The sequence below is a fragment of the Lysobacter brunescens genome, assembly GCF_042677005.1.
GTDB lineage: Bacteria > Pseudomonadota > Gammaproteobacteria > Xanthomonadales > Xanthomonadaceae > Lysobacter_I > Lysobacter_I brunescens.
In genome coordinates this window covers 1,864,198-1,920,216 of record NZ_JBHTIF010000001.1, presented here as the reverse complement: position 1 = coordinate 1,920,216, position 56,019 = coordinate 1,864,198, and the positions used below count along the sequence as shown (strand labels likewise).

The 56,019-nt window shown below is 68.0% G+C and carries 52 protein-coding genes (2 of these 52 cut by a window edge); 21 read left to right on the top strand and 31 right to left on the bottom strand.

Annotated features, from left to right (window positions below; all coding sequences use genetic code 11):
• Both ACFQ0E_RS08420 and ACFQ0E_RS08415 read left to right on the top strand, forming a co-directional pair.
• Positions 1–955: the 3' portion of an STM4012 family radical SAM protein gene (locus ACFQ0E_RS08420; RefSeq protein ID WP_386824091.1), read on the top strand. 428 nt of this gene lie to the left of the window's left edge; only the last 955 of its 1,383 coding nucleotides appear in the window; the start codon falls outside the window, past its left edge; its stop codon occupies positions 953–955.
• A gap of 1 nt (position 956) precedes the next feature.
• On the top strand, positions 957–1,874 hold the full coding sequence (locus tag ACFQ0E_RS08415; protein ID WP_386823209.1) for an STM4011 family radical SAM protein: 918 nt from the start codon (positions 957–959) through the stop codon (positions 1,872–1,874).
• Between the two features lie 76 nt (positions 1,875–1,950).
• On the opposite strand, the gene ACFQ0E_RS08410 is transcribed toward ACFQ0E_RS08415, so the two are convergent.
• Complete coding sequence (locus ACFQ0E_RS08410) at positions 1,951–2,130, bottom strand: 30S ribosomal protein THX (protein ID WP_137851445.1); 180 nt, start codon at positions 2,128–2,130, stop codon at positions 1,951–1,953.
• A gap of 149 nt (positions 2,131–2,279) precedes the next feature.
• Positions 2,280–2,714 carry a MerC domain-containing protein gene (locus ACFQ0E_RS08405; protein ID WP_386823208.1) on the bottom strand — a complete coding sequence of 145 codons (435 nt, stop codon included), beginning with the start codon at positions 2,712–2,714 and terminating at the stop codon, positions 2,280–2,282.
• 41 nt (positions 2,715–2,755) lie between these two features.
• On the opposite strand from ACFQ0E_RS08405, the gene ACFQ0E_RS08400 reads away from it, so the two are divergent.
• Entirely contained in the window at positions 2,756–4,939 is a 2,184-nt protein-coding gene (locus tag ACFQ0E_RS08400) for a TonB-dependent receptor (protein WP_386823207.1), read from the top strand.
• A gap of 78 nt (positions 4,940–5,017) precedes the next feature.
• Here the strand turns inward: ACFQ0E_RS08400 and ACFQ0E_RS08395 are convergent, their stop codons facing one another.
• From ACFQ0E_RS08395 to gltX, 3 genes are all read right to left on the bottom strand, one after another.
• Positions 5,018–6,691, bottom strand: a complete 1,674-nt coding sequence (locus ACFQ0E_RS08395) for a hypothetical protein (protein WP_386823206.1) — start codon at positions 6,689–6,691, stop codon at positions 5,018–5,020.
• A gap of 225 nt (positions 6,692–6,916) precedes the next feature.
• Positions 6,917–7,417 (bottom strand): transcriptional repressor, encoded by a 501-nt coding sequence (locus tag ACFQ0E_RS08390; protein ID WP_386823205.1) that lies wholly within the window; start codon positions 7,415–7,417, stop codon positions 6,917–6,919.
• A gap of 46 nt (positions 7,418–7,463) precedes the next feature.
• Positions 7,464–8,867, bottom strand: a complete 1,404-nt coding sequence (gene gltX, locus ACFQ0E_RS08385) for a glutamate--tRNA ligase (protein ID WP_386823204.1) — start codon at positions 8,865–8,867, stop codon at positions 7,464–7,466.
• 131 nt (positions 8,868–8,998) lie between these two features.
• Here gltX and lpxH point away from each other — a divergent pair, with 131 nt between their 5' ends.
• Positions 8,999–9,742 carry a UDP-2,3-diacylglucosamine diphosphatase gene (gene lpxH, locus ACFQ0E_RS08380; RefSeq protein ID WP_386823203.1) on the top strand — a complete coding sequence of 248 codons (744 nt, stop codon included), beginning with the start codon at positions 8,999–9,001 and terminating at the stop codon, positions 9,740–9,742.
• 100 nt (positions 9,743–9,842) lie between these two features.
• Entirely contained in the window at positions 9,843–10,253 is a 411-nt protein-coding gene (locus tag ACFQ0E_RS08375) for a hypothetical protein (protein WP_386823202.1), read from the top strand.
• A gap of 186 nt (positions 10,254–10,439) precedes the next feature.
• Here ACFQ0E_RS08375 and ACFQ0E_RS08370 read toward each other — a convergent pair whose 3' ends face one another.
• The 9 genes from ACFQ0E_RS08370 to serA all read right to left on the bottom strand — a co-directional run bounded on the left by ACFQ0E_RS08370 (position 10,440) and on the right by serA (position 21,874).
• Entirely contained in the window at positions 10,440–11,552 is a 1,113-nt protein-coding gene (locus ACFQ0E_RS08370; RefSeq protein ID WP_386823201.1) for an alkaline phosphatase D family protein, read from the bottom strand.
• A 68-nt stretch (positions 11,553–11,620) separates the two neighbouring features.
• Positions 11,621–13,843 carry a TonB-dependent receptor family protein gene (locus tag ACFQ0E_RS08365; protein ID WP_386823200.1) on the bottom strand — a complete coding sequence of 741 codons (2,223 nt, stop codon included), beginning with the start codon at positions 13,841–13,843 and terminating at the stop codon, positions 11,621–11,623.
• A gap of 429 nt (positions 13,844–14,272) precedes the next feature.
• Complete coding sequence (locus ACFQ0E_RS08360) at positions 14,273–15,088, bottom strand: ferritin-like domain-containing protein (RefSeq protein ID WP_386823199.1); 816 nt, start codon at positions 15,086–15,088, stop codon at positions 14,273–14,275.
• On the bottom strand, positions 15,085–15,510 hold the full coding sequence (locus ACFQ0E_RS08355; protein WP_386823198.1) for an HD domain-containing protein: 426 nt from the start codon (positions 15,508–15,510) through the stop codon (positions 15,085–15,087). Before ACFQ0E_RS08355 ends, ACFQ0E_RS08360 begins: the two co-directional genes overlap by 4 nt.
• 11 nt (positions 15,511–15,521) lie before the next feature.
• Positions 15,522–16,991, bottom strand: coding sequence for an amidophosphoribosyltransferase (gene purF, locus ACFQ0E_RS08350; RefSeq protein WP_386823197.1), 1,470 nt, complete (start codon positions 16,989–16,991; stop codon positions 15,522–15,524).
• An 82-nt stretch (positions 16,992–17,073) separates the two neighbouring features.
• Complete coding sequence (locus ACFQ0E_RS08345) at positions 17,074–18,141, bottom strand: SPOR domain-containing protein (RefSeq protein WP_386823196.1); 1,068 nt, start codon at positions 18,139–18,141, stop codon at positions 17,074–17,076.
• 127 nt (positions 18,142–18,268) lie between these two features.
• Positions 18,269–19,555 (bottom strand): bifunctional tetrahydrofolate synthase/dihydrofolate synthase, encoded by a 1,287-nt coding sequence (gene folC / locus ACFQ0E_RS08340; protein ID WP_386823195.1) that lies wholly within the window; start codon positions 19,553–19,555, stop codon positions 18,269–18,271.
• Between the two features lie 87 nt (positions 19,556–19,642).
• Complete coding sequence (locus ACFQ0E_RS08335) at positions 19,643–20,293, bottom strand: histidine phosphatase family protein (protein ID WP_386823194.1); 651 nt, start codon at positions 20,291–20,293, stop codon at positions 19,643–19,645.
• Between the two features lie 3 nt (positions 20,294–20,296).
• Positions 20,297–21,874 carry a phosphoglycerate dehydrogenase gene (gene serA, locus ACFQ0E_RS08330; protein ID WP_386823193.1) on the bottom strand — a complete coding sequence of 526 codons (1,578 nt, stop codon included), beginning with the start codon at positions 21,872–21,874 and terminating at the stop codon, positions 20,297–20,299.
• A 341-nt stretch (positions 21,875–22,215) separates the two neighbouring features.
• Here serA and ACFQ0E_RS08325 point away from each other — a divergent pair, with 341 nt between their 5' ends.
• The 3 genes from ACFQ0E_RS08325 (at position 22,216) to ACFQ0E_RS08315 (ending at position 23,296) form a co-directional block, all read left to right on the top strand.
• Positions 22,216–22,611 carry a DUF3224 domain-containing protein gene (locus ACFQ0E_RS08325; RefSeq protein ID WP_386823192.1) on the top strand — a complete coding sequence of 132 codons (396 nt, stop codon included), beginning with the start codon at positions 22,216–22,218 and terminating at the stop codon, positions 22,609–22,611.
• 137 nt (positions 22,612–22,748) lie between these two features.
• Positions 22,749–22,976, top strand: coding sequence for a DUF6289 family protein (locus ACFQ0E_RS08320; RefSeq protein WP_386823191.1), 228 nt, complete (start codon positions 22,749–22,751; stop codon positions 22,974–22,976).
• 92 nt (positions 22,977–23,068) lie between these two features.
• The gene (locus tag ACFQ0E_RS08315) at positions 23,069–23,296 is read left to right on the top strand and encodes a DUF6289 family protein (RefSeq protein ID WP_386823190.1); all 228 of its coding nucleotides are present in this window, start codon (positions 23,069–23,071) and stop codon (positions 23,294–23,296) included.
• 122 nt (positions 23,297–23,418) lie between these two features.
• Here ACFQ0E_RS08315 and ACFQ0E_RS08310 read toward each other — a convergent pair whose 3' ends face one another.
• Complete coding sequence (locus ACFQ0E_RS08310; protein WP_386823189.1) at positions 23,419–25,617, bottom strand: S46 family peptidase; 2,199 nt, start codon at positions 25,615–25,617, stop codon at positions 23,419–23,421.
• A gap of 188 nt (positions 25,618–25,805) precedes the next feature.
• Here ACFQ0E_RS08310 and tdh point away from each other — a divergent pair, with 188 nt between their 5' ends.
• Positions 25,806–26,828, top strand: a complete 1,023-nt coding sequence (gene tdh, locus ACFQ0E_RS08305) for an L-threonine 3-dehydrogenase (RefSeq protein ID WP_386824089.1) — start codon at positions 25,806–25,808, stop codon at positions 26,826–26,828.
• Between the two features lie 67 nt (positions 26,829–26,895).
• Here tdh and ACFQ0E_RS08300 read toward each other — a convergent pair whose 3' ends face one another.
• Positions 26,896–27,684 (bottom strand): hypothetical protein, encoded by a 789-nt coding sequence (locus tag ACFQ0E_RS08300; protein ID WP_386823188.1) that lies wholly within the window; start codon positions 27,682–27,684, stop codon positions 26,896–26,898.
• Positions 27,685–27,899: 215 nt separating this feature from the next.
• Complete coding sequence (locus ACFQ0E_RS08295; protein ID WP_386823187.1) at positions 27,900–28,613, bottom strand: TorF family putative porin; 714 nt, start codon at positions 28,611–28,613, stop codon at positions 27,900–27,902.
• A gap of 281 nt (positions 28,614–28,894) precedes the next feature.
• Between ACFQ0E_RS08295 and kbl the strand changes: the two genes are divergently transcribed.
• Positions 28,895–30,115, top strand: coding sequence for a glycine C-acetyltransferase (gene kbl / locus ACFQ0E_RS08290; RefSeq protein ID WP_386823186.1), 1,221 nt, complete (start codon positions 28,895–28,897; stop codon positions 30,113–30,115).
• A 1-nt stretch (position 30,116) separates the two neighbouring features.
• Positions 30,117–30,509, top strand: coding sequence for an HNH endonuclease (locus tag ACFQ0E_RS08285; RefSeq protein WP_386823185.1), 393 nt, complete (start codon positions 30,117–30,119; stop codon positions 30,507–30,509).
• Position 30,510: 1 nt separating this feature from the next.
• Here the strand turns inward: ACFQ0E_RS08285 and ACFQ0E_RS08280 are convergent, their stop codons facing one another.
• From ACFQ0E_RS08280 to ACFQ0E_RS08250, 7 genes are all read right to left on the bottom strand, one after another.
• Positions 30,511–30,822, bottom strand: a complete 312-nt coding sequence (locus tag ACFQ0E_RS08280; protein ID WP_386823184.1) for a hypothetical protein — start codon at positions 30,820–30,822, stop codon at positions 30,511–30,513.
• Between the two features lie 134 nt (positions 30,823–30,956).
• Entirely contained in the window at positions 30,957–31,823 is an 867-nt protein-coding gene (locus tag ACFQ0E_RS08275; RefSeq protein WP_386824087.1) for a pseudouridine synthase, read from the bottom strand.
• The gene (locus ACFQ0E_RS08270; RefSeq protein WP_386823183.1) at positions 31,712–32,236 is read right to left on the bottom strand and encodes a hypothetical protein; all 525 of its coding nucleotides are present in this window, start codon (positions 32,234–32,236) and stop codon (positions 31,712–31,714) included. Before ACFQ0E_RS08270 ends, ACFQ0E_RS08275 begins: the two co-directional genes overlap by 112 nt.
• A gap of 222 nt (positions 32,237–32,458) precedes the next feature.
• Positions 32,459–33,595 carry an OmpA family protein gene (locus ACFQ0E_RS08265; RefSeq protein WP_386823182.1) on the bottom strand — a complete coding sequence of 379 codons (1,137 nt, stop codon included), beginning with the start codon at positions 33,593–33,595 and terminating at the stop codon, positions 32,459–32,461.
• 224 nt (positions 33,596–33,819) lie between these two features.
• Positions 33,820–36,609: an AAA family ATPase gene (locus ACFQ0E_RS08260; protein WP_386823181.1), complete on the bottom strand. Its 2,790-nt coding sequence runs from the start codon at positions 36,607–36,609 to the stop codon at positions 33,820–33,822.
• The gene (locus tag ACFQ0E_RS08255; RefSeq protein WP_386823180.1) at positions 36,609–37,406 is read right to left on the bottom strand and encodes a hypothetical protein; all 798 of its coding nucleotides are present in this window, start codon (positions 37,404–37,406) and stop codon (positions 36,609–36,611) included. Before ACFQ0E_RS08255 ends, ACFQ0E_RS08260 begins: the two co-directional genes overlap by 1 nt.
• Positions 37,403–38,782 carry a hypothetical protein gene (locus ACFQ0E_RS08250; RefSeq protein ID WP_386823179.1) on the bottom strand — a complete coding sequence of 460 codons (1,380 nt, stop codon included), beginning with the start codon at positions 38,780–38,782 and terminating at the stop codon, positions 37,403–37,405. The genes ACFQ0E_RS08255 and ACFQ0E_RS08250 overlap by 4 nt, the downstream gene beginning before the upstream one ends.
• Before the next feature lie 331 nt (positions 38,783–39,113).
• Here ACFQ0E_RS08250 and ACFQ0E_RS08245 point away from each other — a divergent pair, with 331 nt between their 5' ends.
• The 3 genes from ACFQ0E_RS08245 to ACFQ0E_RS08235 all read left to right on the top strand — a co-directional run bounded on the left by ACFQ0E_RS08245 (position 39,114) and on the right by ACFQ0E_RS08235 (position 43,026).
• A complete protein-coding gene (locus ACFQ0E_RS08245) occupies positions 39,114–41,210 on the top strand; it encodes an oxidoreductase (protein WP_386823178.1) in 2,097 nt (698 codons plus the stop codon).
• Between the two features lie 562 nt (positions 41,211–41,772).
• Entirely contained in the window at positions 41,773–42,246 is a 474-nt protein-coding gene (locus tag ACFQ0E_RS08240; RefSeq protein WP_386823177.1) for a cell wall hydrolase, read from the top strand.
• Between the two features lie 165 nt (positions 42,247–42,411).
• On the top strand, positions 42,412–43,026 hold the full coding sequence (locus ACFQ0E_RS08235) for a glutathione S-transferase family protein (protein ID WP_386823176.1): 615 nt from the start codon (positions 42,412–42,414) through the stop codon (positions 43,024–43,026).
• 40 nt (positions 43,027–43,066) lie between these two features.
• Here the strand turns inward: ACFQ0E_RS08235 and ACFQ0E_RS08230 are convergent, their stop codons facing one another.
• From ACFQ0E_RS08230 to prpB, 4 genes are all read right to left on the bottom strand, one after another.
• Entirely contained in the window at positions 43,067–43,648 is a 582-nt protein-coding gene (locus ACFQ0E_RS08230) for a hypothetical protein (RefSeq protein WP_386823175.1), read from the bottom strand.
• Between the two features lie 2 nt (positions 43,649–43,650).
• The gene (locus ACFQ0E_RS08225; protein WP_386823174.1) at positions 43,651–44,112 is read right to left on the bottom strand and encodes a potassium channel family protein; all 462 of its coding nucleotides are present in this window, start codon (positions 44,110–44,112) and stop codon (positions 43,651–43,653) included.
• A 148-nt stretch (positions 44,113–44,260) separates the two neighbouring features.
• Positions 44,261–45,418, bottom strand: a complete 1,158-nt coding sequence (gene prpC, locus ACFQ0E_RS08220) for a bifunctional 2-methylcitrate synthase/citrate synthase (RefSeq protein WP_386823173.1) — start codon at positions 45,416–45,418, stop codon at positions 44,261–44,263.
• A gap of 31 nt (positions 45,419–45,449) precedes the next feature.
• Positions 45,450–46,352 (bottom strand): methylisocitrate lyase, encoded by a 903-nt coding sequence (gene prpB / locus ACFQ0E_RS08215; RefSeq protein ID WP_386823172.1) that lies wholly within the window; start codon positions 46,350–46,352, stop codon positions 45,450–45,452.
• Between the two features lie 123 nt (positions 46,353–46,475).
• Here prpB and ACFQ0E_RS08210 point away from each other — a divergent pair, with 123 nt between their 5' ends.
• The 7 genes from ACFQ0E_RS08210 (at position 46,476) to ACFQ0E_RS08180 (ending at position 54,281) form a co-directional block, all read left to right on the top strand.
• On the top strand, positions 46,476–47,690 hold the full coding sequence (locus tag ACFQ0E_RS08210; RefSeq protein ID WP_386823171.1) for a citrate synthase family protein: 1,215 nt from the start codon (positions 46,476–46,478) through the stop codon (positions 47,688–47,690).
• Positions 47,687–48,112, top strand: coding sequence for a hypothetical protein (locus tag ACFQ0E_RS08205; protein ID WP_386823170.1), 426 nt, complete (start codon positions 47,687–47,689; stop codon positions 48,110–48,112). Before ACFQ0E_RS08210 ends, ACFQ0E_RS08205 begins: the two co-directional genes overlap by 4 nt.
• On the top strand, positions 48,112–48,726 hold the full coding sequence (locus ACFQ0E_RS08200; RefSeq protein WP_386823169.1) for a trimeric intracellular cation channel family protein: 615 nt from the start codon (positions 48,112–48,114) through the stop codon (positions 48,724–48,726). The genes ACFQ0E_RS08205 and ACFQ0E_RS08200 overlap by 1 nt, the downstream gene beginning before the upstream one ends.
• A 106-nt stretch (positions 48,727–48,832) precedes the next feature.
• A complete protein-coding gene (locus ACFQ0E_RS08195; protein WP_386823168.1) occupies positions 48,833–49,258 on the top strand; it encodes a hypothetical protein in 426 nt (141 codons plus the stop codon).
• A 303-nt stretch (positions 49,259–49,561) separates the two neighbouring features.
• Complete coding sequence (locus ACFQ0E_RS08190) at positions 49,562–51,259, top strand: serine protease (protein WP_386823167.1); 1,698 nt, start codon at positions 49,562–49,564, stop codon at positions 51,257–51,259.
• A gap of 81 nt (positions 51,260–51,340) precedes the next feature.
• The gene (locus ACFQ0E_RS08185) at positions 51,341–52,744 is read left to right on the top strand and encodes a serine protease (protein ID WP_386823166.1); all 1,404 of its coding nucleotides are present in this window, start codon (positions 51,341–51,343) and stop codon (positions 52,742–52,744) included.
• Between the two features lie 361 nt (positions 52,745–53,105).
• Entirely contained in the window at positions 53,106–54,281 is a 1,176-nt protein-coding gene (locus tag ACFQ0E_RS08180) for a peroxidase, FMP-type (protein WP_386823165.1), read from the top strand.
• 51 nt (positions 54,282–54,332) lie between these two features.
• Here ACFQ0E_RS08180 and ACFQ0E_RS08175 read toward each other — a convergent pair whose 3' ends face one another.
• The 3 genes from ACFQ0E_RS08175 to ACFQ0E_RS08165 all read right to left on the bottom strand — a co-directional run.
• The gene (locus ACFQ0E_RS08175; RefSeq protein ID WP_386823164.1) at positions 54,333–54,899 is read right to left on the bottom strand and encodes a hypothetical protein; all 567 of its coding nucleotides are present in this window, start codon (positions 54,897–54,899) and stop codon (positions 54,333–54,335) included.
• 63 nt (positions 54,900–54,962) lie between these two features.
• The gene (locus tag ACFQ0E_RS08170; RefSeq protein WP_386823163.1) at positions 54,963–55,502 is read right to left on the bottom strand and encodes a MauE/DoxX family redox-associated membrane protein; all 540 of its coding nucleotides are present in this window, start codon (positions 55,500–55,502) and stop codon (positions 54,963–54,965) included.
• Between the two features lie 11 nt (positions 55,503–55,513).
• Positions 55,514–56,019 carry the 3' portion of an SDH family Clp fold serine proteinase gene (locus ACFQ0E_RS08165; protein WP_386823162.1) on the bottom strand. Its footprint extends 358 nt past the window's final position, so 506 of the gene's 864 nt are visible here — the last part of the coding sequence; the start codon falls outside the window, past its right edge; its stop codon occupies positions 55,514–55,516.

Sequence of the window (56,019 nt, the reverse complement as noted above, 5' to 3'; positions counted from 1 at the left end):
TATCCCCGCCGGGATGGAGGTCTCACCGGAAACCGTCGATGCCGAGAAAATGGCACTCTGCCGCGAGGCCGGCATCGACCGGATCAGCATGGGCATCCAGAGCTTCAGCGAAGCGGAAGTGCGCGCGCTGGTCAGACCGCAGCAGCGCGAGGTCGTCGAACGCTCGATCGATGCGATCCGCACCCAAGGTTTTCCGGCACTCAACCTCGACCTGATCTACGGCATCGCGGGTCAGACCGTCGCCAGCTTCATCGCCTCGATCGACAGCGCGCTCGCCTTCGCGCCGGAAGAACTCTATCTGTATCCGCTGTACGTGCGTCCGCTCACCGGCCTCGGTCGGATCTCCCAAATCGACGGCAAGCGCCGCTTCGCACTCCAGCCCGAACCGGTCGACGATCGCCTGTCGATGTACCGCGCCGGTCGCGACCGACTCCTGTCAGCCGGCTACACGCAGGTGTCGATGCGCATGTTCCGCGCACCGCATGCGCCCGCGACCGACATCGGCCCGGCCTACTGCTGCCAGGACGATGGCATGGTCGGCATCGGCTGCGGTGCGCGCTCGTACACGCGCGGCCTGCACTACGCCAGCGAATATGGCGTGTCGCGGCGCGGCGTGGTCGACATCCTCGACCACTACCTGTCGCTCTCGCGCGAAGACTTCGCACGCGTCGACCATGGCATCGTGCTCGATGGCGACGAGCAGCGGCGACGCTTTGCGATGCAGTCGCTGCTGGTCAAGCCCGGCCTCTCGCTGTCCGCCTGGCGCGCGCGCTTCGGCAGCGAGGTCTTCGACGAGCTGCCGCAGTTGCGCGACCTCGAACCAGCCGGCCTCGCGTGTCTCGACGACGACCTGCTCGCGCTGACCGACGAAGGCTTCGCGCGCGCCGACACCCTCGGCCCCTGGCTCGTTTCCTCGGCGGTCGCCGCGCGGATGGCCGAGTACAGTCTGCGCTGACATGGAGATCTCCCGCGCCACCATCGCCACGCTCGATGCCGACACCCCGGCGACGCAGGAACGCCATCTGTCGCTGCTCTACCGTGGCCGCTTGAGCAGCTGCAACTACGACTGCCATTACTGCCCATTCGCGAAGACCCGCGACAGCCGCGCGACGCTGCAGCGCGATGCCGCCGACCTGGCGCGCTTCGTCGACTGGGTGTCGCAGCGCGACCATGCGGTGTCGATCCTGTTCACGCCCTGGGGCGAGGGATTGGTGCGCAGGCACTACCGCGACGCGATGATCCGGCTGAGCCATCTGCCGCAGGTGCGCCGGGTCGCGATCCAGACCAATCTCTGCATCGGCACGCACTGGCTCGACCGCGTCGACACCCGCAGCTTCGCGCTGTGGTGCACCTGGCATCCCAGCGAAGTGTCACTGGAAACGTTCGTCGCGCGCTGCCGCGAGCTTCAGCGGCGCGGCATCCGCTTCAGCGTCGGCATGGTCGCGATGCGCGAGCTGTTCGACGACATCGACCGCCTGCGTGCCCGCCTGCCCGACACGGTGCCACTGTGGCTCAACGCCTACGACGTGCGCCCGCCCGATTACTACGCCGATGCCGATGTCGCGCGGCTGTCGCGCATCGATCCGCATTTCCGCTGGAACCTGGCGCCGCCGCCCAGCCTCGGCGCGCCCTGCGCGACCGGCACGCGCGTGGTGTCGGTGAACGGCGACGGCGACGTGCGCCGCTGCCACTTCGTCGCCGAGCCACTGGGCAATCTCTACGACGGCAGTTTCGAATCCCGCCTCGGCCCGCGCCCCTGCCCGAACCGGACCTGCGACTGCTTCATCGGCTACGTGCACCGCGAGGACCTGCCGTTCGCGATCGACTATGCCGGCGGTCAGCTCGAACGCGTGCCCGTGCGCCTCGCGCCCTGAAATCCCGCGTTCATGTCGCCTGAAACGCGAAAGCCCCGCTTGTGGCGGGGCTTTGCGGGCGGTACTGCGGAGGCGATCAGGCCTTCGCAGCGACCTTCTTCACGGCGGTCTTCTTCGCGGCCGGCGCGGCCTTGACGGCCTTCTTCACGGCAGCAGTGGCGGTGCCGGCAGCCTTCTTGGTGGCCTGCGGACGGGCGTTGCCGTAGCTGGAGTTGTAGCGCTTGCCCTTGGCGGTCTTGCGGTCGCCCTTGCCCATGTTGGAAATCCTCTAGGAATCGATGTCTCTGGAAACCGGTCGCGGAACGCGCTCGGTCATCTGCGATGTGTAGCCGCGGCGGAGCCGCGAGGACGCGCATCCTACCATGCGGGGCCGTTCCCCGCGCGCAGCAGCGCCCCGGGCGCCATTCAGGCCTGCGCGGCGGCGGCCGAGTGGGTGAGGCGCAGGTTGACCAGATGGGCCAGGGCCAGGAGCAGGCCGCCGACGGTCATCACGATGGCGTGGATCACGGAGTGATCGTGCAGGGGCGAGAACGCGCCCAGCCAGACCAGCACCAGCCCGGGCACCAGCAGGGCCCAGGCATGGAAGGCGCGGTGCCGGCGCCAGCCGAGGCTCAGCGTGGACACGCCGAGCAGGCTCGCGAACACCACGAACGCCTGGTCGAGGTCAATCCAGCCGCCCACTTCGAGCCCGAAGGCGGGGGCCAGCGCGAGCAGCCAGGGCCACAGCGCGCAGTGGATCGCGCACAGGAAGGAGGCAGCGAAACCGACGCGGTCGGCCTTGTGCAGGGTCATCGAGGCGGGGGGCATGACTTCCGGGGGGTGGTTTTTGTTCTGGAACATTATAACATTTCCACTTCGCCCATCAGTGTAACCCGTCCACCATGGCCTTACCGCAGTCCCCTCGCGCCGTCCGTCGCCAGACGCCCCGCTCGCTCCGTACGCCGTTGTTCCTCGCACTCGCGCTGGCCCTGCCCGCCGTCGCGATGGCACAGGACGGTGGCCAGGATCCGCGCCATGACGAGGTGAAGGACCTCGACCGGGTCGTGGTCAGCGCCAGCCCGCTGCGCCGCAATGCCGAAGACCTGATCCGCCCGGTCGAAGTGCTCGGCGGCGAGGCCCTCGACAACGCCAAGGCCAATTCGCTGGGCGAGACCGTCGGCCGCCTGCCCGGCGTCCAGGCCTCGTACTTCGGCCCGGGCGTCGGCCGCCCGATCATCCGCGGCCTCGACGGCGCGCGCGTGCAGGTGCTGAGCGACGGCCTGAGCGCCGGCGACGTGTCGACGGTGAGCGTCGACCATGCGGTGAGCATCGAACCCTTCCTGGCCAGTCAGATCGAAGTGCTGAAGGGTCCGTCGAGCCTGCTGTACGGCAGCGGCGCGATCGGCGGGGCGGTGAACGTGGTCGAAGGCCGCGTGCCCGATGCGGTCACGGCCGAGCCCATCGAGGGCCGCGCCGAGGTCCGCTTCGGCACCGGCAACGACGAGAAAACCGCGATGGCGCGCATGGACGCGACCGCTGCGAACGGCAAGCTGGTGTTCCACATCGACGGCCTGCATCGCGAGACCGGCGACTACGACATCCCGGGCTACGCCGAGCATGCGCACGACGGCGATGCGGACCATGAACCCGGCGCGCGCGGCCGTCTGCCCAACAGCTTCGTGCGCACCGACGCCGGCGCCTTCGGCATGTCCTATGTCGGCGAGCGCGGTCATCTGGGCATGGCTGCGAGCCTGTTCAACACCCGCTACGGCATTCCGGGGCACGCGCATGCCCACGAGGACGACCACGGCGGCGGCGAGGAACACGGCGAGGAAGGCGTGAGCATCCGCATGGACCAGCGCCGCACCGAGCTGCGCGGCGGCCTGCGCGGGCTGGGCATCTTCGACAGCCTGCGCGTGAAGCTGTCGAACACCGACTACACGCACACCGAGTTCGAAGGCGATGAGATCGGCACGGTGTTCGAGAACGACACCCTCGAGGCGCGCGCGGAACTGGTGCACCTGGACTGGGCCGGCTGGGACGGCGCGTTCGGCCTGCAGGCCTCGCAGCGCGATTTCGTGGCGATCGGCGAGGAGGCCTTCGTGCCGGCCTCGAAGTCCCGCGACACCGGCCTGTTCTGGGTCGGCGAACGCGAATTCGGTGCGCTGAAGCTGGAGCTGGGCGCGCGCTACGACCGCAACACCATCGACGTGGACAGCAGCGAAGCCATCGGCCCGTCGCGCGATTTCGATGCGAGCAACCTCTCGGCCGCGCTGCGCTGGAACCTCAGCGACGACTTCCACCTGTCGTTCGGCATCGACCGCGCGCAGCGCTCGCCGACCTCCGAAGAACTGTATTCGGATGGCCTGCACGTGGCGACGAACAGCTTCGAGTTCGGCGACCCGACGCTGGATGTGGAAACCGCGAATCGCGTGGAAGCCGGCCTGCACTGGCATCGCGGCAACCTGTCGCTGGGCGCATCGCTCTACTACGTCGGCTACGACGACTTCATCTACCTGGCAGACACCGGCGTGACCGACGACGACATTCCCGCACGCGTCTGGACCCAGGGCGATGCGCGCTTCACCGGCGCCGAGTTCGACCTGAAGTGGACCTTCCTGGAGAACGCCGGCGGCGACTGGATGCTGCACGCCTACGGCGACATCGTGCGCGGTCGCCTCACCGGTTCGGGCACGCGCAGCGTGGCCTTCTCGGTGCCGCACGACGACCACACCCACGATTACACCGCCGACATCGCCCTGAGCGGCGACCTGCCGCGCATCGCGCCCGCACGTTTCGGTGCGGAACTGCGCTGGTCGAACACGCACTGGCGCGCCGGCCTGGGCGCGGTGCGTTACTTCGACCAGGACCGCGTCGCCGAATTCGAGGAAACGACGGACGGTTACACGCTGGTCAACGCCGACATCGCCTGGCACATCGATCGTGCGAACGGCAATGCCTACGAGCTGTTCGTCAACGCCAACAACCTGCTGGACGAGGAAGCCCGTCCGCACACCTCGTTCCTGAAGGACCTCGCACCGCTGCCGGGACGCAACGTCTCGTTCGGCGTCCGGATGTTCTTCTGACGGTGCCCCCGCACGCACCGCGCGACCGTTCACTCTCCCTGGCGGTCGCGCGGCGCGTGCAACTTCATTTCCCTCGGATCAGCGCGGGGTTTTCTTCTTCGCCGCCTTCGCCTTGCGCACGGGTATCCGGCCGGGCTTGATGGCCTGCGCGGCGAGCCGCTTTCGGTTCGCGGTCACGCTCTGCACGACAGGACGCTTGCCGAGCAACGAAACGTCACTGCCGGCCTCCCTGAGCGCACGCTCCAGTTCCACTGCGATGGCGGCCTCCGCTGCCTGCAGGCTTTCGCCGATCAGATCCAGCGCGATGCGATCGTGGTCCTTCATGATCGCTTCGAGCTCACGTTCGTTCCTCGGGAGCTTGTCCGCCAGCAGGTTGACCAGGCTCGCGAACACCGCGCGACGCATGTCGGCCACCGGCAGCAGGTTGAGGACGCCTTCCTTGCGCTGCGACAAACTGCGGCTGTCGAGCAGCGCCGCAAGCCCCGAGCCTTCACCGAGCGTGGCGAGGATGTCGTCCACGACCGAAGTGACCGTACCGGCGCCGAACTGGCCGTCGATCACGTCCTGCATCGTCCTGCCGATCTTGATGAGCGGATCCCAGGGGCAGGGATGGGGATGCGGCAACTGCAGCTCCAGCGCTTCCATGTCGAAACGAGCGATCGCCGCGATCAGGAACGGCCAGCAATAGCGACGGTTGCGCGGCGCCAGCCAGCGCACGGTGTTGCGGTAGTAGGCCTGGATCTTCAGGTATTCCGGTGTCGGCACGCCACCGGGTTTGAGCCCCTGGCGCGGCAGGCCGGTCAGCGGATCGTTGCCGGCGCCCGTGCCATTGAGGTTGATGTTCACGAAGTGGTGCCAGGTCGCATCGCAGACGATGCGGCCGACCTGCGCAGGATCGCCGTCGTAGGCCGAGATCGCGCCGAAACTGCGCGGATACACCGGCGGTTTCAGGCTGTCGGTGACGAAACGACCGGCGGACATCGATACGGCGGCCACCACCGGCGCGATGCGGCTGCCGCCGCCGATCGGTGCAGGCCACTCTTCGAACGCGGAGAAGTTGCCCGGGCCCGGCGTCGGCGCGAGGCATTCGCTTTCGTGCGGATGGTCGGGCAGGAAATCGACCGCCCCCGACGCGTGCCGCAGCACCGGATGCACAGCCCAGGTCGACGGCGACGAGTCAGGCCCGCCATTGGAGAAGAACACCGGATAGATGCGCTGCGCGATCGCGTCCGCCTGGTCCTGGAACTCCTTGATGTTGTTCGTGCCCGGATCGATCACGGTGTCGAGCCGCTGCGGCGACGTCATCGGGATGGTCGACCAGTTGCGCATGCGCCGGACGCGAGGGATGTGCGCGCCCATGCCGAAACCGAGGCTGGAGTGATCGCCGGTGGCGAACACACCCCCGCCGGCCTGCATGAAGGCTTCGATTCGTGTCTGCTCGGCAGCGAGCAGCGGTGTGCCGCTGATCCCGAACATCCAGATCTGGTCGTAGTTGGCGGTGGTGACCGCAGTCGCGGCGGTATTGAAGTTGAAGTTGCCCGGGATGGTCGCGAAAGGGTCGCCGGTGCGATGCGCGGTGCTGATGGTGTGGCCGCTGGCCTGGATCACGGAAATGAATTCGGTGAGCCCGAAGTCGTCCGCAGGATTGAAGCCCAGGCCGCCGTCGGCCACGATCAGCACGCGCTGCGGGCATGGGTACCTGAAGATGATCTCGGTGAACCGATTCCTGTTGAGGAAGATGTCGCCTGGCATGTGTCGCTCCTTGTCGCGTTTCCGTCACGACATCCTTGCGCTGCAGGTGGCGGGTGAATGCGCAGCATCGTGTCGGCGTGCCTGCATCGCAATCAACGTGCGCATTCGAACCGATCGGACAGGCGTATCCGACGGACGGCCGTGCAGGCACGCCCGCACGGCCAAGGCGCCCCGGAGATGGCCGGGGACGCGGATTTCATGCGTTGTGCGCGTTTTCCTCGCGGATCAGCTTGCGCCGGCGCAGCGCGCGCAGAGGCCGTGGACTTCCAGGGTCTGCGTCTGTGGCACGAAGCCCAACGCGCGGGCACGCGCATCGAGCGCGGCGACGATCTGCATGTCTTCCAGTTCCACCGCGCTGTGGCAGCGGTTGCAGATCAGGAACGGCACCGAGTGCTGCGCGGTGTTCGGATGGTGGCAGGCGACGAAGGCGTTGACCGATTCGAGCTTGTGGATGAAGCCGTTGGCGAGCAGGAAATCCAGCGCGCGGTACACCGTCGGCGGCGCGGCGGCGCCGGCGCCATCCTCGTCCGCCTCGCGATCGGCGCGCAGGTGGTCGAGCAGGTCGTAGGCCTTGATCGGCTTGCCGTGCCCGGCGATCAGGCCGAGCACGCGGGCGCGGATCGGCGTCAGGCGCAGGCCACGCTCGCGGCAGGCGCTCTCGACCGCCGCGATGAAGCCGGCGGCATCGTGGACGTGGTGCGACGGGTCGGTGCAGGTGTGCGGCATGGCCTTGTCCGGTGTGACTCGATGATGGCGCCGTCGTCGGCCCGACTCAAGCCGACGCGATCTTCGCCAGCGCGGCGTCGATGCGCGCCACCGCCTCGCCCTGTCCGGCCAGGTAGACCGTGTGCGAGATGTCCGGGCTGACCTGGGTGCCGGTGATCGCCACGCGCATCGGCTGCGCGACCTTGCCCATGCCGATGCCCAGCGCCTCGGCGGTCGCATGCAGCGCGGCGGACACGGTCTCGGCCGACCACGTCGGCAGCGCGGCGAGGCGATCGCGGGCGTCGGCCAGCGGCGCGGCGGCTTCCGGCTTCAGGTGCTTGGCCACGGCCGCGTCGTCATAGGTCGTGAGCGGACCGAACCACACCGCCGACTTCTCGGCCATTTCCTTCAGCGTCTGCGCGCGCTCGCGCAGGGCGATGACCAGGTCGACCGGCTTCGGGCCGTTCGCGAGGTCGTAACCGGCCTTCTCCAGATGCCAGACCAGGTGCTTCGCCACGTCTTCCGGCGCATCGTTCTTGAGGTACTGCTGGTTGAGCCAGCCGAGCTTGGCCATGTCGAGGCGCGAGGCAGCGGGATTCACGTCGTGCAGCTCGAACAGCCGGATCATCTCCTCGATGCTGAAGATTTCCTGGTCGCCATGCGACCAGCCGAGGCGCACGAGGTAGTTGAGCAGCGCATGCGGCAGGTAGCCGCCGTCGCGGTAGGTCATGACGTCGGCCGCGCCATTCCGCTTGGACAGCTTTTCGCCCTTCTCGTTGAGGATCATCGGCAAGTGCGCGAAGTTCGGCACCGGGGCACCGAGCGCCTGGTAGATGTTGATCTGGCGCGGCGTGTTGTTGACGTGATCGTCGCCGCGCACGACATCGGTGATGCCCATGTCGAGATCGTCGACGACGACGGCGAAGTTGTAGGTCGGGTAGCCGTCGGCGCGGAAGATCACCAGGTCGTCGAGTTCGGTGTTGTCGAACTCGATGCGGCCCTTGACCTTGTCGTCCCACGCGACCTTGCCGTCGAGCGGGTTCTTGAAGCGGATCACCCGGTTCGGGTCGTCGCGGAAGCCGGCGTTGGCCTCGCGATACGCGCCGTTGTAGCGCGGCTTCTCCTTCGCGGCGAGCGCGGCTTCGCGCACGGCCTGCAGCTCTTCCTTGGTCTCGTAGGCGTAGTAGGCAGTGCCGGCGGCGACCATCTGCTCGGCGACCTCGCGATAACGGTCGAGGCGCTGGGTCTGGTAGATCGGGCCCTCGTCGTAGTTCAGGCCCAGCCAGTCCATCGCGTCGAGGATGGCGTCGATCGCGCCCTGGGTGCTGCGTTCGCGGTCCGTGTCCTCGATCCGCAGCACGAACTGGCCACCGGCGTGGCGCGAGGCCAGCCAGCAGTAGAGCGCGGTGCGGGCGCCGCCGATGTGCAGGTAGCCGGTGGGGCTGGGGGCGAAGCGGGTACGGATGGTCATGCGCGGGGCCGGATCACGGGAAAGGGGATGATTTTACCCGGTCGGCCGGGGTCACCGGGTCGCCCGCGGGTCCAATGACCGGGTCCACTGGCCGGGTCGCGGACCGCCGCCCTCCCCTACAATTCCGCCCCATGACCACCCTCTTCATCTCCGACCTCCACCTCGATCCCGAGCGCCCCGAGGTCACCCGCCTGTTCGGCGACTTCATCGACGGCGAGGCGCGCGGCGCCGATGCCCTCTACATCCTCGGCGACCTGTTCGAGGCCTGGGTCGGCGACGACGACCCGGCCGAGATCGGCGCCTTCGTCGCGGCCAGGCTGCGCGCGCTGTCGGACGCAGGCGTGCCGGTGTTCTTCCAGCACGGCAATCGCGACTTCCTGGTCGGCCGCGACTTCGCCCGGCGCGCGGGTGCGACCCTGCTGGCGGAATCCGCCGTGGTGATGCTGTACGGCCGACCCACCCTGCTGATGCACGGCGACAGCCTGTGCACCGACGACCTCGCCTACCAGGCCTTCCGCGCGCAGACCCGCGACCCGGCCTGGCGCGCCGGCTTCCTCGCCCAGCCGCTGGCCGCGCGACTGGCCTTCGCCGCGCAGGCACGCGCCGCCAGCCAGCAGCGTCAGCAGGCGCTGAAGCACGACGATCGCACGCAGTTCGAGACCGTCACCGACGTCTCCCCCGCCGCCGTCCACGCGACCCTGGCGCGCTACGGCATCGACACACTGATCCACGGCCACACCCATCGCCCGGCGATCCATGCCCTCGACATCGATGGCCGCCGAGCGCGCCGCGTCGTGCTCGGCGACTGGTACACCCAGGGCTCGGTACTGCGGGTGGATGCGGACGGGATGATGCTGGATACACTGCCACTCTGACCCGACCGAGGAATCGCGCATGCGCAGACTGATTCGGCATCCTATTGCGGCACTCGCAATCGCAGGCCTGCTCACCGCCTGCACCCCCGAAGGGGATCCGATGCCCATCGACGGTCGCACCGTCGAGGTCCCTTCGGGTCCGATCGATGTGGCCGAAGGCGACCCCCGCCACGCACCTCTGCTCGCGGTCATGCATGCCGCGTTCGCAGAGGATCTGGAGCAGCCGGTCCTGCTGGATGTGCAACGCCTGCGCGAACGCAGCGGCTGGGCATTCGCGGAGGTCTATCCACGCACCCCGACAGGCCAGCAGATCGACTATCTGCGCACGCGCTACGAGGACGAACGCCGCTCGGGCATTCTCGAAGACGACGCCGCCTTCATCCTGCTGCGATACGACAACGGCGTCTGGCGTGTCCGCGAACTCAGCCTCAACATCCCCGGCAACGCGTGGGATACCTGGGCGCGCGAGCATGGCGCGCCACCGGAGATCTTCCACCTCGCAGGGGGATGAAGCGACGCGACACGGCGCCTGCTCCGCCAGCGCAAGCCTGATGACAGAGGAACGCCGCCGAACTTGCATGTCGTAGAGCGGAGCTTGCTCCGCTCATGCATCGAATCCTTGTAGAGCGGAGCTTGCTCCGCTCATGCATTTCATGAAAAGCGAGCGGAGCAAGCTCCGCTCTACAACACCTGTGGATCAACGCGACGCCAGATCGGTGAGCGCCAGCGTCTGTCGTATCAATTCGCCGCCGCGTTCGTCGCGCAGCACCAGCGCCACGTTGCGTCGCACCCAGTCGATCTCGACCATGCCGAAGTTCGCCTGGCGGAAATACTTGCCATCGATGCGCAGCGCGTTGGGCACCGGCACGTGCCAGACCTGGGTCAGGCCGCTGCTGGTGATGTCGTACAGCGGATAGGGTACGTTCTCCGCCTGCCGGGTGATCTCGCCGTAGTGCGTGTCGCCGCTGAGCATGACCACGCCGCGTGCTTCCGTCTCGCGGATCAGGCGGAACAGCCGCTGCTGGTCGTTCGGGTAGTTCACCCAGGCTTCCCAGCCCGGGAAATCGGCCAGCACCTGCAGGCTGGAACCGATCAGGCGCACGTCGGCCGGCTGGCGGAGTTGTTCTTCCAGCCAACGCCACTGGCGTTCGCCGAGCATGGTCGCGGCCGGATCGGGATTGCGCGCATACGGGCCCGGGACGTCGCGGCCGGCCTTGCCGGCACGCTCGGCCCACTTGCGATACGCGGCTTCGTCTGCGAGAAACGGCGAGGTCGCGATCGGCGTGCGGTTGTAGCGCAGGTCGAGCAGGATCAGCTGCACGCGACGACCTTCCGGGCCGAAGGTGTAGCTGGTGTAGACGCCATCGCGTTCGCGGCGCGGCGAATGGGCCGGCTCGCCCCAGAAGTCGAGGAAGATCTGCCGGCTCTGTTCCTTCATCGGATACTCGCCGCCGGCGTCGTCCTCGCCGTAGTCGTGGTCGTCCCAGGTCGCGACCACCGGCACCTGCGCGCGCAGCGTTCGGAAGCCGTCGATCGCGGCGAGCTTGTCGTACTTGCCGCGCAGCACGTCCATGTCGCGGGTATCGCCGTAGATGTTGTCGCCGAGGAACACGAAGAGTTCGGGTTTCTCGGCCAGCACCGCTTTCCAGATCGGCTGCGGCAGGGTTTCCTTCGAGCACGAGCCGAAGGCGATGCGGGTGAGTTCGACATCCTGTGCAGGCAGCGGCGTGGCGGCGATGGCGGGACTTGTCATCGCGAACATCAGGCACAGGGCGACGATGCGATGCAGGGAAAACAGCAGGGATTGCATGCAAGACTCCACGCGACGCGGCCCGGGAATACCGGGCCGCGCGCGACTGGCAGGAATGGAACGAAGGCTCAGAACCGAATATCGGCGGTCAGGAACACCTGGCGCGGCGCACCGGCGTTGAGCGTGTAGTTCAGGCCGTTGGGATCGGAGACGACGAATCCGTTCGTGCCGACGCTGGAGAAGTATTCCTTGTCGAACAGGTTGGTCACGTCGAGCTTGAGCTTGAAGGACTTGGCCCAGCCCAGCGAGGTCCATTCGTACGAGGCACCGGCATCGGCAACCCAGAAGCCCGGCACGGACGAGTCGTTGAGGTAGCTGATGTAGCGCCGATCGGTGTACTTGGCGCCGAGCTGCAGGCTCAGGCCATCGCGCTGCCAGCTGATCTCGCTGGCGAACAGCTTCTTCGGCGCATCGACGACCTGCTTGCCCGAGGTGCGGATCACGTTCACGCCGTCGATGTAGTCGGAGGCGTACTCCGAATCGTTCCACGACAGCGAGTTGTACCAGACCAGGCCTTCCATCGGCTTGAGCTGGAACACCGCCTCCGCGCCGCGCGTCTCCACGTCACCGACGTTGGCGAACGCGGCGGCGCAGCCGACGATGCCGGCGCACTGGGCGATGGCGAGCAAGCGGTTCTCGAAGTCGACGCGATACAGCGCCAGCGACGCGTCGAACCAGTCGCGGCTGCTGCGCAGGCCGATCTCGAAGGTGCGCGAGGTCTCGGGCTCGATGCGGTCCTTGACCGCGTCGAACGCGACCTGCGTGGTCGAATGCGGGCCGTTCACGCCGCTGCGGAATGCGGACATGGTCTCGGCGTACGAACCGAAGATCTCCTCGTGGTCGTTGAAGCGCCAGCGCGCGCCGAACTGCGGCTGGAAGTTGTCCTGCGCGACCAGCTTGCCGCCGGCGCGGGTACCGATGATGCGCTTGCCGTCGATCTCGACGCGCGTGCCCTTGAAGCCGGCATCGATGGCGAGGCGGCCGTCGGCGAACTCCATGCGGTCGATCACGTAGAACTGCCGGGTGTCGGTGTCGAAGCGCTGGCGGAAGACGCGCTGGTCGGGATTGCGATAGAAGAAGATGTCGTCCGGCGGCGTGTCGCGGCGCAGGTCGTAGAAATTGCGCTGCACGCCGTGCGCGTTCTTCTCCAGCCACAGGCCGGCGCTCAGCTGGTGGTCGCCGATGCGCCAATCGAAGCTCGGCATGAGGCCGGTGCGCTCGATGTCGTATTCGGTGGTACGCATGCGGATCGGCACGTCCGGCGAGGCCGAGTACGGCGTGGCCCAGTGACCCTGGCCGGCATTGCTGTGGTAGTAGGTGGTGGCATTCAGCGCGAAGTCCTCGCTGGCCTGCCATTCCACGGCCAGCGACAGCAGGTCGTCGTCGCGCACGCCGCGCGCGATGTAGTACGCATCGTCGAGACTGGTCACGCCACCGGTGAAGATGCCGTTCGCGGCGTCGATCGCGCGCTGCCAGTCGCCGGCATAGTTGTCCCAGTCGTAGCCGAGGCGGCGCGCGGATTCGAGCGAGAGATCGGCGTAGTCGGTCTCGCGACGACGCGAGGTCGCGGCGTAGCCGGTGATCTCCAGCGTGTCGGTCGCATAGACCGCCTTGCCGTTGAACTGCGCGTTGCGCTGCGGACCCTCACCCTTCCACTTGTCGCCGTCGTGCCAGGCGCCGCTGACGTAGGCCGAGAAATCGCCCTGGCGACCGCTGTCCATGCGCACGAAGGTGCGCGTGGTCGACTCGGTGCCGATCGTCTGCGCGACGCGCACGCCGAAGTCCTCTGCAGGATTCGAGGTGAAGAAGCGCAGCGTGCCGCCGAGGTTGCCGGTGGACGCGGTGTCGATCGCGCCGCTGCCCTGCGACAGCTCGGTGCCGTTGAGGTTCTCGCTGATGACCGCGCGGCTGACGTGCAGGCCGTTGTGGTTGCCGTAGCTCATGTCGCCCAGCGGGATGCCGTCGAGCGTGAAACCGAGCTGCTGCTGCGAGAAGCCGCGGATGCTCAGCTTCGCCGACCACTCGTAGTTGCCCCACGGATCGGAGCTCTGGAAATTCACGCCCGGCAGCTTCGCCACCGCCTTGAGCGGGCTGGCGCCGGCGGCTTCACGCGCGAGGTCGTCCTTGCCCAGCGACTGCACCTGGCGCGTCTGGCCGGTGCCGACGACGGAAATGGTGTCGAGCGTGGAGGCCTCGGCATCGGTGCCGCCATCGGGTGCGGTCTGGGCGGATGCGGTTCCGGCGTGCAGGCACAGCAGGATGGAGGCGGCGAGGATCGTCGTCTTCGTCATCGAAATGGTAATCCGTGGGAGTGGGTCGCCGTTCGGAGGTTGCGCCCCGCGGCGACCGTCGGGGCAGTCCGGCATACTGCGGCGCATGTATGTACGCGGCGTTGCAGCGACGTTGCGTTTCGTCGCGCAAGGCTGTGTTGACGACGATCAGCGAAACATTGTTTCGGCCACATGCTCGACGTTGTCGGTCACGTGCTCGACGTTGTAGGAGGGCCTTCAGGCCCGAGCTCTTGATCTTCAGCAAAAGCAAAAGCTCGGGCCTGAAGGCCCTCCTACAAGAGCGCAGCGCTCGTGGTACGTGCTTTTTGTAGAGCGGAGCGAAGCTCCGCTGGATCGTTTCCGGGCAAGCGCTTTTGTAGAGCGGAGCTTGCTCCGCTCATGCCTCACCGCGAATGTTCGAGCGGAGCAAGCTCCGCTCTACAAAAAGCGTCAGCCGAGCTCGGCGACCGCGCTCTGCAGCGCCTGCAGTTCTTCTTCGCTGAAGCCCGCGGCGCCGCGCGCTTCGAGATTGAACGGGCCGTAGAGCACGCCGCGCCCGTATTGCACGAGCAGGCGACGGAAGGTCGCTTCGGGTTCGACACCTGCGCGTTCGCAGTGCCAGCGGAACCAGCGCGACCCGGCGGCGACGTGGCCGATTTCCTCGCGCAGGATCAGTTCCAGGATGTCGGCGGTCGCGTGGTCACCGAGCTGGCGCAGCTTCACGATCATCCCCGGCGTGACGTCGAGCCCGCGCGCTTCCAGCACGCGCGGCACCAGCGCCATCCGCTCCAGGCCGCTGTGCGCGGTCTTCTCGGTCATTTCCCACAGCCCGTTGTGGGCGTCGTAGTCGCCGTAGTCGCGACCGAACTCCTTCAGCCGCGTGCGCAGCAGCGTGAAATGCCGCGCCTCGTCGTGCGCGACCTGCGCCCAGTCGGCGTAGTAGTCGGGGGGCATGCCACGGAAGCGGTAGATCGCGTCCCAGGCAAGATCGATGGCGTTGAATTCGATGTGCGCGATCGAATGGATGAAGGCCGCACGGCCCTCCTCGTTGCCGAAGCCGCGCCTCGGCAGATCGCGCGGATGCACGAGTGTCGGCCGTTCGGGGCGACCCGGCATGCGGATCGGCTCGGGCGGCGGCGCGTCGTCATCGATCGACAGCTCGCCCCGCGCGAAGGCCTCAGCAGTCGCGAAGGTCAGCGCGAGCTTCTCGTCCGGCGATGCGGCACGGAGGCAGGCGTGGGCGGCAGAAAACAGCGACGGGATCATGGCCCCGCCAGCAGGATCCCGCGCGCGACCTCGTACTGCCGCAGGCGCTCGAAGTCGCGCTCGGTCGGGTTCGGGATGCGCGCCAGGTCCATGTTGTCGGCGATGTCGGCGAGCTTCACGGCGCGGGCGATCGGGTTGCGCACGATCCGCCGCGCGGCCTGCTCGCGGGTCTCGCCGTCGAACTTGGTCAGGGCACGCACGGCATCGACGACTTCGATGGAGAATCCCTCGACGAGCAGATCGTCGAAGGTGATCGCGGTGTCCTCGACGATGTCGTGCAGCACCGCGGCGATGCGCTCCGCCTCGCCGCTCACGGCCTGCATCACGCGCAGCGGATGCAGGATGTAGGGATGTCCGCCCTTGTCGCGCTGCCCGGCGTGGGCGCGCGCGGCCAGTTCGATCGCGCGCTCGAGGGTCGACATCGCCGTGCGCCTCAGCCCGCCAGACGCCGCTTCTTCTTGGCCTCGTCCGAGCGCAGCTGGTTGAGGCGCTCGAAATAGCCGGGCTCGATGCCGGTGACGTATTCGCCGTTGAAGCACGAGGAATCGAATTTGCGGCCGGGGAATTTCGGGCCGGCGACGGCGGCTTCGAGGTCGGCGAGGTCCTGGTAGATCAGCCAGTCGCAACCCAGCAGCTCCTGCACTTCCTGCTCGGTGCGGCCGTGGGCGACCAGTTCCTCGGGCGAGGGCATGTCGATGCCGTAGATGTTCGGATGGCGCACCGGCGGCGCGGCGGAGGCGAGGTAGACCTTCTTCGCGCCGGCGTCGCGCGCCATCTGCACGATCTGCTGCGAGGTGGTGCCGCGCACGATGGAGTCGTCGACCAGCAGCACGACGCGGTTGCGGAATTCCAGCGGGATGGGATTGAGCTTGCGACGCACGGATTTCGCGCGCTCGCCCTGCCCCGGCATGATGAAGGTGCGGCCGACGTAGCGGTTCTTGTTGAAGCCTTCGCGGTACTTCACGCCGAGCACGCTGGCGATCTCCAGCGCGGCATCGCGCGAGGTGTCGGGGATCGGGATGACCACGTCGATGTCGTGGTCCGGGCGCTCGCGCAGGATCTTCTCGCCGAGGGTCACGCCCATGCGCATGCGCGCCTTGTGCACGGAAATCTCGTCGATGAGCGAGTCGGGACGCGCGAAGTAGACGAACTCGAAGATGCACGAACGCAGCTCGCCGTCGGCGCACTGGCGCGAGTGCAGCTCGCCGCGCGGTGTGATGACGACGGCTTCGCCCGGCGCGATGTCGCGCACGCGCTCGAAGCCGAGCACGTCGAGCGCGGCGGATTCGGACGCGATGATGTATTCGCTGCCGGCATCGGTGTCGCGCTTGCCCAGCACCAGCGGACGGATGCCGTGCGGGTCGCGGAACGCGACCAGGCCCAGGCCGAGCACCAGGGTCACCACCGCATAGCCGCCCTTGGCCCGGCGGGCCACGTTCTCGACCGCGCGAAATGCGGCGTCCGGGGTCAGCACGCGCTGCTTGTCGAGTTCGTGCGCGAACACGTTGAGCAGCACTTCGGAGTCTGATTCGGTGTTGACGTTGCGGCGGTCCTGCTCGAACACCTCGCGACGCAGGGTGTCGGTGTTGATCAGGTTGCCGTTGTGCGCCAGCGCGATGCCGTACGGCGAATTGACGTAGAACGGCTGCGCCTCGTCGCTGCCTTCGCTGCCGGCGGTCGGGTAGCGGCAGTGGCCGATGCCCACGCGCCCCTGCAGCAACGCCATCTCGCTCGCGCGGAAGGCGTCGCGCACGAGGCCGTTGCCCTTCACGACGCGCAACTGCGTGCCGTTGGCGGTGGCGATGCCGGCGGCGTCCTGTCCGCGATGCTGGAGAACGGTCAGGCCGTCGTAGAGGGAGGCCGCGACGTCCGAGGTGCCGACGATGCCGATGATGCCGCACATGATGGTGACTCCGGTGAAGCGCTTGTTGAAGCGAATGCGTTGCGAACAGCAGTGCGGCGCCACGAGGGCGCCGCGCGATGGATCAGGGATGCGGGCGGACGATGCCGTCCACGCCGGCTTTCGACTGGATCTGCGCCTTGAGCTGGTCGGCGGCGGCGCGATCGAGCACGGGGCCGACGCGGACGCGGGTGAGCTTGCCCTGGTCGGTCGTCACCGTTTCGGTGAAGGCGGTGAACCCGGCGGCGCGCAGGCGTTCGCGCATCGCACCGGCTTCGGTGGCGTCGCTGAAGGCGCCGACCTGCACGGCGAAGCCGATCTTGGCGGCGGCCGGCGGCGCCGGCTTCGGCGCGGCCTGCTTGGGCGCATCTGCGGGCTTCGCCGGGGCCGGCTTGGGCTCGGCGGGCTTGGTCGCGACCGGCTTGGGCGCTGCGGGCTTCGGCTCGGGCTTCGCTTCGGCAGGCTTCGTTTCCGCTGGCTTCGGCGTGGCCGGCTTCGGCGGCTCGGCGGCGGCGACCGGAGTCGCCACGGGCGTCGCGGCCGCAGGCGCGACCGGCGCCGGTTCGGCGTCAAGCGCGACCACGCGGACCGGCACGTCGCTGCGCACTTCCAGCGCCTTCAGGCGCGCGGTTTCGGCGTCGGCGCGGGTCGCGTACGGACCGATGCGCACGCGGAATGCGGGCTTGCCGTTGATCGTGGTGGCTTCGGTGTAGGCCGGCAACTGCGCGGCGGTCGCCAGCGCGGCGACGGTGTCGGCACCCTTCTGCGTGGCGTAGGCGCCGAAATGCACGGCGTAGTTGCCGCCGGCGGCGGTGGCCGGGAGGGCCGAAGCAGGATCGACCGGCGTCGTTGCCGTCGCGGCGGCGGGATCCACGGCCGCGCCGTCAGTCGTCGTCGGCAGGGCCTGCGCACCGGGCTTGTCCAGCGGCGTGGCGTTCATGCCCACGGCGCCGCCCTTGGGCACGTCGCCGGGCATCACCAGCGGCAGTTCGCGCGTTTCGGTCTCGCCATCGGGAGCGTCGGGCATCTTGATGGAGACATCGGAGACGCCGCTGTCGGGCGCCGGGCCCTTCACCAGCATCGGCAGGAAGATCACGGCCAGCGCGATCAGAACGGCCGCGCCGATCAGGCGCTGCTTCAGTCCAGTGTCCATCGACATCCTGATAGTGGGAGGAGGCTGGGGGGGCGGGCGGATTATACCCCCGCACCGGGGCGGCCCGTCCGCGATGCCCGCCCGGTTCAGGGCCCGGGCACGCGGATGAACGGCACGGCCCCGCGTCTCAGCCGCCGAACCTCGACAGCGCGGCGGCGGCGGTGTGGAACGAGCCGAACACCAGAATGCGCCCGCCCGCCGGGGTTTCGCGCAGCGCGGCGTCGATCGCGGCGTCGACGGTGGCGCAGCGCGCGCCCGCCCCGGCGGCGGTGTCGCACAGGGTCTCGGCGAAGGCGTCGACATCGACCCCCCGCGCGGCCACGTCCGCCAGGCCGGCCAGCCACCAGCGGTCGATCCGCGCCGACAGGGCCTCGACCACGCCGGCCACGTCCTTGTCGCCGAGCACGGCGAACACCGCATGCGTCGGACCCTCGACGGGCGCGGCGGCCAGCCAGTCCGCCAGCGAGCGCGCCGCCTGCGGGTTGTGGCCGACATCGACGACGACATCGACGCCCTCGTGGACGAAGCGCTGCAGCCGCGCCGGCACGCGCGCAGCGCGCACGCCTTCGGCGAACGCGGTGTCGGGCAAGTCGATCGGCAGCGCGCGCAGCGCGGCGATGGCGACGGCGGCGTTGCGCAGTTGCACGGGTGCGGCCAGCGCCGGCATCGGCAGCTCCAGTTCGCAGCCGACTTCACGCCAGGTCCAGTGCGCGGCGCCGTCGACCGGCGGCTGGACGAAGAAATCGCAGCCGATGCGCAGCGCGGACGCGCCGATGGCATAGGCATGGCCGAGCACGCTCGACGGCGGATCGTCGTCGCCCAGCACCAGCGGCTTCCAGGCCCGGGCGATGCGCGCCTTCTCCGCGCCGATCGCCTCGATGGTGTCGCCCAGCCAGGCCTGGTGGTCGAGGTCGACGGTGGTGATCACGGCGACATCGGGATCGACCATGTTCACCGCATCGAGCCGCCCACCGAGGCCGACTTCCAGCACCACGAGGTCCAGGTCGCGGCGCGCGAACAGCCAAAGCGCGGCGAGCGTGCCGTATTCGAAATAGGTCAGCGACGTGGACGTGCCGTCGGCATCGCGGCGCGCGGCCTCGACCGCCTCGAACGCGGCGACCAGCGACGCGTCGTCGGCTTCGACGCCATCGATGCGCACGCGCTCGTTGTAGCGCAGCAGGTGCGGCGAGGTGTAGGTGCCGACCGACAGCCCGGCGGCGCGCGCGATGGCCTCGACGAAGGCGACGGTCGAACCCTTGCCGTTGGTGCCGCCGACGGTGACGACATGGCGTGCGGGCCTGGGCAGGGCCATCCGCTCGGCGACCGCGCGCAGGCGGTCGAGGCTCATGTCGATGGACTTGAAGTGCTGGCGTTCGATGTAGTCGAGCCAGTCGGACAGCGTGCGCGAGGTCATGTCGCCATTATCCGGCCGCGGCGCCGCCGGCTCCATCGCATCCGCCGTCACATGCGACGGCGGATGGATGGCAGTGCCGGGCGGTTCTCACAGCGCCCGGTGCACCGCTTCACCGAACAGCGCGGTGTGGTGCGCGCAGTCGTTGAGGCGGACGACCTCGATGCGGTCGGCGGACGGGCCTTCGAGCAGGTTCAGCGTCGCCGGGGCCTGGCGGAAGCTCCACAGCCTGTTCAACGGAATGCCGAGGATCCGGCACAGCAGCACGCGGTTGACGGCGTCGTGGGCGACGACCAGAAGCGTGTCGTCGTCGCCGAGGCCGGCGGTGGCGCGCTCGAAGGCCGGCCACGCACGGTCGAGCACGCCCTGCAGGGTTTCGCCGCCGGTGCCGGGCATCAGCACGGTGTCGGGCGCATCGCGCCAGGCCTGCAGGCGTTCCGGGTCGCGCTCGCGGATCTCGCTGGCGAGCAGGCCTTCCCATTCGCCGTGGCCGATTTCCATCAGTCCGGGATCGGTGGCGAGGAGGTCGCGACGCGCGTCGCCGAGCGCAAACTCGGCTGTGGTGCGCGCCCGGGTCAGCGGCGAGGCGACCGCGCGGTCGATGCGGGCGTCGGCGAGACGCGCGCCGAGCGCGCGCGCCTGGCCTTCGCCGACCGGCGACAGCGGGATGTCGATCTGGCCCTGGTAGCGGCCTTCTGCGTTCCACGGCGTTTCGCCGTGGCGTGCGAGGAGGATCTTCATGGCTCAGACCTGCTGCAGCGACAGGATGCCCGGCGCGGCCTTGATCGTCGCGATCTGCGCATCGCCGAGCGGCTTGTCGATGGTGATCGCGGCGCGGGCCTGGCCGTCGCCGGCGGCACCGAGCGCGAAGTTGATGATGTTCACGCCGGCCTCGCCGAGCAGCGTACCGACGCGGCCGATCATGCCGGGACGGTCTTCGTTGCGCATCAGCAACACGTGCGCCAGTGGGTCGAACTCGATCTCGACGCCGTCGAGGCGGACCACGCGCGGGCCGCGATGCAGGGTCGCCTCGATCTCGCGGGTGCGGACCACGCCGGCCGCGTTCTCGCCGATCACGCGCACCTTCAGCAGGCGGTCGAAACCATCGCCGTCGCCGCCGACGGTTTCGGCGACCGTCAGCCCGCGCGCGGCGGCTTCCTGCAGCGCGTTCACCGGGGTGACGCGACCGGACGAAGTGCCGAGCAGCGCGGCGACCAGCAGGCGGGTCAGCGGACGGGTATCGAGCGCGTCGGTGCGGCCGGCATAGGTGATCTCCAGGCGGGTCGGCGCCTGCACCAGGCGCACCGCGAGGCGGCCGAGCGCGGACATCAGCGGCATCCACGGACCGACTTCGCGCGCGGCTTCGGCGGTCAGCGGCGGCAGGTTGACGCAGCCGGCGACCGCGCCGGTCGCGGCGAAATCGATGATCTGGCGGGCCAGGATCGTGCTCACCGCCTGCTGCGCTTCGCTGGTGGACGCGCCGAGGTGCGGGGTGAGGATCAGCTTGGGATGCGCGCGCAGCGGCGAATCGGCCTGCAGCGGCTCGGTGGCGAAGGTGTCGAGCGCGGCGCCGGCGAGATGGCCTTCGTCGAGCACGACGCGCAGCGCGTCTTCGTCGACCAGGCCGCCGCGCGCAGCGTTGATCAGGTAGGCGCCCTTCTTCATCTGGCGCATGCGCGCCTCGGAGATGAGGTTGGTGGTGTCCTTGGTGCGCGGGATGTGCAGGGTGACGATGTCGGCCCAGGCCAGCAGGTCGTCGAGCGTCTTCAGCGGCACGCTGCCCTTTGCAGCGGCGGCCGGCGGCAGGAAGGGATCGAACGCGGCGACCTCCATGCCGATGCCCTGCGCCTTGCGCGCGACGGTGCTGCCGATGCGGCCGAGGCCGATCACGCCGAGCTTCTTGCCTTCCAGTTCGAAGCCGGTGAGGCCGGCCTTCGGCCACTGCCCGGCCTTCATCCCGGCGTCGGCCTTCGGCACGTGGCGGGCGAGCGAGAACAGCAGCGAGATCGCGTGCTCGGCGGCTGCGAGCGTGTTGCCGTCGGGCGCGTTCATCACCGCGATGCCGCGCGCCGTGGCGGCGTCGACATCGATGGTGTCCACGCCGGCACCGGCACGGCCGATCACCTTGAGCTGCTTCGCGCCCTCGATGGCCTCGGCGGTCACCTGGGTGGCCGAACGCACGAGCAGCGCGTCCACGCCTTCGAGCGCGGCGGAGAGCTTCGCGGGGTCCTTGATCGGATCGGAGATTTCGATGGTCCAGCCGGCGTCGCGGAACATCGCCAGGCCGTCTTCGTGGATTCCATCGCATGCCAGCACTTTCATTTCGTCAGCTCCAGGTGAGGGAAAGGAATTCCCGCGGAGCCCATGCTCGGTGTGGCTGGCCGGCACTGCACAGAACGCGAACTGGGTCGGGATGGAACGCACCCTGGGCGGTTCGGAAGGACCGATGACGCTGGCCCGGTGAGGCCTCCCTCGTGCCTGGGGCACGGGAGACTTCACCTGCGGGTCGGGAGACGGGGCCGGCTGGCATGGGAATCCGCGACGCCACGGAGCGTAGCAGACATCCCGGAGTTGGCAAACCCCGTGTCCGCGACACTCGCGGCCTGCGCCGGAACGCGCGATGCTGGCGCCCCGCCTCCATCCGTCCACCGAAAGGCACGCCCATGCACCAGGCCAAGGGAACATTCGACATCCGCCGCACGCCCGAGCCCGGTGCGGACTTCGGCGACGGCGTCCAGGCCATGCGCCTGCGCTTCGACAAGACCTTCCATGGTCCGCTCACCGCCACGTCGGTCGTCTACATGCTCGGCGTCATGGATCCGACCACCGGCTCCGGCGGCTACGTCGCGCTGGAGCGCATCGTCGGCACGCTCGACGGCCAGGCCGGCAGCTTCATGCTCCAGCACAGCAGCCTGATGGACCACGGGATTCCATCGCAGTCGATCCAGGTGATCCCGGGCTCGGGCACCGGTGCGCTTGCGGGCCTGCGCGGCACGCTGACCATCGACATCGTCGACGGCGCGCACTTCTATACCTTCGACTATGCGCTGGCCGGCTGATCCGCCATCGCGCCACGCGCGATCCGTCACACCTTCACGGCTTCTTCACACCGGCGTCCCGGACGGCGAGACGCGAAGGCGATAGCGTCATGTTGCCGGCAATGACGCCGGCGTCGTTTGCACGCAAGGAGTGATGCATGCGCAAGATCGCACTCGCCATCGGCCTGGTCGCGGCCGCCGTGGCCGGCTACGCCATCGCCGCCATCGGCCCCACCGGCCCGGGCCAGTTCTATTACTACTACGACAGCGCCGGCAAGGTGGTCGGTTACCAGGCCATCGATTGCCACGGCAACTACACCGCGTGGGGCAGGTTCACGAAGCAGTACGCCGACGGCGTGTTCATCTGCGACCCCGATCCGATCTGACGACGGCACCGCCGCCCCGCTCCCCCCTGCGCGGTCCGATCGTCGTCGCGGCCCGTGCCCCCTATTCCGACGACACCCTCAAGGAGATTTCCATGCGCAAGATGATCGCACTCACCCTCGGCATCGCCCTGTATGCAGGCGTCGCCCTCGCCCGTCCGCCGGGCCCGGACCAGATCGGCGAGTTCTACGTCTATTTCGATGCAGCCGGCCAGGTGGTCGGCGAGGCTTCGATGGATTGCCAGGGCAACCTGCACGAAACCGGCGTGCGCACCAACCGCTACAGCGTCGGCTACGCGATCTGCCTGCCGGCCGCGGACTGAAACGCGATTGCGATTCACGAACGAAAACGGCGGCCGAGGCCGCCGTTTTCTTTGGCACGCTGGATTGGCGTGTCTCGCTGACGCGTTTCGATCGCACCGTCCGATCGCGCCGTGGGCGACGCTTACTTCTTCGGCGCGACGCCCATTTCCTGCAGCAGGTGCGGCGCCGGATAGACCTCCTGCATGATCCAGCGCATGTAGCGCTGGTCGACCGAGATCATGCGCGTCACCGAGGCGTCGAACACCCAGTTCGAACTGACCGATTCCCAGTTGCCGTCGAAGGCCAGGCCGACCAGCTTGCCCTCGGCATTGAGCACCGGCGAACCGGAGTTGCCGCCGGTGATGTCGAGATCGGACAGGAAGTTGACCGGCACGGTGCCGAGCTTCTTGTCGACCAGACCGCCGTAGCGCTTGGCGCGGATGGCGTCGAGCAGCGACTGCGGCGCGTCGAAGGGCTCCTGGCCGGTGGCCTTGGCCGCCACTTCCTCCAGCAGCGTGAACGGCTTCTGCTTGCTGCCGTCGCGCTTGCTGTAGCCGGTGACGTTACCGAAGGTGATGCGCAGCGAGCTGTTGGCGTCCGGATACACCGCTTCGCCCTTGCTCTTCTTGTAGTCGATCACCGCCTGCAGGTAGACCGGACGCGCGCGCAGGGCATCGCCGGTGCGCATCTTGCGGGCTTCTTCGAGCTGCAGCACGGTCGGCATCATCGCCACCGCGTAGCGGATCGCCGGATCCTTGCTGCGCTCGAATTCCTTGCGATCGGCCTTCAGCCAGCGCAGGCGCTCGGCGGTGTCGCCCAGCTTGGTGCCGCCCAGCGACTTCAGCGCGGCGGCGATCGCCTTGTCGTCGTTGCCGCCAAGCCATTTGTCCATGGCCTGCAGGCGCTGCTGCTTCGGCAGGGCCACGTATTCCTTGAGCCAGTAGCGCATCAGCTCGCGGTCCATGGTCGGATGGTAGCGGCGCTCCATCTGTCGCATCGCGCCTTCGAAGGCAGGCAGGTCGCGTTCCTGGTAACCGGGCTCGCGCTCGGCATCGGGCTTGGCGCGCTCGATCGACAGGCGATACAGCGACAACGCGGTCCCGACGACGCCACCGCCGTTGAAGCGGCCCAGGACCAGGTCGCGCTCGCGCGTGGCCGCGGTCTGCGCCGACAGGTTGCGCAGGGTTTCGTGCGCTTCCAGCGCCGCGGTGCCGGCCTTGCCGCGCTTGCGCAGCCAGGCCAGCACGGCCTCTTCCTGCTTGCGCTTGATCTCGCTGGCGCCCATGCGCTCGAAGCCTTCGAGCTGGCCGTCATAGTTCTTCAGCACGTTCTCCATGCCGCGCACGGTGTTGGCGTACTTCACCGCGATGTCCGGGACCTTCCTGCCTTCGGCATCGACCATCGCCACCGTCGCCTTGTTGTGGCGGCTGATCGTCGGGTAGGTCCAGTCGACCGTGTTGCGGAAATCGTCGGCCAGCGCGTAGCGGTTGGTCGAACCCGGATAGCCGGCGACCATGACGAAATCGCCGACGCCCAACGGCTTGTCGGCGATCTTCAGCCAGCGTTTCGGACGATACGGCACGTTGTCCTTCGAGAAGGCCGCAGGCTTGCCGTCGGGGCCGACGTAGGCGCGGTAGAACGAGAAATCGCCGGTGTGGCGCGGCCACATCCAGTTGTCGATCTCGCCGCCGTAGTTGCCGACGCTGCCCGGAGGCGCGTAGACCAGGCGCACGTCCTTGATCTCGATGTTGCGGAACAGGCGGTACTGGATGCCGCCGAAGAAGCTGTACAGGCGGCAGTTGTAGCCGGGATCGGATTCGCACTCGGAAATCAGCTGCTTCTCGACCGTGTCCAGCGCGCGGCTGCGCGAGAGCGAATCGGGGGAGGCGTCGATGGCGGCGCGCACGCGCGTGGTGACGTCGTCGATGCGATCCAGCACGTAGATGCGGGCGTTCGGGCCGGCGCTCAGCTCGTCGGCGCGGTTGGCGGCGCTGAACCCGGTCTTCATCAGGTTGCGCTCGGGCGTCGAGTTCAACTGGATCGCGCCGTAGACGCAGTGGTGGTTGGTGGTGACCAGACCCTCGGGCGAGACGAAGCTGGCGGTGCAGCCGCCCAGCGACACCACCGCGCCCAGCGGGTCGCCGGTCAGGTCGCTCAGTTGCTTCGCCGGCAGCTTCAGGCCGGCGGCCTTCAGCGGCGCGGAGATCTCCGGCAACTGCTGCGGCACCCACATGCCTTCGCCGGCATGGGCGACGGAGATGGCGGCGGCGAGCGCGGCGATGGCGAAAGCAGTGCCGCCGGCGGCGAGGCGACGGACGGGTCGGAGGGGCTGGTCGTGCATGGGGGCTCTCTCGGGGGCGGCGCAAGGCGCAATGGCCGGCCAGTGTAGGCGGCGGCCGGCGTCGCCACCATGTCCGGATGGTCATGGTCAGGCCGCCAGATCCGGTTCTCTGTCCAGAGAGCCCGGGCGTTTATAATCCGCGTCCCGTTCCCTACCCCCGTGCAGGCGCCCCGATGGCCGCAACGATGATGAAAGCCCTGGTCAAGCGGGAAGCGACCAAGGGGATCTGGATGGAAGAGGTGCCGGTGCCGACCCCGGGCCCGAACGAGGTCCTGATCAAGCTCGAAAAGACCGCGATCTGCGGGACCGACCTGCACATCTACCTCTGGGACGAATGGAGCCAGCGCACGATCACGCCGGGCCTGGTGATCGGCCACGAATTCGTCGGCCGGATCGTCGAGATCGGCCCCGGTGTGACCGGCTACACCCTGGGCCAGCGCGTGTCGGCCGAGGGCCACATCGTCTGTGGTCACTGCCGCAATTGCCGCGCCGGCCGCCCGCACCTGTGCCCGAACACCATCGGCATCGGCGTGAACCGCAACGGCGCCTTCGCCGAGTACATCGTGATGCCGGCCAGCAACCTGTGGCCCATCCCCGACCAGATCCCCAGCGAACTGGCCGCGTTCTTCGACCCCTACGGCAACGCCGCGCACTGCGCGCTGGAGTTCGACGTGATCGGCGAGGATGTGCTGATCACCGGCGCAGGCCCGATCGGCATCATCGCCGCCGGCATCTGCAAGCACATCGGCGCCCGCAATGTCGTGGTCACCGACGTCAACGACTACCGCCTGAAGCTGGCCGCCGACATGGGCGCGACCCGCGTGGTCAACGTCAGCAAGACCTCGCTCAAGGAGGTCATGGCCGACCTGCACATGGAAGGCTTCGACGTCGGCCTGGAAATGAGCGGCAACCCGCGCGCCTTCAACGACATGCTCGACTGCATGTACCACGGCGGCAAGATCGCGATGCTCGGCATCATGCCCAAGGGCGCCGGCGCCGACTGGGACAAGATCATCTTCAAGGGCCTGACCCTGCACGGCATCTACGGCCGCCGCATGTACGAGACCTGGTACAAGATGACCCAGCTGGTGCTGTCGGGTTTCCCGCTGCAGAAGGCGCTCACGCACCAGCTGCCGATCGACGATTTCCAGAAAGGCTTCGAGCTGATGGAATCGGGCAAGTCCGGCAAGGTCGTGCTGAGCTGGAATTGAAGCAGGTCGAGCTGGGTCGACGCGGCGACACCCGGACGGGTGCCGCCGCATCCAGGAGACCGCGTCGTCAGAAATCGACGCGCAGGCCCACCGACACCGGATACGACACGCGCTTGCCCGTATCGTTGATCGAACCCAGGCCGAGGCCGCCGATCGCGGCATCGTCGCCTTCCAGGTCCGCCACGTAACGCACGCCGGTCTGCGCGGTGATGCTCACCTTCTCGCTGACCGGGAACAGCAGGCCGACATCGACGCCGCCGCTGACCGACCACTTCGCTTCGGTGAACGGCACGTTCGCGATGGTGATCGCCGCATCCGGGATCACGAAGGTCGCGCGGATGTCGTCGGTGCGGGTCGCACCCAGGCGACCGGCGACGAACGGACGGGCCGGACCCAGCTCGCCGAAGTAGTAGCGATAGCCGGCTTCCAGGGTCAGCGCCTCGTAGTCGCTGAAGGTGCCGCGCACCGGCAGGGTGGTCGACAGCGCCGGGACGAACGCGCCGCCCACCTGCACCGAGCCTTCGTCCGCCTGGGTCTGGCGGATCTGGCCGAAGACCTCGGACCGGTCGTTGATGCCGTAGCTGAATTCCATGCCGTAGGACATGGCCGAGCCGTAGATGTCGTCATGCGAACGCGAGCGGATGCGCAGCTCCGCGCTGACGCCGGCCAACGCCGGATTCAGCGGACCGAGGTCCGGAACCGCCGCGGTGGCGCCACCGTGGACGTCGCCGCTCAGCGGCTGGTCGATGCCGCCGAAGACGGACCATGAGAACTTGCCTTGCTGCGGGCCGGCGGCGAAGGCGGCCGGGGCGAACAGGCAGAGGACCGTGGCGGCGGCCAGAATCGACTTCTTCATCTTGACTCCTTGAGGGTTCGGGGGAACGCATGCGCGTGTGCGCAGCCTTTCGCTTACGTCGCCCTCCCGCGCCCCGGATGCGGGCACGGATGGAACGCTGAAGCGCCGCAACCGGCACGCTCGCCCACCCGTCCGCCGGATGCCCCTCCGCAACGAAGAAGGGCGCCCTCGCGGGCGCCCTTCTCGTGGGCCGTCCTGGTCGTCGACGAATCGACTCAGTGCTCGTAGCTGACGGTCAGGACGAAGCGGCTGTCGGCGAGCTCGCCGAAGTTGTCGCGACCGTTGCCGTCGTTGCCGACGTAACCGAAGCTGCCTTCCAGCACGCCCAGCGGGAAGCTGACGTGCGCGCCCCAGTCGGTGTAATCCTCCAGGCCGATCTCGTCGGTGTCGAACTGCGTGCGACCCGCGTTGGCGTGGACGCCCACGCCGTTGGAGAACTCGTGGTCGTAGCCGACGCCGTAGTAGAGGCTGTTGGTGCCGCTGGCGTAGACGTCGTTGGTGTAGGCCAGCGTCGCGCTGAAGTCCTCGACGAAGGTGCCCTTCACGATCAGCTCGTTGTAGGCCGGGTTGCCGTACTCGCTGCCGTAGTCGAGATAGTTGTAGCGCACCAGCTGGAAGTCGAGGTTCACCGCATCCGAGACATCCCAGGAGTAACCGACGTAGGTGTCGATCTCGGTGTTCGGGGTGCCGGGGGCATCGAAATCGACCTGCGACGCCCAGGCGCCGACATAGAACCCATTGGTCCAGCTGTAGTCGATGCCGCCCTGGATGGCCGGCACCTCACTGTTCTGCGACACGCCGCGGAACACGTAATCCGACGTCACGGCCGCGTTCCAGCTGAATCCCGAATCGTCTTCTTCCTGCTCCTGTGCCGACGCCGCGAACGGCAGCAATGCGAGCAACGCCAGCGCAATCATCTGTTTACGCACGAGAACCTCCTCGGTGGTGTGGAATCGTGTATTGCATGGGGGGGGGAGATGCCGTGACGGCCATCGCCCCGAGCTTAACCCATTGTTAAAGTTCTGTTGCAACCTGCGGCCGCATGCCGTTCCCCGGGCACCGGCCGGTGAATTTCAGAATACACGCCGCTCGATATATTGCACACCCGGCCCGCCCCCGGAGCCGGGACCGCCACGCGTCCGGTTCGAACACGCCGACGGGCAGCGCGGGCTCTTAGACTATGCGCCCGCCCACCGCCGCCGATGCCGCCATGACCCAGCCCGCTTCCCCCGCCCGTGCCGACCTCACCCGTCGCTATGCCGACGAACTCGAGGCCATCCGCGCCCAGGGGCTGTTCAAGGCCGAGCGCATCATCACCAGCCCGCAATCGGCCGAGATCACCCTCGCCGACGGCCGCACCGTGCTGAACTTCTGCGCCAACAACTACCTGGGCCTGGCCGACCATCCGGACATCATCGCTGCCGCCAAGGAGGCGCTGGACACCCACGGCTTCGGCATGGCCTCGGTCCGTTTCATCTGCGGCACCCAGGACCTGCACAAGCAGCTGGAAAAGACCATCGCCGACTTCTTCGGCACCGAGGACACCATCCTCTACGCCGCCTGCTTCGACGCCAACGGCGGCCTGTTCGAGCCGCTGCTCGACGAGCACGACGCGATCATCTCCGACGCGCTGAACCACGCCTCGATCATCGACGGCGTGCGCCTGTGCAAGGCGAAGCGCTACCGCTACGCCAACTGCGACATGGCCGATCTCGAAAAGCAGCTGCAGCAGGCGAAGGCCGACGGCGCGCGCACGATCATGATCACCAGCGACGGCGTGTTCTCGATGGACGGCTTCATCGCCCCGCTCGACGAACTGACCGCGCTGGCGGAGAAGTACGGCGCGCTCGTGCACATCGACGAATGCCACGCCACCGGTTTCCTCGGCGCCACCGGCCGCGGCTCGGCCGAAGTGAAGGGCGTGATGGACCGCATCGACATCTTCACCGGCACGCTCGGCAAGGCCATGGGCGGCGCGCTGGGCGGCTTCACCACCGGCAAGCGCGAAGTGATCGAAATGCTGCGCCAGCGTTCGCGCCCCTACCTGTTCTCCAACTCGCTGCCGCCGCACGTCGTCGCCGCCGGGATCAAGGCCTTCGAGATGCTGGCCGCCGCCGGCGACCTGCGCGAGCGCTTGGTCGAGAACACCCGCTATTTCCGCGAGAAGATGACCGCTGCCGGTTTCGACATCCGCCCGGGCGTGCACCCGATCAGCCCGGTGATGTTGTACGACGCGCCGCTCGCGCAGAAATTCGCCGAGCGCCTGCTGGAAGAAGGCATCTACGCCATCGGCTTCTTCTTCCCGGTGGTGCCGCAAGGCAAGGCGCGCATCCGCACGCAGATGAGCGCCGCGCACACCCGCGAACACCTCGACCGCGCGATCGACGCCTTCACCCGCATCGGCCGCGAGCTGGGCGTGATCAAGGCCTGACTTGCGCCCTGCGCTTCGCCGCCTGTTCCTCCGCGCGCTGTCCACGGACAGCGCGGCCGTGCTGCGCGACGATCACTGGGAAACCCGCTGCCTGCACTGCCGCAAGCGGCTGCAGGTGCGCGGCGATGGCGAAGCGCTCGGCCAGGCCACGCTGGAGCACGTCGTGCCGCAGGCGTGGTTCGGCAAGCGAGCGGCCATCCCTCTGTGCGAACGCGTCGGCGACGACGCCAACGACCCGCGCAATCTCGCCATCGCCTGCGCCGGCTGCAACCACGGCAAGGGCGTGAGCCACGACGCGCGTGGTCCAAGCGACGCGCGCGCCTTCGAGGTGGTCTCGCAACTGCTCGACAGCCGCCTCGCGCGCTGGCGCGAGCCCGACGTCGCGGCGGACTGACTCAGCGCCGCTTCGGCTGCGGCTTGGCCTTCGGCTTCGGCGCGTCGGCGCGCACCTGCGCGCGGGCGCGCTGCGGGCCCTTGGCGATGCGGATGCCGCGCGCCTTCATCCAGGCGTCGAAATCCCCGGCGCTCATGCGACGCCCGTTCTGGGTCATCGCGAACCGGTTCACCTTGCCAGCGGGCGCTTTGACCACCGGGGCCGGCGGCGTCGGGGCATGGGCGGTGAGCGCACGATCCGTGGCGCAGCCGGTCAGACCACCGGCGGACAGCAACAGGGCGGCGCAGACCGACGCCAGCAGCACAGGACGCATGATTTCCGGACCTTCGAAGACAGGGCATTTCCCCGGCGGCCAGTGTATTGAGACGGAATTCGCATGTGACTGAACGCGGACGTGCGTCAGGCCACAGAACCGAGAGACGCTGGAAAAATCGCGTGAATCCTGTCTCAATTCAATCCGAAATCGGAGCCGATCGCCATCAGATCCTCCGCGCCGAGCGGGCGCCACGCGCCCTTCGCCAAGGTGCCGAGCTGCAGACCACCGATCGCCACGCGCAGCAGACGCAGGGTCGCCACATCGAAGGCATCGAGCAGGCGCCGGATCTGCCGGTTCCGCCCCTCGTCGAGCACGATCTCCAGCCAGGCATTGCGCTCACCGCTGCGCAGCAGACGGGCCGACACCGCCGACAGACGCTCGCCATCGAACTCCACGCCCGCCTGCAGCGCCGCCAGCAGGGCCTCGTCGGGAATGCGGTCGATCTGGACGTGATAGGTCTTGGACGGCCCGGTCGCCGGATCGGTGATCCGCGCCGCCCAGGCGGGGTCGCTCGAAAACAGCAGCAGGCCCTCGCTGGCCTTGTCTAGGCGCCCCACCGGCGCGATCCACGGCAACGGCGCGCCGTCGACCGTGGCGCCATCGAAGCAGCGATACACCGTGTCGCGCCCGCGCTCGTCGCTGGCGGTCGTCACCAAGCCGCGCGGCTTGTTGAGCATCAGCACGAGCGGTGCGGCGGCACGCAGCGGCACGCCATCGACGCGGATGTCGTCGCGGTCCAGCGTCGTCGGAAATTCCGGATCGCGCACCACGCGTCCGCCCACGCTCACCCGCCCCGCGCGCACCCACTCGGCCGCCTGCGTGCGCGAGCAGACACCGCGCTTCGACAGCACGCGCGCGATGCCATAGCGGGGGCCACGCGCTGCAGTCAGCGCTTTTTCTTCTTCGGCGGCGTCGCGGGCGCCGGTTCCGGCGCAGGTGCGGGCTGTGCCGGCTTCGGCGGCCCCTGCACCACGCGCACGCCGCGCGCCTTCATCCAGGCGTCGAACTCGTCGGCGGTCATTCGCTTGCCGTTCTGGGTCATGTCGAAGCGCCAGGCGCTCGCGTCGCCCGGCTTCGGCTGGTAACCGCCTGACGCTGGCAGCGGCTGCGACACCGCCGCCATCGCGCGGCACTCATGGAGCTTCACGCGGGACATGGCCAGGTCCACGGTCACGGCATCGGAAAAGAGCTGCGAAAAACCGACACCACTGCCGATCTGGGCGTTGGGCGCAGCCAGTTCCTCGGCGATCGGATTGAGCTGCAGCGCATTCGTCTGCGCGGGCGCCACCGGCTTGAGCGCCGCGCAATCCACGGCGGCCGACGCGGTCGTCGACATCAGCAGTCCCGACGCAGCCAAGGCGAACAGCGCGCCTCCGGACGACAGGCTCATGGCGACGGAACGGATGCGCATGCGGACTCTCCTCGACGAACGTGCCCGGAGTGTAGGCCCGCACGCAGACGCGGACAACCGATTGTGATGCCGCAAGGCGAGGAACGTGATCGCGCGCAGGAATCGCCGCGCCATGCAGGGACGGCATGCAGAGACCGCCATCCCCGACAGACCTCGCCGGACACGAAAAAACGAAGCCCGGCACTAGGCCGGGCTTCGTGGAACGCTGCGGAACGACCGGAATTACTGGACGTTCAGCTCGGTGCGACGGTTGGTCTCGTTGCGGCAAGCCGGCGAGGTCTGCTCGGTCTGCACCAGCGGACGGCTCTCGCCGTAACCGTTCGGGCCGGCCAGACGGCTGCTGTCGATGCCGTTGCTGGTCAGGTAGTCGTACACGGTCTGCGAACGACGCTGCGACAGCGACTGGTTGTAGCCGTCGTTGCCGCACAGGTCGGTGTGACCGGCGACTTCGACCTTCAGGTCGGGGTAGCGCTTCAGGATTTCGACGGCCTCGTTCAGGATCGCGACGGCATCCGGACGCAGGGTGGCCTTGTCGAAGTCGAAGTTCACGCCCTTCAGGTCGATCGCGATGGCGACCTTGCAGCCGTCGGGACCGATGGCTTCACCGGCCTGCGAGTTCGGGCACTTGTCGTTGCAGTCGTTGACGCCGTCACCATCGCTGTCCTTGTCGGCGCAGTTCGGGGCCGGCGGCGGGGTCGGCGGCGGCGGAGCTGCTTCTTCGGCTTCCGGACCCAGCGGGATCACGAAACCGACCGAGGCGAGCACGTCGCCGAACCAGCTTTCGTCGGGGTTGGCGACGCTGCTGTCGTCGAAGTCGGCGCGGTAGGCCAGCTCGAGACGGGTGCGGACCGGACCGAGGTCGCCCTCAAGACCGCCACCGATCTTGGCGGCGAGGTTGCCGTCCTTGCGCTCCCCCGGGGAGACCGGGCTCGGGTAGGCGTCGAATTCTTCCTCGGAACGCTGGTAGCCCAGGCCCATCAGGATGTAGGGGTTCCAGTTGCGGCCTTCGGCGCGGAAGTGGCGACGCAGGTCGAGCGAGACGCCGTACTGGCTCCAGTTCTGGTCCTGGGCGAAGCCGCTGACGGCGCCGGCGGTGGCCGGGTTGCGCAGGTTGTTGCGCTGGTTGCCGAAGGTCGGCTTCTGGTAGTTCAGCTGTGCGTCGAGCGACCAGGTCGAGCTGAGGTTCTTGCCGAAGCCGAGGGCCACGAACGGGGCATTGTTGGTGCCGCGCTGGTTGTCCTGGACGTTGAAGCCCACGCCCGGCGTGAGGTACCAACGGTCATCGTAGTCCTGCGCGGAGGCAGTCTGGGCCACGGCCAGGCCGCTCAGCAGCGCAGCGCAGAGGAGTTTCTTGTTCATGTACTCAATGCTCCTTGGAGGAATTGAAAGACTCGGTGGTTTCGATCGTGAACTGGACCGTGGCCATCTTGGCACGCATCTCGTTCATTATCATCCGGCCGCGTCATGGCCTTGTTAACACTAGCATAACAGTTTTGGGAAGCCAAGCACGGTTCGGTGACGTCTGGTGCATCGCAACATCGACATTTCACCGCATAAAACAGACATCCGCTCCCCCTGGCGCATCAGTCCCGCTGACGCTTGATCACGGCCACGGGCTCGGCCCACTGCCCGCCCGGACGACGCTTGCTGGTGGCCAGCACGAGGTCGGAGGGTTCGTAGACGTTGAGGTTGTGGGTGATCGGCGTGGTGAGAATGTACTGCGCGTCGGTGGCGCGGAGGAAGCGGCCGACCTTCTCGATGTTGAACACGTCGAGATGGGCGAACGGCTCGTCGATGAACACGAAGCCGCCGGGCTGGTCCTCGTCGCGCAGCAGGGCGACGAGCAGCAGCAGCGATTTCATGACCTGCTGGCCGCCCGAGGCTTCGCCGTCGTCGAGGCCGATCCAGCCCTTGCGGTCGAAGTCGAAGCGGACCGACAGGCCGGCCTGGGCGAGTGCGACGTCGTCGTTGACCAGTTCGGGCATCTCGGCGTCCACGGCGATCCCCGCCAGCTCGCCCAGGGCGATGAGGTTCTTGCGGTAGCGGCGGACGGTGGCGCGCAGCACGTTCAGATAGGCACCGCGCGCTTCCTCGGTGAGGCGCTTGGCGCGGTCGAGATGCGATTCGCGACGGGCCAGCGTGGTTTCCATGTCGTGGTGATCGGCGCCGATCTTGTCGCGCAGGGCGACGCAGGCGTCGTCCTCGACGTAGCGGTCGCGGGCGATGCGTTCGCCGATGCGCTCGATCTCCTTGCGCACCGCATGCAGGCTCTCGTATTCCTCGCGCGCAGCGGCCAGGGCGTCGGGAGAGCGCCAGGCGGCGGGCATCTTCGCGCGACGGGCGCGGAATTCGACGACCCGACGCGCCAGCTGCCGGCGCTGGTGGTCGATCTGCGTGCGGGCCTGTTCCAGTTCGCGTTCGAGGCGCTCGGCTTCGTAGGCGCTGGTCGCGACGGCGGTGTCGGCGCGCTTGTCGTCCTGCAGGGTGGCGTCGAGCCGGGCCTTCGCGGCCTGCATGGCCTCGGCGGCATCGGCGGCGGCCTGCGACAGCTCGGGGAACCGCGCCTTGGCTTCGGCGAATTCGGCGGCGCGCGAGACCAGTTCCTGCGCGCCGTCGAGGCCGCGCAGGCGGGCTTCATCGGCGGCCAGATGCTGGCGCAGGGTCTGCAGTTCGGCTTCGCGGGCCTGGGCGCGCTGGATCAGCGTGGCCTGCTCGACGCGCAGTGTCTGGGCCCGCGCTTCCTTGGCGCCGGCGCCGAACACCTGCGGGCCGCCGCCGATGTGGCGACCACCGCGATGTTCGCGCAGGTAGCCATTGCGGGTGATCCAGTCCTGGTCCTTGGGCAGCTTCGCGCCGTGCTCGATGTCGGCGACACGGCGGATGCGGTCGAGCTGGCGCGGCAGCCAGGCCGGCGGGTCGGCGGCGAAGCGCACGACTTCGAGCAGCGTGCCGGCGCTGGCCTTGCCGGCGGGCGCGCGGTCGGCGACGACGAAGTGACGGTATTCCATCTGCTCGCCGAGGCGCCAGGCATCGCGGGCATCCTTCGGGTTTTCGAGCACGATCAGCTGGCGATACGGACGCAGCACCGCTTCGACGGCGACGGCCCACTCCGGGTCGCGGATGTCGACCAGCTCGGTCAGCGCGCGATGGCGGATGCCGGCGGCATCCAGCGCCTGGCGGAAGGCGCGCTCGTCGGCGGGCACCGGATTCTCGCCACGGCCGTGCGCGGCCAGTTCGGCGGTGAGTTCGGCGGCACGCTGGCGGTCGCGCTTCTCCTCGAAATGCAGTTCGGCCTGGCGCGTGCGGGTCTGCTCGATGCGCGCGGCGAGCGTGTCGGCGTCCACGGCGCCGCGTTCGGCGTCGGACACCAGCAGTTCGTCGTGGCGCTGGATCAGCTTCTCGGCGTCGCGGGCGAGGTCGCGCGCCTGCTGGAACTGCGCTTCGGCCTGGCGGGCGTCGCTGCGATCCTGCTTGAGGCGCTCGCGCAGCTGTTCGACGGCGACCAGCGCTTCGGCATGCTTGGCGCGGGCGGCGTCGCGCAGCGCGGCACGTTCGAACAGGCTGCGGCGCAGGCCGACGAGGCTGGCGCGCGCGCCGAGGGTTTCCGTGCGCAGTTCGGCCAGTTCGACCTTCGGCGCGATCTCGGCCTGCAGGCGCTGCAGCTCGTTGCGGAGCGAGCGACCTTCCTCGTACGAGCGCACGTCGGCGCGCGCGGCTTCCAGGCGCACGTGCAGGCCGGCGAGGTCCTGGCGCAGCTGCACGATCTCGCGTTCGACGTCGAACTGCTCGTTGCGCGCGCGCTGGTAGTCGTCGAGCACGGCCTTGTCCTCGAACACGTCGAAGACCAGCTGCAGCAGTTCGCGCGGCGAATACTGGCAGAGCTTGTCGGTGGCGCCCTGCTCCAGGGTGAGCACGCGGCAGATCGCTCGGGTGAGGCCGGCACCCGCGAGGCGGACGCGATAGTCGCGCACGCCCATCCAGTCGCCGCCCTGCTCGTTCTCCTCGATCGGCACGTCGCCGCCGGCGATGCGGTAGTCGCGCACCCATTCGCCGCCCTTCTTGCGGATGCGGCAGAACAGCGTGACCGTTTCGTCCTTCAGCGGAAAGAACGGGCGACCGCCGCGGCGGTCCTGGCGATTGCTGACCACGGCGCGCAGCCAGGCGTGGGACTTGCCGTTGTGGCGCAGGTAGGTCTTGTAGTCGCGCGCGGTGTCGCGGTCCTCGATGGCGAGGATGGTGCGCAGTGCGTCGAGCAGCGTGGTCTTGCCCGAACCGTTCGGGCCGACGACGGTGACGATGGTGCCGTCCAGCGGCAGCTCGAAGCGCTGCCAGTAATCCCAGTGGACGACTTCGAGGGAGCGGAACTCGAACATCAGTGGTCCTCCCCGTTCGCATCGTCGGTGACGACATCGTCCTGCACGACATCATCCTGCATGACGTCATCAGGCAGGGCGTCGTCGGACACGACCTCGTGATGCGCGACCTCGTCGGTCACGTACACGTCCTCGACGTCGCGCGCATGCATCACGCTCTCGCGGGCGCGCTCGACCACGAAGGCCAGCGCGCCGCCCATGATCCGGCCGGCGATGCGTTCGTAGTCGAAAGCGAGGTCGAGCAGCGGGCCTTCATGCACGCGCTCGCGGCGACGGAGGATGAAACCGTGGCGGGCGAGGATGCCGAGGTTGAAGCTGATGCGGGTCTTGCCGCCGAGCTTGTCGCCGAAGTCGGCGATCAGCGTACGCTCGCTCAGCGGCTCGACGATCTCGGCGCCGACCGGTACCGGCTTGAGCTCGGCGAACATCTGCGACTGGTCCTGGGCGCGGTCGCTTTCCTGCCGATCGAGCTGGCGCTGGCGCTTGGGCAGGATCAGCTGCGCCCAGATCACCACGAGCAGGGCCAGTGCATCGCGATCGAGCTGCAGGTTGCTGGCGGCCCAGGCGCGGCCGCCGCCGAACACGTCGGTTTCCTGCGCTTTCGCGATGCCCAGCGCGACGTGCGCGGCATACGGATGTTCGAGCAGGCGCAGGCCGGATTCGGCGAGGCGGCGGTCGAGCTCGGCGCGCGGGCCGGCGTCGACCAGCATCTGGCGGACGGCGTGGTCGTCGCGCGGCAGCCAGCGTTCGGCCAGCAGGCGTGCGATCAGCGATGCAACGGGGTCGGAGGACGTCATGCGGTCTTCTTGCGTTTGGCGGGCGCCTTGCCGGCGCCGACCTGTTGTTTGCGTTTGCGCGGTGCGGCGGCCGGGACCTCGGCATGCGCATCGTCAGGCGCGTCGCCGGACGGTTCGGGCGCCGGCTCGTCGCCGTCGTAGGGGACGAGTTCGCTGCGACTGATCATGGCGACACCGGCGCGGCCGACGGGTTCGAGTTCGCGCGTGGTGCGCCAGCGCAGCGGGATCCGCGCCAGTTCGGCGCTCACGCCGCTGCGGTTTTCCGCGCCGGGGTCGCCGAGCAGGCCGAGCAGCGAGAAGCGGTAGGCGCTGCGCACGAAGTCACCATCCGGCACGAGGTCGGCGAGGCGACCGCCCTCGGCGAGCGCGCCGAGCTGATCCAGCCAGTTGCGGGCCACGGTCTCGTCGGACTCGGGCAGCGGGATCGCGGCGTCGGTGGGCACCGCCTGGGCGTTCGGCAGGTCCTCGTTTTCGGCGGCCTCGCGCTCGCGTTCGATCAGCTCGAACTCGGCGACGTCCAGCGCGATCGGGGACAGCGCGAAGGCCGGTGCCGGCACCGTGGCCAGCGCGTCGTCGGCATGCGCGCGCAGCGCCTTGGCGTCGATCGCGCGCAGATAGCGGTTCACGTCGGACGAGGACAGGCCGCTGGCGCCGAGGTGCACGCGATGCCGGTCGAGCTGGTTGAGCGCGCGCTGGAACACGCTGGTCTGGCGCAGCATTGCACTCTGCGCGCGGCCGATCTGCTGGGCGACGCGGTGCGTCGCGGCGTCGAGCATGTCGTCGGCGGCGATGCGGTTGACGATCTCGGTGCCCTTCTCCACCCAGCGCCACACCGACTGCAGGGTGTTCGCGGCGCGATGGATGCGGTGTTCCGAGCCACTGAGCACGGCCTCGTCGAAATCCGCGCGCAGCTCGTTGAGGCGCGACAACAGATGTTGCAGATCGTCGGCGCCGACCTTGCCGACTGCCTGGCCTGCGGCGATCTGCGCGGTGACGTAGGCCAGCTCGTCGCCTTCCCGGTTGAACTGCAGCAGCATGCCGATCGCGGCGAGCGCCTGGCGGCCGACCGGGCTGATCCGGTAACGCTGGGTCGCGCCGTCCCACAGCAGCAGGTGGTTGTCGCGCAGGCGCTGCAGCACCGTGTCGCACTTGACCGGGTCGAGATAGGAAAAGGTGTCGCGCAGTTCCTGCGGCGACCAGTCCGGCGCCTCGCCGCGTTCGCCGATGGCGCGCAGCACCAGCAGGCGCAGCATCACCGCTTCCTCGCCACCGTGGAACAGGGTAGAGAAGGCGCGCAGCTGGTCGCGGGCGGCGAGCAGCGGGTGGAGCTCGGGCAGGTCCTCGGCGACGATGCCCGGGCGGAGGAAATCCCGCATGGGCGCGCTGTCGGGGTGGTCGCTGGGCTCCATCAAGGCGTCGGGGGACCGGGGTCTGGCAAAGGGCGGCCATGGTCGGCGATGCGGGGGCGGATGGCAACGGGGCGGGTGTGCCGTCTCCATGCCCCCACCCCAACCCTCCCCCGCGATGCGGGGGAGGGAGCAAAAGCGGCGGCGATCTTCTCCCTCCCCCGCGTGCGGGGGAGGGTCGGGGTGGGGGCATGCGCAAGTGCATGCCTGCAAGCGCCTCCCCGCCACTGACGCATGCCATGCTTGAATCCGCCGTGCATTCCCGGCACCCTCCCCACTCCATACGCTAACGTATTGACCCATGGCCGCCATCGCATCCGCCGAGCCCGCTCCTGCCTATCCCCATTTGTTCTCGCCACTCGACCTGGGCTTCACCACCCTGCGCAACCGGGTGTTGATGGGATCGATGCACACGGGACTGGAGGATCGGGCAAGCGACTTCCCCAAGCTGGCGGCCTATTTCGCCGAGCGCGCGGCGGGCGGCGTGGGCCTGATCGTCACCGGCGGGTTCTCGCCGAACATGATGGGCTGGCTGGCGCCGTTCGGCAGCAAGCTCAGCTGGCCCTGGGAGGCGCGCAAGCATCGCCAGGTCACCGGCGCCGTGCATGCCCATGGCGCGAAGATCTGCCTGCAGCTGCTGCATGCTGGGCGCTATGCCTACCACCCCCTGCAGGTGGCGCCGTCGCGGATCAAGTCGCCGATCAACCCGTTCACGCCGCGCGCGCTGACCGGCTTCGGCGTCGAACGCACGATTTCGGCCTATGCCAGCGCCGCGAAGCTGGCCCGCGACGGCGGCTACGACGGCGTCGAGATCATGGGTTCCGAGGGTTACCTCATCAATCAGTTCCTGAGCGCGCGCACCAACCGCCGCAACGACTGCTGGGGCGGCACGCTCGAGAAGCGGATGCGTTTCGCGACCGAGATCGTGCGCCGGGTGCGCGAGGCCTGCGGGCCGGACTTCATCATCGTGTACCGGCTGTCGATGCTCGAACTGGTGCCGGACGGCTCGTCCTGGGACGAGATCGTGACGCAAGCCAAGGCGATCGAAGCCGCCGGCGCCACCATATTGAATACCGGCATCGGCTGGCACGAGGCGCGGGTGCCGACGATCGCCACCTCGGTGCCGCGCGCGGCCTTCGCCGGTGTTACCGCGAAGCTGCGCCCGGAAGTGAAACTACCGCTGGTCGCGACCAACCGCATCAACATGCCGGACGTGGCCGAAGGCATCCTCGCCTCGGGCGGCGCCGACCTGGTGTCGATGGCGCGCCCGCTGCTGGCCGACCCGGAGTGGCCGAACAAGGCCCGCGCCGGCCGCGCCGACCGCATCAATACGTGCATCGCCTGCAACCAGGCCTGCCTGGACCACGTGTTCGAGCAGAAGAAGGCGAGCTGCCTGGTCAACCCGCGCGCCTGCGCCGAAACCGAACTCATCTATAAGCGTGCCGCGACGCCGAAGCGCATCGCGGTGGTCGGTGCCGGCCCGGCCGGCCTGGCCTGTGCCACGGTGGCGGCCGAACGCGGCCACCGCGTGACCCTGTTCGACGCCAGCCACCGCATCGGCGGCCAGTTCAACATCGCCAAGACGATCCCGGGCAAGGAGGAGTTCCACGAAACCCTCCGCTACTTCGAGCACAAGCTGCGCGACACCGGGGTCGAGGTACGGCTGTCGACCACCGCCGACGCGGAATCGCTGAAAGGCTTCGACGAGGTCGTGCTGGCCACCGGCATCGTGCCGCGCACGGTGCGCTTCCCGGGCTCGGACCACGCCAGGGTCGTCGGCTATCTCGACGTACTCGGCGGCCGGGTGAAGCCGGGCGCGAAGGTGGCGATCGTCGGCGCCGGCGGCATCGGCTTCGACGTCGCCGAATGGCTGGTGCACCACCCATTGGTCGATGCCGGCGTGCTCGACGTGGCGCCGACCTCGGTCGACGACACGCACGCCACGCCCGCGCTCGATCCGCAGCGCTGGATGGCAGAATGGGGCGTGGACCCGACCTTCTCCTCGCCCGGCGGCCTGCGCAAGCCCGAACCCGAGGCGCCCGCGCGCGAGGTCTGGCTGCTGCAGCGCAGTCCCGGCAAGCCCGGCGCGAAACTGGGCAAGACCACCGGCTGGATCCATCGCGCAACGCTGAAAGCGAAGCAGGTGACGATGCTCGGCGGCGTCGAATACCTGGGCGTGGACGACACCGGCTTCCGCATCCGCGTCGATGGTCAGGAACAGACGCTGCCGGTCGACCACGTGGTGGTCTGCGCCGGGCAGGAACCGCGACGCGATCTGCACGAGGCGCTGAAGGCGCAGGGCGTGCATGCGCATCTGATCGGTGGTGCGGACATCGCCGCCGAACTCGACGCCAAGCGCGCGATCGACCAGGGCAGCCGGCTGGCGGCATCGCTGTAACTGCCGCATCCGCAGCTCGCGATCGACACGAAAACAGGTCCCTTCGCCTCGTGGAACATGAAAATCATGTTCCACGGGCCGTTTCGACCCCGAAATCCGCGCATTCCGTGACCCGGATCGCGGCTTCGGCTGCTGCACCGCAGCGCCTATGGCATGACTCAGCACGGGCTGATACGCCTGCGAGAACAGGGGCTTACGTGGCCTTCTGAACAAAAACTCCAGTCAAATCATGAAGTTCTGATTTTGCATTCAGCTGGCATTATGTTTCGCCGGCTACGATGCGCCCGCTTTCCCGCCCTGGCCAGTGCGGGACCAGCGCGAGATCGCGGCAGGCGATGCTCCACCCGAAGAGGTGAAGCCCCTGTTCCCGGTCCACGTTCGGGCAAGGGTCTGATTCCGGTGACAGTGCTCCGCAGAGAGCGCCCGGCAGACGCCAAGCGACCACAGAGTCGCTCGCCCTCCCCAGTACGCCAACTCGTCCCGCCGATCACGAAGCCCTGTCAGGCCTTTGCCATGCGACAGCGCCCCCGTACGGCCCGAAGCAACGGAGCAAGGAGTCTCAATGAAACTCGCATGGATCCTCTGGATCGCGTCGGTGTTGCCGCCCCAGGCCGCCGACTCGCTGTGTCTCAGCACCACCCTCTACCTCGAAGCCCGCAACCAGCCGGTCCGCGGCCAGCAGGCCGTCGCCGAGGTCGCCCTCCGTCGCGAGGACAGCGGCCTGTGGGGCGACTCGATGTGCGAGGTCGTCACCGCACGCAAGCAGTTCGCGCCGACGCTGGTCTCGCCCGGCACGCGACTGGGCAATGCCGAAGCCTGGTCGCAGGCGGTCACCATCGCTCTCGAATCGGAGCGCAACTGGGCGCTGCCCGATGGCGAGCGCAAGGAGATCGTCCCCGGCGCAAGCCACTTCGCCGCGCTGTCGATCGCGCAGCCGAGCTGGCGCAACGCCTACCAGGTCGCCACGATCGGCGATCACACCTTCCTCAAGGTGCAGTCGCTCAAGCCGAAGGAACGCAAGCCCGCGCGCGGCTGAGTCGCGCAGGCCTCGCACCTGCATCACCGCAACATTCCAGGGCCGCCTCGTGCGGCCTTCGTTTTTTCCGCGCGACGACACTGCGTTCCACCGGCCGCGATTGAGCGGTGTGCATGCGCCCACCATGATCGCGGCTCACTCTCCCAACCAGGAACGGAGTCGCTGATGAAACTGTACTACTCGCCCGGCGCATGCTCGCTCGCCGATCACATCGTGCTCGAATGGATCGGCAAGCCGTACGAAGCCGTGCGTGTGACGCGCGAAGACCGCCAGAAGCCGGAATTCCTCGCGATCAATCCCGCCGGCGCCGTGCCCGCGCTCGAACACGATGGATGGGTGCTCACCCAGAACGCGGCGATCCTCAACTATCTCGCCGACCTGCATCCCGAAGCCGGCCTCGGCGGCGACGGCAGCGCCAAAGGCCGCGCCGAAGTGAACAAGTGGCTGGCGTTCGCCAATTCCGACGTGCACCCGGCCTTCCATCCGATCTTCGGCAGCACCGCCTATCTCGAAGACCCTGCGCTGATCGACAAGAGCAAGGACGCCGCGCGCGCGAAGGTGCGCAAGCTCTACGAGCGCGCCGACGAACAGCTGAAGTCGCGCGACTGGATCGCCGGCGACACGCGTTCCATCGCCGATCCGTATCTCTACGTCACGTATCGCTGGGCGCGCGGCACGGGCGTCGATCTTTCCGGCCTCGACCACCTCGCCGCGTTCGCTGCGCGCGTGGAAGCCGATCCGGCGGTGCAGAAGGTGCTGAAGGAAGAGGGCTTGGCGTAATCACTTCAGACGAAGGCCTTCGCTTTCCGAAGCAAGGCCTTCAGTCTTTGAAGCGACGCAGCGGAGCAAGACGTCGCAGTTCGGCCAGCATGTTGCAAAACAGTGCTCCTTGCTCGATCGCATCGTCAAGCGCGACATGCGTATGCGGCAGAGGATCAAACCATCCTGCAGGCATGTTTCGCTTCGTCGCATCTCGATAGCCGCAGCCGAGGAGGGTCATCGCAAGCGTCTTCATGTCCAGCGCCGAGTGGCCGAAAGGATCCTCCCCCGCAAAACGCACCAGATACCAGTGCACGAACATGAAGTCGAATCCGACGGGATAAGCCACGAAGACCGGCTTTCCGGGAAGTTGCCGCAACCAGTCACGATATCTCGGCAGTGCCACTTCCGGGCTTTCTACCCCTTGTCGACATGCAGCCCAGGCTTCCGGCTGCGTTCTCCACCACGCCGCCGTGGCCGGGTCCGGCGAAGCGCCGGGGAGCTCGGCAAGATTGACCGAAAAGGTCGCAATCAACTGCTTGTCAGCGGTGTACGCAGCGGAACCGAGGCTGAGCATCGAATGCGGCCCGGGAATCGGACCATCGGTCTCGACATCGGTGCTGACGTAGATTTCCTGAGGCATGCTCAACTCTCCCGTCGCCAGTATCGCGACATTTCCAGATAGGTGAACGAGGCCGACCAGGTCACGAGCAGGAGACCGGTCAGCGACTCGATGCCGGCAACGAGGCGGATGGCGCCGACGGGTGCGAGATCGCCGAAACCGAGCGTGGAATAGGTCGTCGCGGAGAGATAGATCGCGTCGAACAGGTTGTCCAGCCCGTGCTCGCCGTGGACGAAACCGGTGTCGGGAATCTGCAGCAGGACCCAGTAGGCCACGCCGTAGCACCAGATCTCGACGATGTGCAGCGCCAGCAGCGCGAACATGATGCGCAGCATCACCGCGCGACTGCGGGTCGGCGCGCGACCGGAGAAATGCTTCGCCAGCCAGTGCAGGCCTTCGTAGTGCAGGACCACGACGAGCGCGGTGACGCCGATGGCCACGAGCGCGACGAGCACGTGCTCCATCCATTGTTCGGACGGGATCAACCAGGAAGTATCCATTGCGATATGGCGTGAGTTCGACCGGCGCACGATACCCCAGGCCAGAGAGGAATGCTCACCGGAATGCGCGATCGAAATGCATCGGGGCGCCCGAAGGCGCCCCGATGGGGTGTCGCAGGACCGCTTGTCGCGATCAGCCGCGCTTGTCGATCGCGACGTATTCGCGATCTTCCGGACCGGTGTAGTTCGCGCTCGGGCGGATGATCTTGCCGTCCTCGCGCTGCTCGATCACGTGCGCGCTCCAGCCGGTGGTGCGCGCGATGACGAACAGCGGGGTGAACATCGGCGTCGGGATGCCCATCATGTGATAGGCCGAGGCGCTGTACCAGTCGAGGTTCGGGAACATCTTCTTGGTGTCCATCATCAGCGTCTCGATGCGCTCGCTGACGTCGAACAGCGTGTTGTTGCCACCGTCCTTGCAGAGCTTGCGCGAGAGTTCCTTGATGATCGGGTTGCGCGGATCGCCGATGGTGTACACCGGGTGACCGAAGCCGATGATGATTTCCTTGCGCTCCATGCGAGCACGAATGTCGGCTTCCGCCTGATCGGCGCTGCCGTAGCGGCTGATGATGTCCATCGCGACTTCATTGGCGCCGCCATGCTTCGGACCGCGCAGTGCGCCGATCGCGCCGGTGATGCACGAATGCATGTCCGAGCCGGTGCCGGCGATGACGCGCGCGGTGAACGTCGATGCGTTGAACTCGTGCTCCGCGTACAGGATCAGCGACTTGTCCAGCGAATCGGCGTGCAGCGCGCTCGGCGGTTCGCCGTGCAGCAGGTGCAGGAAGTGCGCGGCGACCGAATCGTCGTCGGTCTCGACATCGATGCGGCGGCCGTTGCGGGTGAAATGCCACCAGTACAGCAGCATGGAGCCGAAGCTGGCGATCAGCTTGTCGGCGATGTCGCGCGCTTCGCTGGCCGGATGGCCTTCGCGCTCGGGCAGCACGGTGCCGAGGACCGAGCAGCCGGTGCGCATCACGTCCATCGGATGCGCGTTCGCGGGCACCAGTTCCAGCGCTTCCTGGACCAGCGCGGGCAGGCCGCGCAGGCGCTTGAGCTTGGTGCGGTAGGCCTTCAGCTGCGAGGCGGTCGGCAGGCTGCCGTGCACCAGCAGGTGCGCGACTTCCTCGAAGGTCGACTGCGTGGCGAGGTCGTGGATGTCGTAGCCGCGGTAATGCAGGTCGTTGCCGCTGCGGCCGACGGTGCACAGCGCGGTGTTGCCCGCTGCGGTGCCGCTCAGCGCGACGGATTTCTTGGCCTTGGGAAGCACTTGGTTGGCGTTGTCGCTCATGGTCCTGTCCTTTCGTCTCGTGTCTTCTGCGTCATTTCTTCGCGGCGAACAGCGCGTCGAGCTTGCCTTCGAACGCGTGGTAGCCGATGCGGTCGTAGAGTTCCTCGCGCGTCTGCATCGTGTCGACCACGGCCTTCTGGTGGCCGTCGCGACGAATGCTGGCGTACACGTTCTCGGCGGCCTTGTTCATCGCGCGGAACGCGGACAGCGGGAACAGCTGGATGGCGACACCGGCCGAGGCCAGTTCGTCGCGGCTGAACAGCGGGGTCTTGCCGAATTCGGTGATGTTGGCGAGCACCGGCACCTTCACCGCGTCGACGAAGCGGCGGTAGGTGTCGAGGTCGTAGGCGGCCTCGGCGAAGATGCCGTCGGCGCCGGCCTCGACGCAGGCGATGGCGCGTTCGATCGCCGCATCGACGCCGTCGACCTGGATCGCGTCGGTGCGCGCGATCAGGAAGAAGTCCGGATCGGTCTTCGCGTCGGCGGCGGCCTTCACGCGGTCGACCATCTCACCCTGCGACACGATCTCCTTGCCCGGACGATGGCCGCAGCGCTTGGCGCCGACCTGGTCCTCGATGTGGCAGGCGGCGGCGCCGGCCTTGATCAGCGATTTGATCGTGCGCTCGATGTTGAAGGCGCTGGGGCCGAAGCCGGTGTCGATGTCGACCAGCAGCGGCAGGTCGCAGACATCGGTGATGCGGCGCACGTCGATCAGCACGTCTTCGAGCGTGTTGATGCCGAGGTCGGGCAGGCCGAGCGAGCCGGCGGCGACGCCGCCGCCCGACAGGTAGATGGCGCGGTAGCCTGCACGCTTCGCAAGCAGGGCGTGGTTGGCGTTGATGGCGCCGATCACCTGCAGGGGGCTTTCTTCGGCGAGGGCGGCCCGAAACATCGCACCTGAAGAGCGAGCGGCGCCGGGGGAAGCGATGGACATGGAATCCTCCTGAAACACCAGCGGGCCATCCCGCCGGAATCGACGGCTGCGGCCATCGGGGGCGCCAATCTCGCACCAAGCCCGGGGTTGATCAATCTTGATTGAATCGATCAATCTGTCGCCATGGCCGACCTCCTCACCGCCCGCGAGACCTGCGCCCTGCTCGGCATCAGCCAGGCCACGCTCTATGCCTACGTCAGCCGGGGCCTGATCGAATCCCGACCGGGCCCCGACCATCGCACCCGGCTGTACGCCCGGCTCGATGTGGAGCGCCTGGCGCAGCGCAAGCAGGTAGGCCGCAGCGCGGCGGCGGCGGCCGCGCACAGCCTGGACCGGGGCCTGCCGGTGCTGGAGACACGGATCTCGCTGATCCGCCCCGACGGGCCGTACTACCGGGGGCGTTCCGCCATTGCCGCCGTGCGCGTCGGCGCGACGCTGGAGGACGCCGCCCGGCTGCTGTGGGACTGTGGGAAGCACGATCCCTTCGCCGCGCTTCTGGGCGGCGCCTGGCCCGCCCACGTGGCCGGGCTCGCCGCCGACGCCACGCTGCCGCCGCTGGAACGCGCGATGGCCGCGATCCCCCTGCTGGCGCTGGGCGCACGCGGTGCGCTGAATTCGACCACGCGCGCGCGCCACGAGATCGCCGCCGCCCTGCTCCGCCAGACCGCCGCGCTGCTGGTCGGCCGCGCGCCACCGGACGGGCCGGTGCATGCGCTGCTCGCCGACGTGTGGAAGCCCGACGACGACGACTTCGCCGATCTGGTCCGCGCCGCGCTCGTGCTGTGCGCCGACCACGAACTCAACGTCTCCGCGTTCGCCGCGCGCGTGGTCGCGTCCACCGGCGCGCACCTGCACGCGACCGTCTGCGCCGGTCTCGCCGCGCTCTCAGGTCCTCGCCACGGCGGCGCCACCGCACGCGCGTATGCGCTCATTGCCGACGCAGGCGCCTCCGCATCGCCGCGCGAGTTCATCGAGGAACGCCTGCAGCGCGGCGACGATCTACCCGGCTTCGGCCACGCGCTGTATCCGCACGGCGACCCACGCGCCGCCGAACTGCTCGCCCGCCTGCGCATGCGGCACGCAGGCGAGCCCGCACTGCGCGAACTCGACGCATTGATCACCGCGACCGAGGATGTCAGCGGCCAGCATCCCAACATCGACTTCATGCTCGCCGCGATCTGCCACGCGAATGCATTGCCCGCGACACCCGCACTGGTGATGTTCGCCGCAGGCCGCCTCGCCGGTTGGCTCGCGCATGCGCTGGAGCAGCAGGCGGAAGGGAAACTGATCCGGCCGAGGGCGAGATATACGGGGGTGGAGCCGGGGGCTGATACATGAGCAGGCGCCGACAGCAGAACGTGCAGCAGCAGGCCAATAGTCGACTGGAAGCCATGCTGGAGACTGCGCAGGCGTTTTCGCGCCATCCCGAGCGATACGAATGGCTGCGCGCACTGCTTGCCACGTACGCGCTGGACTCGCATGACGGCGTCCTGGTCGAATTGAAGTCGGTCCCGGACCAGGGGTGCTGGGCTCACTCCGGCCTCTGGCTGACCGCAGACGGGCGCTTCATCCGCTTTGCCGCGGATGAGACCTATGGCGCTCGGCCGCTCGACGGTTCCGGGCGGATCGAATTCACGCGCATCGAGGACGTGACGACATCCACATCCGTGAGTCAGCATGTCCCGGGCGTGGGCATGTCCGATGGATATCTTGCGTTTGAGGCATTGAAACTTGTACGCGAAGCGAGCGAGGCCATCTGATGCATGAATTCGGACTTCTTCTGCCCTGGCTCGACATCGCCGGACTCGCCGTCTTCGCGGTCTCCGGCGTGCTCGTGGCGGTACGCAAGCGCGTCGATTTCGTCGGCGCATGCTTCTTCGCCATCGTCACCGCCGTCGGCGGCGGCACGCTGCGCGACATCCTCATCGACGCACCGGTGTTCTGGATGCAGGACCCGACACCGATCCTCCTGTGCGTGGCCGTCGCGATCGCGGCCTGGCTCGTGCCGCTGCGCTGGTGGCCGGAACGCGCGCTGGAATGGTTCGACGCCGCCGGGCTGGCGGCGTATGCCGTGTATGGCGCGAGCAAGGCGCTGAGCTTCGGCGTGTCGCCGGTGTCCGCCGTCGCCGCCGGTGTCATCACCGCCTGCATCGGCGGGGTCATCCGCGACATCACGGTCGGCGTGCCCTCCATCCTGATGCGCCACGAGCTGTACGTGACCGCCGCGCTCGTCGCCTCCGCGCTGTACGTCGGCCTGGCGAGCGCCGGCTTCGCCTCACCCTGGCCTGCAGCGATGGGCGTCGTCGCGGGGTTCGCATTGCGCGGCGCCGCGATCCGCTGGAAGCTGAGCCTGCCGGCGCATCGGGGGAGTTGAACCATGGCTCCAGACATGGCATGCCCTGTTACGCCGCACCAGGATTGGACGTTCGTGTACGTACGCCACGCTTGCCGTCTTCCGGAAGGACAGGAGTGAACAATCCATGGATCCCACGCTCTGGAACCTGCTTCACGACGGCAAGATCGAGCGCATCGAAGGCACGCTGCCGGGCGATGTTTCCGTGCATGTGCGCATTGGTTATCTGCGCAAGGGTTTCCCGGGCGCAGGCACGGGATTCGTCGTGCATCTGTCGGATTGTTCGCAGCTCACCTTCACGCCGCATGACCAACCGGGAATATCGGATTTCTCGGACATCGCCGCGTTGAGGCCTTGGATCGTGGATTGCGAGCCGAGCAATCCGATCGAGGTGCACTGCGCAGAAGGCACGCTCACATTGCGCTACGACACCGCCGCGCTGTCGCTGGACTCCGGCGAAACGATCACGCTGTCGCAGCTGGATGCAGCAGCGACCGCCTATTGGGATGCATGGTCAGCGCGCCACAAGGCGACTCGCCAGACGGACCAGTGATCGGCAGCCACGCACCTCGTGCACGCACCTGTCATTTCCGACAGGTATCGAAAGCAGATCGCAGCGATCTCATTCACCTGACGATCATCGATCATCGCTGCCATGCGGCATTGCGCCAATCGCTGCAAAGCAGCGCGTGATTTCGCCTTGCGAATGCATTGACCGGTCACCTGCCGCGCATACAATCCGTCCGGGTCGCAGGCGCCACGGCGCATCGATTCCGTCCAGAGCGCAATGCATACGGCGCCGACGCACGGCCCATCCTTCATGCCCATCAAGAATTCCGAAAAGGAGATTTCAGGAATGACACAGGATTGCAAGAAGCACCTTCACCTCGCCGCCGGCACCGTGGCGATCGCCCTGCTGGCAGCGGCATCCGTCGCGATGGCCGCCGGGCCGAAACCCCGCGTCGATCGCACCGCCGGAACGTGGAAGACCAGCCAGGCATTCGGCAAGCAACGCAATGGACGCATCGTCGGCGGCATCCCCGCCGTGGGTGACCGCTCGTTCACGGTGCGCACGTCCGGATGCGGCGGCACCATCATCGCCGACAACTGGGTGCTGACCGCCGCGCATTGCGGCCCCCAGAGCACGGTGTGGGCGGGCTCCAACAACACCGGCAGCCAGACGGCCTATTCGGTCGCGCAGTACATCCAGCATCCGAACTACAGCGTGAATGCCACTGCAGGCAGCTACACCAACGACTTCGCGCTGATCCGCATCAACGGCACGTTCCCGGCCAACCTCATCCGCGCACGGCTGCCCGATGCCGCCGTCATGCAGGCAGTTGCGAAGCCGGGCGATCCGGTGACCACGCTGGGCTGGGGCGCGACCTCGGAAGGCGGCAGCGGCACGACCAGCCTCCGCGAAGTGACCGTGCCGGTGGTGTCCGATACGACCTGCGCTGCGTCCTACAACGGCAGTTCCGCGGCCGCCGGCCTGCGACTGAACCCGGCGGTCTCGATCTGCGCCGGCCTCGCAACGGGTGGTCAGGACTCCTGCCAGGGCGACAGCGGCGGTCCTTTGGTCGCGCCCTACAACGACTCGATCTACAGCATCGGTGTGGTCAGCTATGGCCTGGGCTGCGCGCGACCGAACTATTACGGCGTGTACTCGGAAACCGTGGCCGTCATCGGCTGGATCCAGGGGCACATCGGAGGCGGTGGTGGCGATGGCAGCACCAAGCTGTTCGAGCAGACCGACGTCAGCGGCAAGGTGACGATCGCGGTGTTCGAGCGCACTTCGAACGTGGCCCAGGGCCACAACGCCGATTTCGCGATCGCCGTGCCTGCCGACTACGTGGTGATCGGCGGCGGCGGCGTGGGCAAGAACGCGCCCGAAGGCAACCTGCTGACCGCGTCCTATCCCAACGCAAGTCTGTCGGCGTGGCTGGTGTCCACCAAGGATCACATCAAGGCGGATCCGGTCGCGGTGCGCGGCTGGGCGATCGGCCTGAAGATCGCCGGCCTGACCGCCAACCAGCTGCGTAGCCACCTCGCAGTGAGCACAGCGACCAGCGTATTCGCAGTGCATCCGGACGTCACTGCCACCGTGCCCGCCGGCTTCTCGCTGGTCGGCGGCGGTTTCAAGGTCAACTGGAGCGGCGCGGGCAACCTCGCCACAGCATCCGCGCCGTCGGGCAGCAACGGCTGGCGTGCACGCTCGAAGGACCACATCCAGTCGTCGCCAGCCACCACCGTCGCGTACGCCATCGGCCTGCGCTCGGACATCGCCGGCATCGGCAGCTTCACGTCGCAGGTGGGCTCCGCCCTGTCCGGTATCGCCGGGCATCCATCAACCACCGCCAGTGTGCCGGCCGGCTTCGCGCTGTCTGGTTGCGGCGCCTTCGTGAACTGGAGCGGCTACGGCAACCTGCTGTGGCGTATCCAGCCGACCATCCTCGGTGGTACGCAGACCGCCTGCAGCGTGGCTTCGAAGGACCACATCGAAGCCAGTGCCGCGTCGATCCATGGATACGCGATCGGCGTCCGAGGGTACTGATCACGCAGCAGGACGCGCATATCGTTCTCGCATGGCCCACTCCATAGACGCATCAGGAATTCCGAAAAGGAGATTTCAGGAATGACACAGGATTGCAAGAAGCACCTTCACCTCGCCGCCGGCACCGTGGCGATCGCCCTGCTGGCAGCGGCATCCGTCGCGATGGCCGCCGGGCCGAAACCCCGCGTCGATCGCACCGCCGGAACGTGGAAGACCAGCCAGGCATTCGGCAAGCAACGCAATGGACGCATCGTCGGCGGCATCCCCGCCGTGGGTGACCGCTCGTTCACGGTGCGCACGTCCGGATGCGGCGGCACCATCATCGCCGACAACTGGGTGCTGACCGCCGCGCATTGCGGCCCCCAGAGCACGGTGTGGGCGGGCTCCAACAACACCGGCAGCCAGACGGCCTATTCGGTCGCGCAGTACATCCAGCATCCGAACTACAGCGTGAATGCCACTGCAGGCAGCTACACCAACGACTTCGCGCTGATCCGCATCAACGGCACGTTCCCGGCCAACCTCATCCGCGCACGGCTGCCCGATGCCGCCGTCATGCAGGCAGTTGCGAAGCCGGGCGATCCGGTGACCACGCTGGGCTGGGGCGCGACCTCGGAAGGCGGCAGCGGCACGACCAGCCTCCGCGAAGTGACCGTGCCGGTGGTGTCCGATACGACCTGCGCTGCGTCCTACAACGGCAGTTCCGCGGCCGCCGGCCTGCGACTGAACCCGGCGGTCTCGATCTGCGCCGGCCTCGCAACGGGTGGTCAGGACTCCTGCCAGGGCGACAGCGGCGGTCCTTTGGTCGCGCCCTACAACGGCTCGATCTACAGCATCGGTGTGGTCAGCTATGGCCTGGGCTGCGCGCGACCCAACTATTACGGCGTGTACTCGGAAACCGTGGCCGTGACCGACTGGATCAACGGCGTGATCGGCGGCGGCAGCACCGGCACGGTCATCACCGATGTGGTGCTGGTCGCGTCCAACGGCGGCACCGCACCGGCAGGCCCGGCCGGCTATTCGCTGGTCGGTTACTGGGATGTCGACAAGGGGGGCGCACAGGGCACGTTCGGCACCACCGGCAGCTTCATGTCGGCGTTGTACGTGCGTCGACAGCTTCCATCGGAGTCGTCGACCTGCATCGGCGGCATCGGCCTGTACAGCTCGGCGGGCAGCACCGTGCCCGGCAGCATCGCACCCAGCTGGAGCTATCGCGGCATGTGGGATGTGGACAAGGGCGGTGGCGTCGGCAACCTCAACGGGCAGTGGCAGGAATACATGATGGGCCTGTACACGACCCCCGCCGCGACCGGCCAGGGGGCATGCCTGACCGATGTCGCGCTGTTCGCTTCGAACGGCTCCACGCCGATCACGCCCTCGGGCTTCACCCAGGTCGGCTGGTGGGACGTGGACGCCGGCGGCGCGTTCGGCACGCAGGGTTCCAGCGGATCGTACGTGGCCACGCTGTCCACGAAGCGCGAATGATGCACGCCTGAAACGGGCACGGTCCGGCTGTCGCGGAGACAGCCGGACCATCACGCACCACAGCCGCCGATGTCTGTCGCGCCTGCGCACCAGGGCGATCCCCGCGCTGCAATCGTTGCAAAAAGGGCATCGCGAATCGATGGTCGCAACAGATTCTGATCCCGCACTGATCCCGTCACGCCGGACCGATTCCGTACCATCGCGGACAGGGCCGTCGTCGCGCACGCTTCGCGTCGACATGGGGAGCACCGGCGATGCCGCGTCGCGCATGGACTGCGTGCCGTCGAGCGTACCGGGCGCGATGCCGGCGGCACCCGCCGAGGACGGCCCGCCCACCCCAACCCGCAAGGAGTGCACGATCATGCAGATTCCCACCTTCCCGACGCCGCCGTATCCGGAATACACCGATGCGGTGCTGGACCAGCCCGCGAACTACGGCATCCTCGAACAGCTGTTCGGCACTTGGGTGAACGTCAATCCGAACAACCAGGCCGTCAACCTGGGCCTGCACACGACCTGCATGCCGTCGCCGGGCACGAATTCCGAGACGATCTTCGGCATCTTCCATTTCCTGTGCGAGGACTACGTCGAGGAACTGACGTTCGCCCCCGTGGAAGGCAGCGTGCGCAATCGCGGCGGCGCCAACGAGCAGTTCGCGGGCGCGGTCGAGTACCGGCAGAGCATCCAGCGCGCCAGTGACGGCGTGGGCCTGCACGAGGAAGTCGGGATGTACCTGTGGTTCGACCAGATGTACAACCACGCGGCGACCGAGCAGTCGGTGATCGAGGACAACGGCTATCCGGGTATTTCGGTCGGCGCCGGCGCCAATGGTCCGAACCACGTGCCGCCCTACCCGATCGCGCGCAGCGGCACGATTCCGCACGGCAGCACGATCATGCTGATGGGCAGCTTCGCGCAGGACGTGGCCGGTAAGCCGCCCTTCCCGACGGGCACCGACAGCTGGACGAATCCCTTCGTCGCATCGTGGCCCGCGCTGCAGGTGGCCAACGCACCGAATCTCGCGGCATCGCCGCTGGCGATCTCGCCGAGCATGGGCGCGACCGCATTCCTGACCGCGCCCGGGAGCACGACCGCCGCACCGCTGAACCTCGACGAGCCGGCGCCGGCCTGGGCTTTCGACAAGGCGCTGCCGGTCACCGATCCGGACGGCAACCTCACCTACTTCCAGCGCATCGTCGCCGATCCGCATTACCCGTACTCGGTGCGCCCCAACCTGCGCCTGCGCGACGTCATCAAGGACCAGAACATCAGCAGGTACACGCTGATCCAGCTGACGACCAAGCACGACGGCGGTCCGCAGGGCGGCATCCTCAATACGCCCTTCGTCACGCAGTTCGCACGACCGACCGAAATGACCATGAACATGTGGCTGGAAACCGTGGTCGAGGAGGACGGCACCGAAGTCCTGCAGCTGCAGTACGAGCAGATCATCTTCTTCGAGTTCATGTTCGGCTCGAACGGGCAGACCACGCGCTGGCCGCACATCCAGATCAACACGCTGCGCAAGAAGGCCTGAAACCGCCATTCGCGATGCCGCCGGGATGCACGCACGCATCCCGGCGAAGCATCAGTCGGCAGGCGGATCCGCGTCGCCGATCTGGTCGCGGAAGCTCAGCCAGTTGTCGTCGCCGACCTGACCACTGGCCTGCACCACCCCGTCCGCACCGACGAAGATGTAGAACGGCGCGGAATACTTCGGATTGAGGCGTCGCATGTCGCGATCGCCCACGCGCAGAACGCGAGGCAGCAGCACCGTCGATGCGAAGTAATCGCGCAGGCGCTGCGGCCGGCCCTGCGCGACTACCCACAAGGCCACGCCCGCCTCGTCCATCAAGGGCCGCATGCGATCGAGCTCCGGCTGGCGCGCGAGGCAGGCCTTGCAGCCCGGGCTCACGAACACCAGCACCGCAGCCTCATCGCCGAGCAGCGCATCGCTGCGCACGCGGCGTCCATCCACGAGCCGACGCGCACGGAACCTCGGCAATGGCTCGCCGATCGGCACGGTGTCCGGCAGTCGCGCGCGGGCCAGCGCATTCACCATCCGGGCGAGGCGCAGGGTCAGGAAGAGGTTGAACGCGAGCAGCACCGACAGGGCGGCGAACAGCGACAAGAGCAGCGTCGGATCGAGCGTCATGGGCACGATGGCGTGTCTGTGGGCATGGCTTTGGGCGTATCTCGATGCGCGTCGGCGAAACCGTCAGAGATCTTCGACGCGGATCTGCATGAAGTGGGCGAGATCGCGCAGGTGAAGGCTGAGCAGCAGGAGCATCGCCGCGACCGCGACGATCGCGAGGGTCGCCGGCAACGGCCATCCACCAAGCACACCGGTGCCGCCCGAGAGCGATGGCCCGAGCAGGCCTGCCAACGCTGCGGCGATGAACACCAGGTTGCGCGCCAGATCGAAGCCGGACAGTCGCTGTTCGCCCGCGCCGAAACAGTTGCAGCGCACCGAGTCGCCCTTCGCGAGCACGCCGACGACCACCAGCGTCAGCGACACGAACAGCACGAGCGCGAGCAGCAGGCCGATGCGAGACGCATCGCCGCCAGCGAGCATCAGCAGACCCGCCGAGCCTTCGCCGATGAGGATCGCAGCGGCCGCCAGCGTCGCCCCGCTGCGGCCAAGCGCCGAGAACCCGCTTTCGAGGCTTTCGCGGAAACGCCTGACATGCAGGCTCTTGCCCACCGCGGCGGCGAGCAGCGCCAGCAGCACGAGCCAGCGACACAGTTCGGAGAACATGGCCTCGACCATCACGACGCGACCTCGAAGGCCTGCCAGTCGCCCGGCAGCATGTCCTGCTGGCGCGTCCGCACCATGCCGCCATCGCGGGTGGCGATGAGGGCGTCGCACCAGCCGCGCGGATGCGTCTTGCGCGTTTCCGGGCCCATGCGCGTGCGCAGTTCGCGCGCGATCTCCCAGGCCGCATCTTCAAGGCCTGGATCGCTGCGCACCTGGAGGCCGAGCGCAGCCAGGTCGTCGCCGGTCAGCGTGTAGTCGTGCGCGTGGTAGCCGAACAGCAGGGCATCGACGATCGCGCTGCGCTGCACGTCCTGCGCCATGTGCAGGGCCAGCAGCTCCTCACCGATCTGGCGCACGGCCTGGGTGCTGCGATAGAACGTGGTCAGGGCGGCGGGCGCGATGCTGTCGCACAGCAGGGACAGAGCGCGTTCGCGCGCGGTGGCCTCGTCCAGGCCGAACCAGTCCTGCGCCAGCTTCGGGAACATGCGGATGTCCAGGGCCGACATCGCGGTCGCCT

Bases quoted from the DNA above. Each gene is read 5' to 3' on its own strand.
- gltX (WP_386823204.1), bottom strand. From the start codon at position 8,867: ATGACCATCCGTACCCGCTTCGCCCCCAGCCCCACCGGCTACCTGCAC.
- ACFQ0E_RS08200 (WP_386823169.1), top strand. From the start codon at position 48,112: ATGCATGAATTCGGACTTCTTCTGCCCTGGCTCGACATCGCCGGACTC.
- ACFQ0E_RS08190 (WP_386823167.1), top strand. From the start codon at position 49,562: ATGACACAGGATTGCAAGAAGCACCTTCACCTCGCCGCCGGCACCGTG.
- ACFQ0E_RS08245 (WP_386823178.1), top strand. From the start codon at position 39,114: ATGGCCGCCATCGCATCCGCCGAGCCCGCTCCTGCCTATCCCCATTTG.
- ACFQ0E_RS08310 (WP_386823189.1), bottom strand. From the start codon at position 25,617: ATGCACGACCAGCCCCTCCGACCCGTCCGTCGCCTCGCCGCCGGCGGC.
- ACFQ0E_RS08230 (WP_386823175.1), bottom strand. From the start codon at position 43,648: ATGCCTCAGGAAATCTACGTCAGCACCGATGTCGAGACCGATGGTCCG.
- ACFQ0E_RS08405 (WP_386823208.1), bottom strand. From the start codon at position 2,714: ATGTTCCAGAACAAAAACCACCCCCCGGAAGTCATGCCCCCCGCCTCG.
- ACFQ0E_RS08370 (WP_386823201.1), bottom strand. From the start codon at position 11,552: ATGCAATCCCTGCTGTTTTCCCTGCATCGCATCGTCGCCCTGTGCCTG.
- ACFQ0E_RS08185 (WP_386823166.1), top strand. From the start codon at position 51,341: ATGACACAGGATTGCAAGAAGCACCTTCACCTCGCCGCCGGCACCGTG.
- ACFQ0E_RS08235 (WP_386823176.1), top strand. From the start codon at position 42,412: ATGAAACTGTACTACTCGCCCGGCGCATGCTCGCTCGCCGATCACATC.
- ACFQ0E_RS08255 (WP_386823180.1), bottom strand. From the start codon at position 37,406: ATGACGTCCTCCGACCCCGTTGCATCGCTGATCGCACGCCTGCTGGCC.
- tdh (WP_386824089.1), top strand. From the start codon at position 25,806: ATGAAAGCCCTGGTCAAGCGGGAAGCGACCAAGGGGATCTGGATGGAA.
- ACFQ0E_RS08205 (WP_386823170.1), top strand. From the start codon at position 47,687: ATGAGCAGGCGCCGACAGCAGAACGTGCAGCAGCAGGCCAATAGTCGA.
- ACFQ0E_RS08325 (WP_386823192.1), top strand. From the start codon at position 22,216: ATGCACCAGGCCAAGGGAACATTCGACATCCGCCGCACGCCCGAGCCC.
- prpC (WP_386823173.1), bottom strand. From the start codon at position 45,418: ATGAGCGACAACGCCAACCAAGTGCTTCCCAAGGCCAAGAAATCCGTC.
- ACFQ0E_RS08355 (WP_386823198.1), bottom strand. From the start codon at position 15,510: ATGTCGACCCTCGAGCGCGCGATCGAACTGGCCGCGCGCGCCCACGCC.
- ACFQ0E_RS08195 (WP_386823168.1), top strand. From the start codon at position 48,833: ATGGATCCCACGCTCTGGAACCTGCTTCACGACGGCAAGATCGAGCGC.
- lpxH (WP_386823203.1), top strand. From the start codon at position 8,999: ATGACCACCCTCTTCATCTCCGACCTCCACCTCGATCCCGAGCGCCCC.
- ACFQ0E_RS08180 (WP_386823165.1), top strand. From the start codon at position 53,106: ATGCAGATTCCCACCTTCCCGACGCCGCCGTATCCGGAATACACCGAT.
- ACFQ0E_RS08320 (WP_386823191.1), top strand. From the start codon at position 22,749: ATGCGCAAGATCGCACTCGCCATCGGCCTGGTCGCGGCCGCCGTGGCC.
- ACFQ0E_RS08415 (WP_386823209.1), top strand. From the start codon at position 957: ATGGAGATCTCCCGCGCCACCATCGCCACGCTCGATGCCGACACCCCG.
- ACFQ0E_RS08250 (WP_386823179.1), bottom strand. From the start codon at position 38,782: ATGCGGGATTTCCTCCGCCCGGGCATCGTCGCCGAGGACCTGCCCGAG.
- ACFQ0E_RS08210 (WP_386823171.1), top strand. From the start codon at position 46,476: ATGGCCGACCTCCTCACCGCCCGCGAGACCTGCGCCCTGCTCGGCATC.
- ACFQ0E_RS08365 (WP_386823200.1), bottom strand. From the start codon at position 13,843: ATGACGAAGACGACGATCCTCGCCGCCTCCATCCTGCTGTGCCTGCAC.
- ACFQ0E_RS08360 (WP_386823199.1), bottom strand. From the start codon at position 15,088: ATGATCCCGTCGCTGTTTTCTGCCGCCCACGCCTGCCTCCGTGCCGCA.
- kbl (WP_386823186.1), top strand. From the start codon at position 28,895: ATGACCCAGCCCGCTTCCCCCGCCCGTGCCGACCTCACCCGTCGCTAT.
- ACFQ0E_RS08175 (WP_386823164.1), bottom strand. From the start codon at position 54,899: ATGACGCTCGATCCGACGCTGCTCTTGTCGCTGTTCGCCGCCCTGTCG.
- prpB (WP_386823172.1), bottom strand. From the start codon at position 46,352: ATGTCCATCGCTTCCCCCGGCGCCGCTCGCTCTTCAGGTGCGATGTTT.
- ACFQ0E_RS08375 (WP_386823202.1), top strand. From the start codon at position 9,843: ATGCCCATCGACGGTCGCACCGTCGAGGTCCCTTCGGGTCCGATCGAT.
- ACFQ0E_RS08410 (WP_137851445.1), bottom strand. From the start codon at position 2,130: ATGGGCAAGGGCGACCGCAAGACCGCCAAGGGCAAGCGCTACAACTCC.
- ACFQ0E_RS08315 (WP_386823190.1), top strand. From the start codon at position 23,069: ATGCGCAAGATGATCGCACTCACCCTCGGCATCGCCCTGTATGCAGGC.
- ACFQ0E_RS08170 (WP_386823163.1), bottom strand. From the start codon at position 55,502: ATGTTCTCCGAACTGTGTCGCTGGCTCGTGCTGCTGGCGCTGCTCGCC.
- ACFQ0E_RS08400 (WP_386823207.1), top strand. From the start codon at position 2,756: ATGGCCTTACCGCAGTCCCCTCGCGCCGTCCGTCGCCAGACGCCCCGC.
- ACFQ0E_RS08345 (WP_386823196.1), bottom strand. From the start codon at position 18,141: ATGGACACTGGACTGAAGCAGCGCCTGATCGGCGCGGCCGTTCTGATC.
- ACFQ0E_RS08335 (WP_386823194.1), bottom strand. From the start codon at position 20,293: ATGAAGATCCTCCTCGCACGCCACGGCGAAACGCCGTGGAACGCAGAA.
- ACFQ0E_RS08260 (WP_386823181.1), bottom strand. From the start codon at position 36,609: ATGTTCGAGTTCCGCTCCCTCGAAGTCGTCCACTGGGATTACTGGCAG.
- serA (WP_386823193.1), bottom strand. From the start codon at position 21,874: ATGAAAGTGCTGGCATGCGATGGAATCCACGAAGACGGCCTGGCGATG.
- ACFQ0E_RS08240 (WP_386823177.1), top strand. From the start codon at position 41,773: ATGAAACTCGCATGGATCCTCTGGATCGCGTCGGTGTTGCCGCCCCAG.
- ACFQ0E_RS08395 (WP_386823206.1), bottom strand. From the start codon at position 6,691: ATGCCAGGCGACATCTTCCTCAACAGGAATCGGTTCACCGAGATCATC.
- ACFQ0E_RS08300 (WP_386823188.1), bottom strand. From the start codon at position 27,684: ATGAAGAAGTCGATTCTGGCCGCCGCCACGGTCCTCTGCCTGTTCGCC.
- ACFQ0E_RS08390 (WP_386823205.1), bottom strand. From the start codon at position 7,417: ATGCCGCACACCTGCACCGACCCGTCGCACCACGTCCACGATGCCGCC.
- ACFQ0E_RS08265 (WP_386823182.1), bottom strand. From the start codon at position 33,595: ATGAACAAGAAACTCCTCTGCGCTGCGCTGCTGAGCGGCCTGGCCGTG.
- folC (WP_386823195.1), bottom strand. From the start codon at position 19,555: ATGACCTCGCGCACGCTGTCCGACTGGCTCGACTACATCGAACGCCAG.
- ACFQ0E_RS08280 (WP_386823184.1), bottom strand. From the start codon at position 30,822: ATGCGTCCTGTGCTGCTGGCGTCGGTCTGCGCCGCCCTGTTGCTGTCC.
- purF (WP_386823197.1), bottom strand. From the start codon at position 16,991: ATGTGCGGCATCATCGGCATCGTCGGCACCTCGGACGTCGCGGCCTCC.
- ACFQ0E_RS08270 (WP_386823183.1), bottom strand. From the start codon at position 32,236: ATGCGCATCCGTTCCGTCGCCATGAGCCTGTCGTCCGGAGGCGCGCTG.